Raw genomic sequence first — 55252 nt, 5'->3', positions numbered from 1 at the left:
TCGCTTATGGCGTCGGCGAACACAGCGACACCAAGTACGGTGAGCGCTTCGGCGAGGGAACCCTCGCCGGCAAAAGAGCACTGCTGTCGGTCACCGTGGGCGGCCCTGAAGCCCACTACTCGGATCGAGGCATCAACGGCCCGATCGACGACCTGTTGTTCCCCATCCACCACGGCATCCTCTACTACCCGGGAATCGACGTTCTGCCTCCGTTCGTCGTCCACGGATCCGATCGATTGACGGCCGAGGAATACGCGGTTGCCGCGAAGAACTGGGAACGGCGACTACTCGAACTCGAGACGACCGAACCGATTGCGTTCAGAAAACAGAACTTCGGCGATTACGAGATGCCGTCCCTTCGTCTCAAAGACGGCCTCGAGCAACCCGGGCAGTCGAGCTTCGCCTTGCACGTGCGGCCGCCAGTCACTCCCGACGAAGGACGTCGTGGGTGAGCTCGAGCTGGCCGAGATGCTGAGACAGCTCACGCACCAAGTGTGTCAACACCCATTCCGGGGTGGCGGTTGCCAGCTCCGGACGCGTGGAACCCATGACGGTCCGATCGCGAATGCCCTCGCGTAATGCCATATCCACCCACCCGGGCAGACGCGTACGAACGTCGTCGACCCGTGTGATCAGGTCATCTACCCGGCCGGTGGCCGTGAATTCGGTGGCGCGGTCCCGCGGAAGTTTCAGGCCGGCGATCACCGAGCCTCCCCAGTGCCCTATCACAGCGACACAGTGGAAGACGATGGCGTACGGACTGTTGGCACCCGGCAGATCCGGTGTGGTGTTGGCCAGCTCGTCACCCAGGCCCCTGAGGATTTCCGTCATCGACGACAGACTCTCGCCGACGATCACGAGAGTGGCGTCGGCTACGCGCCTTTCGATGTCGTCGTGCATCACCGGACCGTACACCTGACCCTCTCCCATACCCAGTGTCGATGGCGTCTCGATAGCTCGTTTGCCACCATCTCGCCTCGAATAGGAGAGAGGATGGGGCCATCGCCGGATTCCGAAACCAGTGGAGGTTGTCATGGCAAGACTTGTACAGCGGCTTGCAGTGTGCGGTGCGGTGATGGTCGGTGCGGCGTTCGCGTCAACTGCAGTGGCGTCCGCGGAGGTGACGATCCCGTTTCAGTTCAACCCAGCGCCCTACGGAAACCCCAGGGGCAGTGTCGATTCACCCCCGAGCAATTGCGCCGTGGTGGTTGGCGAGCAACCCGGGATCGCCAAGGTCACGGACGTCCCGAACGCGAACACCGGGTGCTACCTCATTTCCGACGTGCGCTGGGTGAACCTGACTACCGGAGCCAGTGGCAACGCCCGATTGTCCGACGCCCTCTTCGGATCCCCGCACGAGGCAATTGTGTACAGCGGGCCAGGGCAAGTGGTACTCGTCGGACTACCGACTTCTGCAACTACCGTGCCGGGGTTCGCGACGTTCTTCGTTCCGTAGCCATTCGAGAAGGTATCGACCGCAGAACGTAGGACAGCACAATCGGGCGAGGGTGGTTTAGATTAGGGCATCCAAACTACGCTCGAAGGAGACTCGATGAATCCCGTGGTGAATCGGCGGACTGCATTATCGATGACGTTCGTGTCGGTCGCCGGTCTCGTTGTAGCCGGCTGCGCCAACGGCTCGGCGGAACGTTCGGATGGTTCGAGTTCGGCGGCGAACGTCGAGAGCGGCGCGTTCCCTGTGACGATCGAGCACAAGCTCGGTTCGACGACCATCGTCGATGCCCCGACTCGTATCGCCGCGGTGGGCATCGGCGACTCCGACGTGCTGCTGTCATTGGGTTTGACGCCCGTGCTGGTGCCGGTGTGGAAGGGCTCGACCGACGACGGCATCGGCATCTGGGCCGAGCCGACCGTGCAGGGCGACGAACCGGTAGCACTCGCGAACGCCACGACCGAGTTCGACGTCGAGACGATCGCCGCCGCTGCACCCGACCTGATCATCGCAGTCAACAATGCGATCGACGAGGACGTCTACGCGCAGCTCAGTGCGATCGCGCCGACGGTGCTGCACGCTGCGGGTCAGACCGATTGGGTGCTGCCGTGGCAGGAAGTGACCACCAGAATCGGGCGTGCGGTGGGTTTGCCGAGTGCTGCACAGGCCGAGGTCGACCGCGTCGAAGCCCTTGTGGCGCAGGCTCGAACCGACAATCCGCAGTTCGTCGGCAAGACGGCTGCATTGGTCATCCGGTGGAGTGACGGCAAGCTACGGGCGTTCAGTCCCGACTCGGCGCGGGCCCAGCTGTTGACCGCACTCGGCTTCGAGGCACCCGCCGCATTGGCGTCCCAATTCGAAGGCAAGCTGAACACCGAACTGTCGGCGGAAAGCTACAGCTTGCTCGACTGCGACTACCTCTTCTTCGACAATTACGAACTCCACCGCGAGTCCATGGAATCGCAGGAGACATTCACCAATCTGGGCGTCGTGCGCAACGGTGGATTGATCGCGCTGGATCCGATTGTCTCCGACGCAGTGTCGATGCCGAATCCGCTGACCATCCCGTTTGTGCTGTCTGCGTTCATCGACGACATCAAGGCTGTCGACGCGGCCAGATAGCGTCGGACATCGACGACCACACACCGAGCACGACGGCAGGCGCGGCGATGCAGCCGGCGACCACCAACCATGGGGTCGCCGCTGCAACGCTGCCGTCGTCGAGGCGATCGTAGAGATACCCGACGCCGATCGTGCCGATCAGCGACAGACATCCACCGATGGTGTTGAGTAGTCCGAAATGCGCTCCCAGATAACGCTCTCCGGCAATTCGAGCGAGCGTGTCTCGCATCGAGGGCACCATCAACATCTGCCCCAGATGCAGTAGCGCGATCCACGCTGCAATCTGCACGGACGGCCACACCGAGTCGGTGATGGTTCCTGGCCCTAGCGCCGGAATGACGAACGACGCCGCCATCACGGCCAGGCCGATGGTTGTTGCGGCTCGTGATCCCATCCGTGCCGCGACCGCCACCATCGGCCGCTGACCGACGATCACCAATACCGCTGCCCCGACGTAGAACCAGCCGAGCAGATCCTGAGAGCCGATGCGCAGCGAAAGTTGCTCGGGCAGCATCAGATACAGCTGAGCGAGCGCGACGAACTGTGCGCTGCACAGCGTGGCCAGGACGACATAGCGTCGATTGCCCAACACCACACGCCAGACCCGGGTGATGGAAGTACCGACGACACTGCCCGTTTCGATTGTCTTGGGGAACAGAAAGTAGAACCCGAACCACATGCCGGCGAACAAGATTGCGGCCACGGCGGCGGACGCCGAGAACGGGAACACCAGGAGCACCGCCCCCAACGCGGGCCCGAGCACGGTGCCGAGCCGACTGCTCATCTGCTCGTAACCGAACAGTTCGGTGCGCTTGATGACGCCCGCGTCTTCGAGGTGACGACCGATATCGGCGTTGGCGGATTCCACCGCAGGCGCGAACAGTGCTGCGGCGAAACCGATCAGCAGGATCCCGACGATCACCGCAGGGAGGCTGCTCGCAACTACCAGCACAACGAACCCGACGATGCGTATTGCTATGCCCCACAGAATGACCGGTCGACGCCCGAAGCGATCGGCGATACTGCCGCCGAGAAAGAACATGCCCTGCTGACTGAACGTGCGCAGCCCCAACACGAGACCGACGATCCAGCTCGCAAAGCCGAGTTCCTCGGACAGATGCACCGCGAGAAACGGAACCACCAGATAGAAGCCGACATTGAACAACACCATCGATGCCAACACGAGCTTGACCACCGACGGAAGGTCTCGTAGCCGACCTCGCGCCGACGCACCACCGACTCCAGGGTTGATCGTCACGAACGTCGACACTACTGGCGAGGCGGTCGGTGTGGTCTCCTCAGACTCCGAGACTTTCAACATCGGGATGAGTCCTTCAATTTGGTACTGCGATCGGTTCGAGCGACGGCGACACCACGACATCTCGGTAGGGATTGTCAAGTGCGGGTCTGCACATTAGCCTGTCTTGGCGACACCCTGTCGCTAAGGATGGAGGCCCATGCCGAAGATCGACGCGCCTACTGTCGCCGAGCACCGAGAAAACGTCGAGGGGGCCCTGCTGGATGCGGCCCGTGATCTATTGACTTCCAAGGGGCCGGAGTCGGTAACACCAGGCTTGATCGGAAGCGCTGTGGGACTTGCGCGTAGCAGCGTGTACAAGTACTTCCCTTCGACGAAATCCATCCTCGTGCGTATCGTCGCTGACAGTTTCGCCGACTGGAATGCAACTGTTCGTGCACGAGTGTCCCTGTGCGACAGCCCCGATGAGCGCATTACCGCCTACGTGCATGCCACTCTCGATCTCGCTGCAGCCGGAGCGCACCGGATAGCCGTTCTCGGCGGGGAGCATCTGAACAGCGCGGAATCTCGAATTACACTGGCTCAACACCATACCGAGGTGTCTGAGCCGTTGCGAGCAGCGCTTTTCGACCGAGGTGACCCTGCCCCCGACTTGACCGCCGCGCTGGTAGATGGCGCGCTAGGTCGCGCAATAGACCAGATTGACCAAGGTCGTCCTCCTGCTCAGGTGCGTCGTGTCACCGGAACGTTTCTCATCAGCGCCCTTCACCTTGCAACCTCAGCCTCGAGCAATACTCAGGAGATCAAATGTTCACCGTCGTGAACGAACTGTTCGTAGACCCCAAGAACTGCAGTATTTTTGAGCAGAATTTCGGTGCAGGCATGCATGGCACATTGAGTCAGGTACCTGGCTTGATTTTCGGACGGTTGTTACGACCCGTCGAACCTGATCGCGGATACTGCTCGGTTCTCCAATTCATCGATGAGCAGGCCTACACCGACTACCTCCAATCAGACGCGTTTCGCGCAACACACATCTGGCCGGATCACGCCCCAATCGACGACAGCAGGCTCACCAGCTACCGGGTCGTCACCACAGTCGACGGCCCGGGTGCGTAAGCGAAATCAGCCATTCGGGCATAACGACGTGGCATTGACGCACGGCAGGTGACCTGCATGCGGTCCACGAGCTGCTTCTCTGGAGCAATATCTTGAGCGATCGGTGGCGACCACGGGTCACGCAGGTCGGCATGCGTTATCCGGACTCCGTGCGACGGCGTCCATGTCCCGGTCAACACTTGCTCTCCGCAGGGGAAGAAGAGGTGCATGGCTTGAGTATCTCAGCTGCGTATAAGGGGCGACTGTGTGCCGGATGGGAACCGCAACTCCCTGTTAGGGTTTGCCGATATGAGGTGGTCGATCGCCCTGATCGCGGCGCTATTCGTCGCAACCGCATGCGGCACCCCGGCCGTGGACCCACCCAGCACCGCGTCACCGACGCCCGAGCGCTACTTCACCACCGCTCCTGTCAACGCTCCAGTCGACGACACCGCTGTATGCGTGGACTCCGACCAGCCGAACATCACCGAGGATGACTACGTCACGTACTGGCAGACGGTGTTCGACGACCAGCGTGCCGCCTACCCGGATCAATCGTTTTCATCACCCGCACAACTCGCCGAGGACAAGCGCACGGAGTGGCAACTAGGACCGAACGACGAAGTTCCGATCGGCGGAGATGCAGCTTTCTCACGTGCAGTGTGCGGCCTTCCCATCAATGACGGGTCGCTGCACTCGGGAGTCGAGTTCCGCGCCCTCCGAGGCCAGGTTGCACAGTACGGACGAGCAACGTGCAACTCGATCGCCGGTTCCGGAGTTCCGCAGATGTGGGAACAACTGCATCCGATCGACCGTGCGGCCCCGCCGATGCCTAGCGATCAGGTGGCTCAGTTCGATCTTCTCGTCTATTCGGCACTGGCATACATATGTCCGCAACTGGCCGACTATCAGGGCCTGCCCGTCATGAAGGACTGTGCCGACTTGACGCCCGACCCCTCGGCAGATCCCGAAGCGCGGGTTTTCTGTCGCGGTGAACGCTGAGCTCAGGATGTCGTCGTCTGTCACGCGCTCCGTCATGATGTACCGGTGCCATCTATCGATCCGTTCCATGCCCTCGTTCTGATGAACGCCGTGTTCGCCTCAGCAGCTTGGTCTCTGGCCAGGCCGTCGTGGCCCGCGGCGATATCGCTGAGTGTCGTCTCGGTGCTGTGGCTGTTCTTCAACGCCCCCATCGAAGGTAGAACGTTGTACGTGGTCGATGCAGAACGGGGTCTCACCGAGTCCGACTTCATGACACTCGCAGGGTTGGTGTTGGCAGCGGTGACGATTGTCAGGGTCCGGCGCGGGCGGCCCGATCACGCACCGAACAGCAGGAACAATCCACCGAATGTGTAGAGCACCATCACGACCATCATGGCGAGCTGACCGGTAGCCGCGTGCTCTTTCGGCAGAGTTCGCAGCGAGGCGTCGTGGGCGAGGGTGATACCCACCAGGTGCCCCACCACGACCGCCAGGACGGCGATGCCGGCGACAACCGACGGGTGGTTGGACAGGACGTAGGAGACCGATGCATCCCGCAGCCCCAGTACATTCGCGCTGTTGCCGAGTGGATCCGACAGCGAAATGATTGTCTGCTGGCCCTTTTCGACGAAGTACGTGAGGTAGTGAGCCGTCATGTAACCCACCACGATCGGGATCAGGGAATGGGCGAGCAGGCCGGGTAGCGCGGAGCGACGACTACGCGACACTCCCCCGGTGGCACGGGCCGCACTCCAGAACGCCGCGCCGACAACGCAGATCACGGCAATCAACCCCAGAGTTCTCGTCGGCAGCGATCCGAGAGCGGATTCGTCGACCAACGAACGCCATGCCGGTATCTGCCCGATACTGTCGAAGGCGGTGGACCCGAGCAGAACGGCGAGCACGGCCACCGTGCCCCGCTGCACCGGCAGGCTCACCGCACCGTCGAGCGGTGACCGCAGCGCCAGAAGGCCGGACGCGGCATCTCGGGTGAGTGGAGACAACCGAGATACCGTGTCGCTGTACACCTCGAAAGGGTCTGCACGAGAGAACCATTCGTCGCCGAAGATCGCCGCACCGACTGCCATCACCACGACGTACACCCCGCACCACAGACGAACAGCCGGTACCGAGCCCGAGTCGGGTGAGGCCAGTTCGAGCCAGACGAACGCGAAGAGTCCGACAACGGCTGGTACGCAGCCCCATTCACGACGATAGGCGACTATCGCCGACGACGTCGGACGACGCAACAGACCGCACACGACGCGGTGTAGTGCCCGCATCGGAGACACGATTCGCCAGAACGGCCCGACCAACAGTGACGCCGGAACGATGCCCACCCACACCAAAACGTAGAAGGTGCCGAGCAACGCGTTGCTGGAATCCTGTGGCCCCCACACCGATGCTGCGGCGACAGTGCCCGCCAGCAACACCGACAAGGTCCCGACGAGCCCCCGGACCACCGCCGAATCGGCCACCACCGTCGTGCGCGGCAACGCCACGACGAAACGTGTGGGGTCGAGTCTGGGGCGACGCCATGCGAACAACAGCAGCACGAACGACGCCGCCAGCGCCCATGCCCCTCCGATCAGGGCGTAGGTGACCGGGATCGGCAGATCGGTCGACCCGCCGAGGCCGTGGGCGAGAATCACGGACGAACGACGAGCGTTGCGACAGTGCGATCGCTGTGGTGCAGTTCGACATCCACCTGTCCGGGCACGTCGACGGTGAACGTGAACAGCTGATCTTTACCCGGCTCGATCTCGAAGGTGTGCTCGGGAACCGAATGCACGTGCAGTTCGTCGGTGACATCACTGGTGATCGACATCGAAATCGTCTGCCCCACAGACGCGTCGAGGCGTTGATTGGTCGGTTCGACCGTGTCGCCGACGATCGAGACATTCATCCGCAGGCTATCGAGCTGCGCGGAGACCGGCGGGGTGGAGTCGGTGCTGGGCACCGGTTCTGCTGTGGTGGGAGAGGTACCGCCGGACGACGATCCGCAGCCGGCCACCAACGCCACCGCTGCACATCCGATGATCGCTGCCCGCAGTGGCGACAGTCCCATGTCAGTGCTCTCCTTCTTGTTCGAGTTTCTCTGCGCGCTCCGCCCGGCGGTCCTTCCTGACGACGTACAGCACCGCGGCCACGATGATCAACGCAGGCGCGACTGCCGGAATGGCCAGCACCACAGAGTGATCGGCGAGATAGACGACGTCGGATGCTGCCGTCATACGGAGCTCGAATCCAGCGTCCTGCGGGATACCGATGCTCCCGGGGTCTCGGTACTGATGCGCACTGCGCCCCACGACAGAGCCCAGATCAATGCCAGAGTGCAGACGAGCACAACCAGTGATGCGGCACCGAACAGCCACGCCGGGTGATCGAAGCTCCGCTCACGCTGCAGCAGAGCGGTCTCGCTCTGCAGCTGCCGTGTGAACTGGGCGTCGGCCGAGACCTCGGATGCGCCGATGCCGGGATCGGCCGCCATGAAGATCGGCGTTCCGGTCAACCTTCGACCGTCCTGGATACGCAGGAACGTCTTCCACGTTCCGTGCGCCGGTACCGGACGGGTCGACTGGTACATGCCGGGCCCGGTTCGTTCGAGACGATCGACGACCAGACCACGCAGAGTATCGCCGGCTCCCTGCCATGCCAGGATCGCCACCCACTCGGGGTCGTCGGACACCAGATCGGCTGGATCGAGTCGGACCGTCGCCGTCACCATCCGGCCACCGTCCTGTGGTGCGGCATCGGCGAGAGTGACCGTCGCCGTTGCGTTTTCCGGTACATCGATCATCAAACCGTTGGCTGTCGCGCCGCCGAGTACGAGTACCAACGCGACGACGATCGTGCGCCGGACGGCAGGTGCCGGCAGCCCGTCCCCGCTGAGCAGTTGCGCGAACAGTCCCGCCGTCAGCCCACACATGACGCCGACAGGTACTGCCATCGCAAGCGCCTCGACCCACATCGACGTCGGCCACGGATACACGAATACCGCGTCGATCCACAACGATTCGAGCCACAGGCCCACGGTTGCGGCAGCGAATCCAGCGAGCATTCCGAATCGAAGTCTGTGCACCACGAGCGGAGTGAGACCGACGAGTTCGACCACCACCGCGATCCCGAGGAACAGCGCGAAGACGTTGTGCGGTTCACCCAGAACGGGACCGACGACGAATGCCGTCAGCTCACGAATGACGGCGGCGAATGCGACGACGAACAGAGTCGCGCCCCGTCCCACGACAAGTCGTGCGGCGACGAGCGCGAACGCGCCGGCACCGACGATGAGCATCGGTTGGAACACCAACCGGAACTGCTCGACTCCGAAGTCGAATTCGATCTGGAACACCGACAGTCCGATGAGGAGACCACCGAAGGCGCTGGCCTTGAGAACCCAGGACAACACCGAGCGTCTGGGCCCCTGCGCAGTCTCGTCCACCTCGTCGGGGGAGGTCTGCCGTGCTGCGGCGAGCGCCAGTCTGCCTTCTTGCTCGAGCAGCAGGACGCCGATCAGAGACAGTCCGGCACCGCCGATCAGCATCAGGTGCGTCGGGCCCCACAGCGTGACGTCCTGGCCGAAGATGCGGTGCCAGATGTCGTCCAACGGAAAACCGATGAGCGCATACAGTCCACTGCCCGCGATCAGCAGACCACCCGTGGGCGCATACCAGGTGCGGGTGATCTTGACGGCCGCACGACCGGGCTTCTCGTCGAGCGGCAGGATGATCGCCAGCGCGCCCGCGATGAACAGGAAGAACAAGCCGACCAGGATGAAGTAGTGGGCCGGGTTGGCCAATGGTCCCTCGTCGCGCCCTCGTCCGATGTGCAGGCTCACGTCCCAGATGAACCCGAAGAATGCCGTCAGGATCGTCGAGACGAACAGGACCAAAGGCAGCGCAGCCCAACCGGGCAAGTTCAGTTTCGATCCCGCGTAGTCCGCCAGCCTTGCCAACCACGTGATGCGGCGAGTGCGGTGCATGAATGCCAGGTACAGCAGAAACAACGACACGACGGCCGCGGCTGCCGTCATACCGAAGACCTGGTCCAGCGCCGCGCCTCCGCTTTCCGACTGAGCAATGACGTAACTCGTCGTCACACTTACATTGACCATAGCGAGAGTATGGACCACAGGCCGCCGTTTCGGTGGAGTTCGGGACAATCGGTGGCTCGCTGCTCCTCGATCCAGTCCTACAGAGTGATGTGCGCCCGGCCCCTCGATGATTGACTCTCGTCCGTGAATCACCCAATGAGTAAGCCCATCCACCGCGGCCGCTGGTCGATCGTTCTGTTGGCCTGTGCAGGGGCATTATTGGTAGCCGCGTTCATTCTCGGACCGGCCGCTCTGCTGCGCGGAAGTTATCCCCAGTTCCAGGATCAGTCCGCCATGAGCGAGCTGCTCGGCCGTGGATTGGTCGAGTACTGGGGCAGCGGTGCTCGCACCTTTCCTCCCGGGTTGGAGGAGATGGTGGACTACTGGTTCGCGTGGCACGCCATCAAGATCGTCATCTCGGTACTGCTGACCGCCGTTCTGGGCCTGCTGGCAGCGACGCTGTGGAGGCGATCCCTGACTGCCGGCATGGGCTACGTGATCGCTGCGAGTACTTCGACCGTGCTGTCACTGTTTTCGGTGCTCGTGGCCGTGATCAACATCCAGTCGACGGTCGCTCCCGTCGTCGCACTGCTTCCGATGCTCTCCGATGACAATGCGGACGGGAAGACAGCGCAGTCACTGATCGAGAGCGGTGTGCGGAGCGGAGATACGAGGCCGCCTCTGCTCGAGCTGCTCACGCAGGTCGAGCATTACAACTGGGCGGTGATCGTCGCGACGGGTGTGGTGATCGGAGCTATCGGTCCCGGAACCGCAATCGCGTTCCGACGCTACAGATCGGCGGACACGACAGATCGCCCCCACCGTCGAATGTTCGCCACCCTCGGGTCACTCGGCGCACTGATGACGATCGGGATGGCGCTGCTCTTCGTCGCTGCCGTCGTGGCGGTCGTCGATCCGGAAGACGCGCTCCTCGGATCAGTCGGCTTGTAACTACTGCCGGCTGCGGTCGCGGGCACGCGCGCGGAATTGGCCGATCGCGAGGATGGTCAACGCGACCCCCAACAGGGTGAGGGGGATTTGGGCGCGGGGCGCGTCGATATCGAGTACGAGGATCTGCCACACCACCCACCCGATGGTCACCAACCCCACGAACACGACACACGTCGGAGCGTCGTATGCATCGACGAGCACAGCAGCAACCGAGATCAACGATCCGAGTCCGAGAAAGATCAGCACGAACAGCCCGGAGATGCGGTAGTCCCAGGTATGCCACGCGGGGAGCATGTCGACATCCAAGCCGAGTGACCGCCCGGTGGGGTCTGAGGTCAACGACATTCCGTTGAACGTTCCGGCTGCACCCAACAGGATCAGCAGTGTCACCGTCGATAGCTTGTTCACGGTGACGTCATGTGTTGGTCGTCCTTCGGTTGCGGCCGCACCCCGGCGTAGTTGTCGATTCTGCCAGAACAAGTCCGATTGGTCTCGTTCTATTCAGACCAGTTTCAGCTGCGCCCCTGTGTACTCTGCCTGCGGGGCGGGTTCGGGCAGAACGTCGCCATGGACGGTCGAACCGAAGGAAGCCATGAAGATTCGCACCATTTTGATTCTGCCTGCAGCGGTGGCAGTGTTGGGCGGCGCGGGACTTCTCACCCCCATCGCCGACGCGGCACCGGCAACGTCCATCGATGTGCTTCCGCGGCTGATCGACGGTGCCGCAGCGGGTTACGCACTGTCCTACGCAACCACCGACGAGCACGGCCGTCCCGCGATTGCCCACGGACAGGTCTACCTCCCCTCCGGCACACCACCACCGGGAGGATGGCCGGTCGTGTCGTGGGCCAAAGGGACCGTCGGCGTGGGTGATTCATGCGCCCTGAGCACAGCACTCGACGACGGTGCTGCCGAGGACCCCATGGCCGTCGAGCTGTCCAAGCCCCTGCTCACCCAGCTGCTACGAAGCGGCACGGCCGTTGTCTCGACGGATTACATCGGACTCGGAACCACCGACGTTCACCACTACCTGAACAGCATTTCGGAGGCGAACGCCGTCACCGACATCGTCAGCGCTGCCGCAGACGAACTTCCCGAGCTGTCGCGCACCTGGGTTGCCGCCGGACACTCTCAGGGCGGCGCAGCAGCACTCACCACCGGGGCTCGCGCCGACATCTACGGAGAACGGTCGGATTTTCGCGGGGTGATGTCGTTTGCACCGTCGTCGAACCTCGAAGCCGTCCTTCCACTGCTCTCACCCACCACTCCCCGAATCGCACCTCTCGACAACATCACGGCCACCCTGATCTACGTCCTGTACGGGCTCAGGGATTCTCGGCCGGATCTCGACGTGAACAGCTATCTCAGCGAACTGGGGCGCGACTACCTGGCGCATGCAGAGGACAATTGCATCAGCGACCTACGACAGAAGGCCAGTGCCGTTGCACCACAACAGCTCCTCGCTCGATCGCTCTCCGACCCCGCCATGACCTCAGCTATCCGCGACTACCTATCCGTGCCGACCACCGGTTACACACGGCCGGTGACCATCGAGCAGGGGCTGGCCGATACCGTTGTGCCGCCGGCTCTGACGACCGCCCTCGCTGCGGAACTGGTGGCACAGGGCGTCCGCGACGTGGCCTACCTGCCCGTGCCCGGTGCCACTCATTACGACGTCATTGCCGCAACCGTCGACGACGCCCTACCTCGAATACTCGACATGCTGCACTGATCAGCCACCGACATGCGGCGGACGCCGATCGCTACCGAGCACGTAGTCCCGCTGGGTCGCCGAGCCGGCGGCACGAAGGACTGCGTCGAGGGTGGCGGACAGAACGGAGCGATCGATCCCTGCCGCCCATCGAGACCCGGTGGCAGTGCGATATTCGAGCATCGACACCGCATCACTGTCGTTGCCGGCTCGCACACTCGTCTGCGTCAGACCGAGGATGTCCACGTGCCTGCCATGAGCAGACAACGCGTCGACGAGCGCCTCGACGGGTCCGACTCCCGTGTGTGAAGTCTCGAAGGACGTGCCGTCGATCTTCAACGTGATGCAGGTGTCGGCGGACCCGTCGTCGTCGTGAGAGTCGAAACCGATCAGGGTTACGTCGGGTTCGGCGACACCGATGTACACCTCCTGGAAGACGTCCCAGAGTTGCTCTGCCGACAGTTCGGTGCCGATCGAATCCGTCCGGGCCTGCACGTGCCGGGCGAGGTCGATTTGCAGGCGACGCGGAAGTTCGATGCCGTAGTTGGTTTCGAGGAGATACGCGATTCCTCCCTTACCCGATTGCGAATTGACGCGAATGACCGCGTCGTACGAGCGACCGATGTCGTCGGGGTCTATCGGCAAGTACGGCACCCGCCATTCGATGTCCCGCTCGGAACGGCCTTCGCTCAGCGCCCGAGCGCGATGCTCGACGAAACCCTTCTTGATGGCGTCCTGGTGCGTACCGCTGAAGGCGGTGTGTACGAGGTCGCCGACATACGGATGCCGCGGGTGGGCCTCTAGCTGGTTGCAGTATTCGACGGTGCGTCGAATCTGATCGATGTCGGAGAAGTCGATCATCGGATCGACACCCTGAGCGTGCAAATTCAATGCGAGAGTGGCGATGTCGACGTTTCCGGTTCGCTCGCCGTTGCCGAATACGCAGCCCTCCACCCGCTGCGCTCCGGCCAGGACAGCAAGCTCGGCGCAGGCAATGCCGGTCCCGCGGTCGTTGTGTGGATGCACCGACAGGATCACGCTGTCTCGTCGCGCAAGGTTGTCGTTCATGTACTCGATCTGGTCCGCGTAGACATTCGGCGTCGCGACCTCCACTGTGGCAGGCAAATTCAGGATGACCGGCCGCTGCTGCGTCGCGTCCCACAGAATCGTCACTGCATCGCAGACATCGAGGACGTAGTCGGGTTCGGTGAGATTGAAGACCTCGGGTGAGAACTCGAATCGCACGTTGGGCAGGTCGCCGGCAAGTTCGAGAACGTCGGCTGCGCCCGAAAGTATCAGTGAGCGAAGCTCGTTGGCCTCCCGGCCGAGCACGACCTCGCGCCACGTAGGAGCCGTGGCGGTGTACATGTGGATCACGACGTCGTTGGTGATTCCGCGGATCGACTCCACGGTTCGCTCGATCAGGTCGCGTCGAGCCGGGGTGAAGACGACCACGGTGACGTCGTCGGGTGCCAGATCGGTGTGTGCCAGCAGCCGCACGAAATCGAAATCGGTCTGCGATGCCGAGGGATACCCGACTTCGATTTCCTTGTAGCCCATCGCAACCATCAACTCGAAGAACTGTTTTTTGCGGGCAGGATCCATCGGCTCGGGCAAGCTTGGTTGCCGTCGCGCAGATCGACCGGCACCCACAGCGGCGCCTCGGTCAACCGTCGCTCCGGCCAGCGACGCCGGGTCAGCGGAATGTCGACCTTGGCGTAGACGTCACGGTAACGATGCGACGGCATCTGGGAGTGCCGCTGCCGATTCCAGGTGGGCGCGCCGGCGGGAACGGGTCCGGCGGGAGTGGACAGAGTGGGGAAATCTGTGCGCATACGAGCAATGTAGCACCACTCCTCAGACAAGCTGAGGAGTATTCTTCGACTGTGACCGCGATACGCCGAACCTCGTTGGCCGATCAGGCCGCCGAACTGTTGCATGCCAAAATTCAGTCCGGTGAGTGGCCGGTCGGCACCAAACTGCCAGGTGAAACGACCCTTGCCCCCATGTTCGACGTCGGCCGATCGACGATGCGCGAGGCCATCAGACAACTGGCGGGGCGCGGAATTCTCGTCACCCGGCAGGGATCCGGAGTCTTCGTCGAATCGCTCGACGAGGCGCGGACGGACTGGGACAGAGTTCTCCAGCGCTCACACATCACCGTCGTCCTCGAGGCCCGCCTCGCCATCGAAGGTGAGGCGGCAGCTCTCGCCGCGGTCCGACGCACCCCCACCGACCTCGACGCCATCCGTCGCTCACTCGAGCTACGCAACACCGCCCGCGCCGACGCGGTCGATCTGGTGGAGGCGGACATGGCTTTTCACCGCGCCATCGTGGTCGCGTCGCACAACGACATCCTGCTCGAACTCTTCGACTCCATGGCACCACGGCTACGGACCGCCATGATCGACATGCTGAAGATCAAGGGCGCGTTCGGAGAGGACGCAGACCACGACGCCCACACACACGTCGTCGAGGCAATCGCCGCACGCGACGAGCACCGCGCTCACACGCTCACCCGCACACATCTACTGGAGTTGTCGACGACCATCGCCCCTCCGACGTGAGCACCGGCCAGCTAAGGCTTTTCGGCTACTGGAACAGTCCGAGTACAGAATCGGGCTAGACTTCCCGACGCCTCGACCACCACCTTTGGAGTCTCCACATGCCCCAGCTGAAGACCGTCAGCGAATTCACCGGCAAATGGTTTGCCCTGATCGTCGTCGCGGCGGGTGCTCTGGCCTTAATCACGCCCGACACGTTCAGCGGCGGGACACCCGCGGTTCCGTGGTTGTTGTCGATCATCATGCTCGGCATGGGAATGACGTTGCGGCTCTCCGACTTCGCCGTGGTGGCACGCCGCCCATGGGCACTGCTGCTCGGCGTCGCAGCGCAGTTCATCGCGATGCCGCTCCTCGGTCTCGGTATCGCGAATGTCCTGGGTCTGTCCGCTGCGCTCACTGCCGGGATGGTGCTGGTCGGCTCCGCCCCCGGAGGTACGGCGTCGAACGTGATGGTCTACCTCGCCAAGGGTGACACCGCACTGTCGGTGGCGATGACGTCGGTGTCCACACTCCTCGCGCCCATACTCACACCACTGCTGGTTCTATGGCTCGCCGGCGAATACCTGCCGGTCGACGCAGGCGGATTGTTCGTCTCGATCCTGCAGATCGTGCTGGTACCCGTCGTACTGGGAGTTGTACTGCGACTTCTGTTCCCGAGGATCATCGATCGTATGCTCGACGCCTTGCCGCTCGTCTCGGTCGCCGGAATCACCGCTGTGGTTGTCCTCGTGGTGTCCGCCAGCGCGCCGACCCTGCTGTCGATCGGTGCCCTCATCGTCGTTGCCGTCGTGCTGCACAACTCGCTGGGCCTCGCGGTGGGCTACGGAATCGGTAGGGCATGCGGACTCGATGTCGCCAGCCGTCGTGCGATCAGCATCGAAGTCGGTATGCAGAACTCGGGCTTGGCAGCGGCACTGGCCTCGGTACACTTCTCACCCGCTGCAGCACTCCCCGCGGCGATCTTCTCGGTGTGGCACAACGTATCCGGATCGCTGCTGGCCAGCTACTGGTCCAGACGGTCGACGGGTGCCGATCACCGCCAGGACAGTACCGTCACACAGGACTGAGTCTTGGACGCAGCAAACAGAATTCGTTGCCTTCCGGATCCGCCAGCACGTGCCACGATTCCTGGCCGGTTTGGCCGATATCCACTCGTCGGGCACCGAGAGTGAGCAGTCGTTCGAGCTCGGCGTCCTGATCTCGATCGGTTGCATTGACGTCGATGTGCAGTCGAGGTTTCGCCGGCTCGGGATTCTCACTGGGGATGAAGATGATGGTCGGCTGCGAGCCGCCGAAACCGTCGCGCGCACCGATCTCGACGGAACCGTCACCCTCCCTGTCCAATACGACGAAGTCCAACACCTCACACCAGAACGATGCCAAGGCCTCGGGATCGCAACCTTCGAGTACCAATTCGCTGATTCGACATGCCATGGGCGGGAATTTACACCTGCCCCGGCGCCGAACATGTCGTGTTCACGGCCTTTTCGCGCGAGAAATGAATCCTCGACGACCGAATGCTCGCAAGCGGTCCTTCGCAGTACGCGAGCGCAGGGACGTGGTGGACGCACCCGCGTTGTCGCGCATACCCCGAATGACCTCTCGGACCACGTCCGGACCATCGATTCGCGGAGTCCAGTCCAGGTCCCGTCGAGCGCGGTCGGTGTTCAACATCGGGGTGGCGAACGCGAGATCGACCCAACCGTGATGCACTGCGGACACGTGGGTCTCGAAGCCGAGGCGCGCAGCAGCGGACAACACCCGAGAGGGCACAGGCACGATGCGGGCACCGAACGCGTCGGCCACGTCGTGGGCTCGCACGGGCGTCGGGCCGCCGAGGTTGTAGGGCCCGGTTGCACGCCTATCCAGCACTCGCACGATGGCATCGGCGACATCGTCGCTGTGTGCGGCCGGAACAGCGAACGACCTGTCGATGGGCAGGATCGGAAGATGATCGACGATTGCCGACGGCACGAGATCGGGTAGGGCGTAACGCAACAGCGCACTTCCGAACTCGTACTGCCCGATCAGGCCCGGCCTGATTCGAGCGACCGCGACATCAGGATGCGCTGCCTCGAACTCATCGAGCACATCCTCGGCGGCAGCCTTGTCCATGCTGTACGTCGACGAAGACACCCCCGTTCTCGGCCACGACTCGTCCACCTTCTCGCCGTACGACCCCGGTGCGTACACCCCGCCGGAAGACATGTGCACCAGATGAGGAACTCCGGCGTCCGCACAGGCAGTTGCCACCGTGCGCACTGCGTCGACATTGACTGCCCGTAGATACGAGCGCTCCCGCATCGGCTGAAAAGCGATGGCCAAGTGAACGACTGCATCTGCATCACGCATCACCGCGCGCAGGCGATCCGCGGCGTCGGCGGCCGTCACGTCCAGCGATACCCACTCCATTGTCGGGAACGGAGATTCGGTCTCCGGTGGACGCCGCGCGACCCCCACAACCGAATCGTTCGGACAATCCCGTGCCAACGCTCGCAGCAGGGCCGTGCCGGCATTTCCGGTTGCTCCGACGACGACTGTTCGCATCTTCTACCTCCGGTGATCGCCCCCAGTCGAAGTGCCCTCGTGTGCGTCGATCGAAACCGACGTGATTCACGAGTTTGAGCCGCCAACCTCCCGGGCATCGAATAACCATGACTGAAAACAACGAACCGACCCTCGACGACGTCATGATCCCCACCGAGGAAGCTCACCCCGACCACAAAGAGCACGCCAAGACGCCGAAGCATCTCGACGACAACGACCTCGACGCGCGTACCGAGCACGAGCGCAACGAAGTGAACTGACGGCCGAATCGAACGACCGTCATGGCGGTCGCATTTCCCGGTTTCCACCGAAAAACCCCGGGTATGCGATCGCCATGGCCGACTCAGCAGCATCACCAGCACCCACCGAGGCAGATCCGGACGATCCGCGCAAAGCGGACTCTCCCGCCGATCTGACCAAGCCGTCGTGGATCTATGTTCTGAAGAAGACTGCCCGTGAGTTCTCCCGGGATCAGTGCACCGACCTCGCAGCCGCGTTGACCTACTACGCCGTGCTCTCGCTCTTCCCCGCGATCCTGGCCATCGTGTCGTTGCTGGGTGTGTTCGGCCAGGGACAGGCCACGGTCGACGGTGTGCTGCAGATCGTCGGCGATCTCGGCCCGCAATCCGCTGTCGACACGTTGCGTCCGACCATCGAACAGCTCGTCCAGGCGCCCACTGCCGGATTCGCGTTGATTATCGGTATCGCAGGCGCACTGTGGTCTGCGTCCGGCTACGTCGGCGCATTCGGCCGCGCGATGAACCGCATGTACGAGGTGGACGAGGGACGGCCCATCTGGAAGCTGCGCCCCGTCATGCTTCTGGTCACGCTCATCGCCTTGACCCTGATTGCGCTCGCCGCCGTCATGCTGGCCATCAGCGGCCCCGTGGCCAAAGCTGTGGGCGACGCCGTCGGGCTGGGCGACACCGCACTGACGATCTGGAACATCGCACGGTGGCCGCTCGTCCTGATCGTGGTTGTACTCGCGGTCGCGATTCTGTACTACGCAACGCCGAACGTGCAGCAGCCCAAGTTCAAATGGATCAGTTCCGGTGCCGCGGTCGGCATCATCGTATGGATTCTCGCCACCGTCGCATTCGGCTTCTATGTCGCCAACTTCTCCAGCTACAACAAGACCTACGGCTCCCTTGCCGGAGCCATCGTGTTCCTGCTGTGGCTGTGGATCACCAACTTGGCCTTGCTGTTCGGTGCCGAACTGGACTCCGAACTCGAACGCGGCCGCCAACTCCAGGCCGGCATCGTCGCCGAAGAACGCCTGCAACTGCCGCCCCGCGATACCCGGGTATCGGACAAGAACGACGAAAAGGATGCGCAGGCTGTCGAAGAGGGTCGCAAATTGCGGGAGGAACACAACCGGACTCCGTGAACATCCCGGACGCCACCGACCGATCGATGAAACAGTTCCGCGTGGTGCGCTGATTCGGTGTGGCGGTTCGAATGACACAGAGAGGCAGGGCAACGTGGCCGAGGAAGAAAATACGGAAGAGTCCCGACGCGCCCACGCCCCGGACTCCGATAGCTTCAGCGCATCGATGTACGGACACCACTTGGAGGGGGTCGTACGAGTCAGCAAGCGGTGCGTGACAGAGGCCGGCGTGGACGGAGCCGCGGTCGCCATCCTCACCGACGATGCCGATTCTCGGGATCTGCTGTACGCCACGAACTCCGAAGCTGCCCGGATCGACGAACTCCAATTCACCACCGGCGAGGGCCCCTGTATCGATGCCTTCGTCACCGGGGTGCCGCAACTGCACCCGAACATCGGTCACCGGCCCGATTCCACGGGATGGCCATCGTTCGCGTCGGAAGTTCTTCAGGAGCTCGGCGTGCATGGGGTGTACGCGTTCCCATTGTTCAGTGGCGGTGCTCGACTCGGCGTCCTCGAGCTGTACACCCAGAAGTCCGGAACTATGACGGCACAACAGATCACTGCTGCCCAGGCCGCAGCCTCGACCCTCGGTGACATCGTCGTCAGTGAAGTCGCAGCCCGACCGGACTTCTTCGACGAGTCGATACTTCGCCCACCCGACGGCCCATTCCGCTTCGCTCGGTCCGACATCAACATCGCAGTCGGTGTGTTGGCCGAACGTCTGCATGTGTCGCTCGACGAGGCAACCGCGCGGCTGCGTGCCCGTGCCTACGCCGATGCCCGCTCGATCTCCTCCCTCGCGTTCGACATCGTCCGCGGAGACGGCTTGTTCTACGACGACCCGGGGAGCGCGTGACATCGAAGCCCACCGTCCATCGACCACGAACGTCCGAGTTGACAGCTCCAACAACGAAAGAAGGCCGAACATGCCACCCATCCCTCGCCCGGATCAATCGTCGCCGGCACCCAACGGCCCGACCGGAGCTCGCGATACGAGAGCCCAAACCGGTGATTTCCTGACCACTGCGCAAGGCGTGCGTCTACCCGACACCGATCATTCGCTCAAGGCGGGCAATCGAGGCCCGACGTTGCTCGAGGACTTCCATCTTCGCGAGAAGATAACCCACTTCGACCACGAGCGAATTCCGGAGCGCGTCGTGCACGCACGCGGCGCCGCCGCACATGGAACGTTCGAGTCCTACGGGTCGGCGAAGACCGTGACCAAGGCAGGATTTCTCGCCCAGAAGGGTAAGCGGACACCGGTTTTCGTGCGATTCTCGACCGTTCTCGGATCGCGTGGTTCCGCCGACACAGTCCGCGACACCCGCGGTTTCGCGGTCAAGTTCTACACCGACGAAGGAACCTTCGACCTGGTCGGAAACAACATGCCCGTATTCTTCATCCAGGACGGCATCAAGTTCCCGGACATCATTCACGCCGGCAAACCGCAGCCCGATATCGAACTGCCGCAGGCTCAGTCGGCACACGACTCGTTCTGGGACTTCGTCTCGCTGCACACCGAGGCAACTCACCACGTCATGTGGAACATGAGCGATCGAGGTATCCCGCGCTCGTATCGCACGATGGAAGGCTTCGGCGTCCACACGTTCCGCCTCGTGGCCGAGAACGGCGAGACCAGGCTCGTGAAATTTCATTGGAAGCCGCTCGCCGGAGTGCATTCACTGGTGTGGGAGGAAGCCCAGATCGCCGCGGGCGTCGATCCGGACTTCCATCGACGCGACATGTCCGACGGCATCAAGGCCGGTGCCCCACTGGAATACGAATTCGGAATCCAGGTCATGCCCGACGACGGCACCGAGACCTACGAGGGTATCGATCTGCTCGATCCCACGAAAATCGTTCCCGAAGAACTGGTTCCGGTGCAACCCATCGGCAAGCTCACCCTCGACGCGAACCCCACGGACTACTTCGCCGAAACCGAGCAAGTCGCGTTCCACACGGGCCACCTGGTGCCGGGCATCGAAGTCACCAACGACCCGCTGATGCAGGCGCGTCTGTTCTCTTACCTGGACACCCAGATCACGCGTCTCGGCGGCCCCAATTTCTCGCAACTGCCGATCAATCGACCGCATGCACCTGTCAACGACATGCTGCGAGACGGTATGCACCAGACCGCCGTTCACACCGGCCTTGCCCCGTACCTCAGCAACTCGGTCGACGACGGAGAACCAGCGGTAGCAGGTGAGAAGGACCACGGTTACGTGCAAACTGAACGCCTCATCGAGGGCCGCGCGGTACGAGCGAACCCCGCATCCTTCGACGATCACTTCACTCAGCCCACCATGTTCTATCGCAGCCTCAGTGCCGTCGAGCAGGATCACCTCGTCGAGGCATTCACGTTCGAGCTGGGCAAAGTGTTCGAGCAATCGATCAAGGAACGTGAACTCGAGGTTCTTTCGAACGTCGACGCCGATCTGTGCGAGCGCGTCGCCGCCGGTCTCGGCCTGCCTGCACCCGTCGGCACACCCGCTGAGGACGTATTGCTCTCCCCCGCACTGTCTCAGATCGTCGAGGCTCCGGGACCGATTGCCGGACGCAAGATCGGCGTCATCGCCGACGCCGGATCGGACCTGTCCGGAATCGGCAAGCTACGGACGGCAGCCGCGCGCCGCGGTGCCACAGTGCACGTCATCGCTGCGGCCGGCGGCATCCTCGGCAAAGGCATGCGCACTCAGGTGGTCGAGCGAACATTCCTGACAGTTCGTTCGATCGAGTTCGACGCCTTCGTCGTCGCGGGCGGAACGACGCCGACGAACGACATCAAGCTGATCCTGTTGCTGCAGGAAGCATTCCGTCATTGCAAAGCGATGGGTGCCTGGGGCGACGGAGCGGCACTGCTCGAGCAGGCCGGAATCGGTGCCGACGACGCAGGCGTCGTCATCGGCGAGACAGCGGTGAAAGCGTTCAACGACGCATTGTTCGCTGCGGTCGGACTGCACCGAGCCTGGGATCGTGCCCCCGCGGTGATGGCGTCGAACATCCCGCCTGCAGTCCCCGACAAGCCTGCTCGTAAGCGGGCAGCCAAGGCCAAGGCCAGGGAGTAGGGCTACCCCGACTGGGGCTCGGTCAGCATCGCTGCCATGTCGTCCAACTCGAAGTACTGGGCGATTGCGTGTGCCGATCGAGCTCCGGCTGCGGGGTCCGCGCCTGCCTCCAGCAACATCCGCACAATTGGCGTCGACCGACGAAACACCGCGGCCGCCAATGCTGTCTGGCCGTTGTCGTTCACGCGATCCACCGCAGCCCCCAGCGTGAGCAGCGTGCTCACCGCACCCGGTTGTACGTGATACGCCGCCAGAATCAGCAGTGTGTCGCCCTTGTCGTTGGTCAGGTCGACGGATCCTCCGGCCTCGAAGAACGACTGCAACCACGAGGCGTCACCGCTGCGCGCGCAGTCGAATGCATGCCGAAACACCGCCAGAACATCGTCGTCGTCCACCAACACATGATCCCCCGAGCAGTGAGGTTCCAACCAAGCATCGTCGATCTGAATCGACCGCTGATCCGTTCTATCGACCGCATGCTCGTGTAGTGACCGTGCGGAGTGTTCCCGCACGGAGCGAGACCTCGCGTACGGACCCACCGACGTGGGAGAATCGTGCGGTCCACGGACATGCGGCGTCTGTCGTGTCCGACAAGGTGGGGGGGAGCGTCATGACCGGTCCGGTTGCCCAAGGTAGCGCTATGAAGCGGCGAAATCCCGTTGTGGTCTGGATTCTGTTGCCGCTCATCACTCTCGGCATCTACCACTTCGTCTGGTACTACCTCATCCACCGTGAGATGGCGGACTTCGACCGACGCAAGGTCGACCCGCCGGTCGTCGGCCCACTGCTGGTTCTGCTCCTCCTCGGCTGGACCATCATCGCGCCGTTGATCAGCTACTACAACACCGGAAACCGCATCGCCGACGCCCAACGCGCAGCCGGCCTTCAGCCGACGTGCAGCTCGGTCGTCGGACTTCTGCTCACGTTCGTCTTCGGCCTGCAGTCCCTGTACTACCAGCTGGAACTGAACAAGATCACGGCCCGATACAACGACGTACCGCCGGGAACCGTTGTGCCGCTCGCGGTGTGAATCCCGAAGCCGAAACGACGAAACGGACCCGATGACCACCCTCCATCACGCACCGCTCTCGCGCGTCGACCCGAGCACCCTGTATCGCATCATGGCGCTGCGGGTCGCGGTATTCGTGCACGAACAGAAGATCGTCGACGAGGCCGAACTCGATGGCGCGGACCTACTTCCGACGACGGAGCTGTTCTGGGTCCAGGACGAGAACAGTGAGGTGTTGGCCACTCTCCGAGTGCTCGTCGACGATTCGGTCCACATCGGCCGCGTCGCAACTGCGGCTGCGGGGCGTGGGCGCGGTTATGCCGGGCAGCTCGTCGAGGCCGCGCTGAAGGCGTACCCCGGGGTGGTCGAGATGTCCGCGCAAGCACACCTCGAAAAATGGTATGAGCGATTCGGATTCATTCGGGTGGGAGAGCAATACCTGGAAGCGGGAATCCCGCACGTGAAGATGTCCACCCATCCCAGCTGAGGGCAGTGTCGCACCGGCAGCGAGCTCGACGGCTCATCTACCGTCACTCCAGCACGGAGAATTCGCGAACTTTCGCGTCGATGATCGCGGCGGTCTGCTCGGAGTTCGGACCGGATTCACGAAAGTCGTGCAACTGCTGCTCGCTCGCCCAGCATTCGTACACGTTTATACGAGCTGGTTCGACAATGTCTGCTCCGAGCGCGAAGTCGATGCACCCCGGTGCGGCGCGAGCCAGCCGGACCACCTCGGCGCAGCCGTCGAGATAGTGCTGTCGATCGGTCGGGTCCACAGTGAGATATCCGCCAACGATGATCACGTGGATGCAGACTTCGTCCGAACGCGTAAGTCACCGCCGGATCGCGGCCTTCACCGGATCGGTCTACGAGCCACACCTCAGGAGCCATGACGACGGCCAACGCCCTGGGTCGATACGACCTGTCTCGACAAGCACAGGGTTACCAGGGGTGCATACGATGACACCATGATCGGACGCATCGACGAGGTCGTTTTCGACTGCACGGAGCCAGCTGTGCTGGCTCAGTTCTGGGCCCGGGTGCTCGGCGGGCAGCCTGTGATGCGAGACAATTCGTGGCACTTCGTCGATGTCCCCGGGTTCACTCGGTTGGCGTTCCAGCGGGTTTCGGAGGGCAAATCCGGAAAGAACCGGCTTCATCTCGACGTCGACGTGCCCGGTATCGACATAGCCGTCGAACAGGCAATTGCCCTCGGCGCGACGGTTGTCGGGGACCGACACTCCGATGCGGCGGGGTCCTTTCAGGTGCTCCTGGACCCCGAGGGCAACGAGTGGTGCCTGGTGACGCCGCCACCCACATAATCACTGTGCGTCACGCTCAGCATGTGTGCCGCCCGAAGTTGAACCGCACGCTGGGTCGACCGGGATGCGGATCCGGGATTCTCGAGCAAGAGGAGTCGTCGTGAGTAACTACCGGTTGGTGCCCACCGTGCCCGACCTCGCATCGTATCGTCGGCTCCGCTTCGACGCCGGCCTCACACCGGTCACCGCGGAGCAGGCGACGCCCGCCCTGCGCAATGCATGGGCGGGTTGCCATGTCGTCCATGAAGCCAGCGGCGACGTTGTCGCCATGGGGCGGATCATCGGCGATGGCGGCTGGTACTTCCACATCGTCGACATGGCGACGGCACCGAACCATCAGCGCCGCGGTCTCGGTGATCAGGTATTGAGATGGTTGCTCGACACCATCGTCGAGGCAGCACCTGCCGATCCGTACATCACGTTGATGGCAGATCCTCCCGGGCGGCGACTGTACGAGAAACACGGTTTCACCACAACGGCCAGTGTCGGATTGGCACACGCACCGGGGATCCGTAGCGAGGTCGACGACGCCTGAGGTTCATCCCACCCGGCCGTACTGCCGACTGACGACTCGTTGTCGCACAACGCGATTGGGCAATGGTGGTGAGTGGAGCAGACCTTCCGTCAGCGAAGCGAGATCATTTCTTCTTCGGGTCGTGGCCCCAGTTCATCAGTGAGTAGCGCCATTTGGTGTCGGTGATGTCCCCGTCGGGCCGCTGAGCAAGGTGTCGTTTGCAGTAGCCGACGACCTTTCGCATGTGCTCGTAGTCGTCGTCGGACAGGTCCGCCTTCTTCGTCTTCAGGATTTCGACGATGCGGCGGCCGCTCTCGTGGCCCGTCGACTCACCGCCCTCCTTCTTTTGCCCGACGTCCTTCGAGTCGTCGGTGCCGAGAAACTCGTCGAGTTCCTTCGCCGTCATGTTGACGAGGTCATCGAACTCCGTCTTGATGTCACTGTCGTCATCGGCCATCAGTCCGTCTCCTTCGATTCACCCTCGGTGGTGGTGCCGCGTGTCTCCCGTTCGACCGCATCGGCCTTCGGAACTCGTCTCGTTCCTAATCCGCCGCATACCCACAGTTGGGCGGTACTCAACCTGCTGGTCAGATCTGATCACACCGCAGCAGGACGGCCCACTCGGAAGCCCTGCAGCAGGTCGGCCCCGATCGACGTGGCCGCTTCGAGGTCGTCGTCGGTCTCGATGCCCTCGAACACGCACCTGGCCTCGGTTTTTCGCGCGAACTCGAGCACCAGTTCGGCCAAGGCCGACTTCACGCGATTGCCTTTCATGCCGTGAACGACGAACGCGTCGAGTTTGATGATCTGCGGCTCGAGCACGACAAGCTGCCGCATACCTGCGTACCCGGATCCCACATCGTCCACTGCGACAGCGACACCGCCGCGTCGAAATTCGGCCAACACCGCCATCACCGCATCCTCGTCGTCCTGGGCGGCATGTTCGGTGAGCTCGATTACCAGTGACCGTCGTCGGCCGAAGTCGAGCAGCACATCCACGAGGGCAGCATCGACCAGTAGCGTTGCAGCACTGAGGTTCACCGCAACGAAGCAACCATCCGGCAGACGCGCTGATTCGCCCAATGCCTTGACGGCCGCAGATCTGTCCAGAACAGGACCGAGGCCGCACTGCGCTGCATCCGCGAACCACGCCTCGGTGTCACCGCCGCCCGCCGGGAAACGCGACAGGGCCTCGTATCCCTCGATCACCCCATCGCGTGCACGGACGATCGGCTGAAAGACTATGTCCGGCCCACCGCCTGCAATCACAGCCTCCACCCGACGCCGCGACCGCAACAGGGTCGAGCGCAGCGGTGTCGACGCCGCCCTAGTCGACGGCACGATTCCACACCCGCACCACCGGGTGGAGCTGAACCGGAGCTGCAACCGGGCGCATCGCGGCAAGGACTGCATCGGGATCCTGATCGCCGAAACTGCTGATCAGCACACGAACTCGTCGTGTGTCGCGAGGCCAGAAGGCCCCGAACGATTCTGCTATCGCGACATAGTCAGCGGCGCGTTGCTCGGCGCTCAGGCGTGCGGGGCAGCGGTGCCGGAGTACGAATTCTCGCACCAGCCGCCAGCGCCTGCGGCCACCGATCATTCGATGGAGCATGGTGCCGTGGGGACGTCGGCGAACCGATCCATCAGGAACTTTGCAGCGGCGCCGCCGTACCCGTCGATCAGCTGCGGCCCGAAGTGGTTGGGCAACACCGCACCCTGCAGAATCGGCGGCAACGGGTTGGTTCGGAACTCCACCGTGGCCCCTCGCCCACACCAATCCTGAGCCAACTGCCGGGCCTGACCGTACGGCACGGTGTCGTCGTTGAGTCCGCTGGTGATCATCACCGGTGCGTTCGGAGTACTACGACCGATCCGCTGAGCCTCGAGGATGCGACCCGCCTGCGGAATGGTGCCCAGATTCTCGAGCATCGACTTACCGTCCGCGGTCAACGATTCGGTTCGCAGGAACGGGTACTTCAGAATGGTGTCGCCGATGCACTGCGTCGACAGATCGTTCAGCACTGCCTTGCCGTGATCGGTGAGTCGCTCTTCGACGAGCGGCAGCAAGCTCGGATCCCGCTCTACGAACCCGTTGAGGGCATAGCCGATCACCCCTCCGATCAGCGTCCCGTCGACGGTCTTCAACACCTCGAGCAAGTCCGCTGTGGGAGCTCCGGCCCAGGTGCCCTTCACATTCAGCCCCGGTGCGTACTCCGAGGCCAGTTCGGCCGCCGCGGCTGCCGCCCCACCGCCCTGGGAGTACCCCCAGATACCAACGGGTGCATCGGTATCACCGAGAAGCTCGTTCGCGGCACGAGCACCGTCGAGCACCGCATGAGCCTGCTCGACACGATTGACATAGGTGTGCACACCGGGCGTTCCCAACCCGACGTAGTCGGTCACGAACACGTTGGCACCCATCGATCCCCACAGAGTGGAAGACAACAACTCCTGATTGAACGAGATCGACAATGGTTGTGTCACAGCGTTGACAGTCGTCGGAAACGCACGAGAAGGAGCGCACTGATCGGCCTGACCCACCGTGCCGGGCGCGACGACGATTGTCGGCCGCGGGCCTGCACCGCGCCAGGGCACCTCGGTCTCGATGAACGTGCCCGACACGCCCACCGGCGTATCGTCCTGCGTCCGTGACGAGTACAGCACCCGCTGCGCCTGAACGGGGTAGGCACCGTCCGCACCTGGCAAAGCCGCGAACAGTGACATCGGCTGTGTCCGCAACACGGCCCCCGGGTCGTCGACGACCTGAACTGGAGGGACGTAGAAGTCGTCGACGGGGTCGGCATTCGCGGCCGAGCTGCCGAGCACGGTCAGGGAAGACGCGAGCACGGCGGTGACTGCGACGCCGATCATGTTGCGGTACAGATGCATCGGTCTCTTTCTGGTGGGGGTCAAATAACGGAGCCGATATCGTCGGCAACGATGTTGTCCAACGCACGTTCGGCCAGTGCGGCGATGGTCATGGATGGGTTGCACGCTGCGGTGGTACCGGGCATGAGCGCTCCGTCGAGGACATACAGTCCTCGCTGGCCGTGTACGCGACCGTCGAGATCACATACCGCGCCCATGTTGGCCCCACCCAACGGATGCCAGGTGGACGGGAACAGTGCATTGGTATCGGTGAGAACACTGCCCGATCCGGCGATACGACGCACCGTCGGATCGATCGAACCGTCCTGAATCAGGCTGTCGCCGTTGGCCGGCCAATGTAGTCGAACCTGGTCCATGGAGGAGTCGTAGCCGAAATGGCCGCGGCCGCTACTGACTCCGTACCCGACGAGCATCGTGCTGTGGGCATCGAACGACAACGGCGGTATCGAGGCCTGAATGACGGTGTGCGCAGTGTTCGGGTCGTCCCAGTTCAGACTGCCGAACACCACCGGACCGCCCTGGGGCGCACCGAAAGTATGCTCGATGCTCGACCACACGTAGATGCGATCGGCATTGGTGCCCCAACCCTGTCCGAGCTGGTCCGGCAAGTCCGAGATCGCTCCGGTGGCACCGGCACGCACGAGCAGCTTCGTGGTGTTCAGGCTGCCCGCCGCCATGATCAATGCGCCGGCGGTGAGTACCTTGTTCTCCAATACCGTTCCGTCGGAGTCGATTCGATCGACATACACCGTCCAACGGCCGTCGTCACGCCGCTCGACACTCGTCACGTGGTGATGTGTCGCAACCGTGGCCAGCCCCGTCGCCTCGGCGGCCGCGATGTAGGTGACGTCCACGGAGTGCTTGCCGCCGTTGTTGACTCCGAATGCACCGGACCCATCGGTGTACGACGGTGCCATCACCCCGCGCGTCTCGTCGAGGGCGAAGTTCCAGTCGATCGGCATCGGGATCTTGGACACCGGCAGACCCGCTCGACGAGCATTGGCCGCAAACACCCGCGCTGCTTGATAATTGGGCGTACCGATCAACTCGTCGGGAGCCTGCTGGAGCTGCAACATCCGCGCCACGCGTGGGTAGTGCACCCGATTCAGAGTCGGCCAATCCAGACCGGCCGGAAAGTGCTCCTCGAACACCGGCTGCGATGGCTGCAGTGTCATTCCCTGGTAGATCAGGGATCCGCCTCCGACACCGGCCGCGCACAGCGCAGTCATGTTGTCCCCGGGCACCGCCTCGAGGAGGCCGACGTACGGATCGAACGGAAAAGGCCTACCGAACAGGTTGGGACTCGAACCGTGCCACAGCATCCGCTTGTCCGGTGACGTTGCATCGGGAAACGTGTCCGCATTCGGGCCTGTGTTCCAACGCCTTCCGCGCTCGAGCACCAGAACCGGCACCCCGGCTTCGGCCAGTCGCAATGCGGCGACGCCACCGCCGAACCCCGATCCGATGATCACCACCCGGTGGTCCTCGCGGGTCAGAGGGATCTGGACGCGTCGCCCGCCCGCTGCTCGCGCCACCCCCGCGCCCGACAGTGCGGCCAATCCCGCAACCGCAGTCGCGCCGAGAAACGACCGGCGATTCAAATTCGACACGTACCCCCCCAATGGTGTGCAGCAGCGCGCATCGAGACCTGTGTCACGTGCACGTGCGAAGCAAAACTAGACAGATGCGGCTTATGGTGTCAAGTTTTGGGGGTCCGTCAGAACAGGAGCGGAATCAGCCAGCGCCGCAGGTATGACCGCAAACCGTCGTCGTCGTGGATCTGCGCGTCGTCGAACAAGATGACGGACAGCCCGTTACGCACAAGCACGGAATCGATACCATCGAACCGCGTCGCATCGAATTCGGGATTGCGTTCGATGTAACCGTCGAGGAACTGACGCACCACCGGTTCGGCTCGATCCATCATGTCCGGATCGAACAACGGGTTGGCGTTGCCTGAACGCATCAGAGAATTGAGCACCGGTTCTCGTCGAATGAGGTTGCGTGCAGCCACAATAGTCTCTACGACGAACTCGGACGGCGTCTCGGCCTGATCGGCCTTTGCCCGGATGCCACCGATCACGTCGACGACAAGACCGACCATCGCCTCCGAGATCATGTCCTCGCGCGTGCTGAAGATCGAATACACCGTCTGGCGCGTCACGCCCGCCGCCCGCGCAGCCGCCGCAATGGTGACATCCTCGAACCCACCCTCGGCAATGAGCCCGAGGGTGGCGTCGAGAATCTTCTGCTTCGAACGCATGGTTCGAGTATGACGGCAATCCCGGCTCGGCGAGTCATCCGATGACGGGTCGCCGATCCTTCGTCAGTTCGTCGAGTTCGGCTTGCATAGCCGAGTGCACCCGCACTGCGAACTCCTCGGCCGTCTCGTCGGCCTCGGGGCGCATGGGTGCGAGCACCGTCGTTTCGAGTTTGGTGGGCAGCGGCAGGTACGGAAGAAGCCCAACCAGACCGAGATTGACGCCCCACGGTATGGACACCGACAGCGGAAGCGTTTTGAGCCGCAGTACCTTGTCCAACCTCAGCGCCTTCGCCAACCGCTTACCACTGCTGAGTACCAGCAGGGACTCCCCCGCTCCTGCTGTGACGACGGGGACGACCGGCACCCCCGCCTCGATTGCCAAACGGGCGAACCCGGTCCGACCCGAGAACACTATGTCGTTGCGGTGCCGCCACGATTTCAAAGCATCGACGTCACCGCCCGGGAAGACCAGGACATTGCTGCCCTCCGCAAAAGCGTCCAGGGCCGTTTGTCGTCCGGCGGGCCTGGCACCGAACGGTTCGATCAGCTTCTCGGCATGCAGAGTCCACGCGATCTGGTGGGTCAACGTGATCAGCTCGCGGTCGATACCGAGCTCGTCGTATGCGGCCGAGAATGCGAACACATTGAGATCGATGACTCCGCCGAACCCGTGGTTGGCGACGAACAGCACCGGGGTATCCGGAACCGGTTGCGCTACCGTCACTTCCAGTCGGTTGTAGAGGCGAACAGCACTGATGCTCGCCGCGCGAACGACTCGAGCGATGTTGTCCACCGCCGACTACCGGTCCAGTTGCAGGTCTGCCAGCGCTCCGGCGATCACGAAGCCTCCGGCAATTGCACAGCCGGCTGTTCTCGTTCGTTGCGGCAGGTGAGCGGTGAGCGCGAACGCCGCGGTGTCCCAGACGTCGACGGCCACACCTGCTCGCAGCAGAGTGCGCACGGCCTTCGGCGCGTACCGAGTTGCCGCATACAGGCCGCCGCCGATGTAGATTTCACGAATTCCGGAAGGTGCGAGCCGCAGCTCGCGTCGTCGCCACCGCCGCGTCGGGCCCGGCGAGGAGTTCGTTGGCGCGAGTGGGCGCAACCATGTGGGCGATGCCGATCGCTGCCCGGGCGAGCCCAACCGCCTCGGGAAGACGACGAACCAGACCGGACGCAGAGCCGATAGCCATGAAATTCCTTACGTAGTGGGAACAGCGGATTCGCGAGCAAGCCGTCGGAGCAGGCCGACAGCCTTCTTCATGCCGTAGGCAACGATGGTCGTGCGGCCGTCCTCGTGGTTCCACTGCAGCAGCGCCGATCCGTCGTCGACGGAACCCTCTAGCACGGTCGGATTACCCAGTAGCGGAAGAGGACCGACGACCTTGATGGACAGTCCCAGAATCTCGGTCCAGAAGTAGTTGTCGGTGGGCGCACACGTGGGTTCGAGGCCGAGTGCGGAGGCCGCTGCGACCTTGCCCTGCGCGACGGCATTGGACCAGAACGGGGCTCGACCGGAACCAGCACGTGAATACGCGACGTCGCCTGCGGCGAACACTTCGGGAAGCGTAGTGGTGCAACGATCGTCGATCGCAACACCGCGATCATCGGCGATACCGGTACCGTTCAACCACTCGGTCTCGGGCACATCACCGGCGCAGGTGACCACCACATCGGCGTCGAGGGTGCGGCCCGCGAGCTCGATCCCGGTAACGGGGTTGCCCGTCAACGTAACCAGGCTGTCCGCGCGGAGAAACTCGACCGACGCTGCCTCGGCCCGGGCGGAAATCGCGTCGGACAGGTAAGTACCCAGTAGGCGTTTCAACGGAGGGTCGACGTCCACGACAGTGACTGCGATTCCGCGCGAGACGCACGCACTGGCGACCTCCATGCCGAGGAATCCGGCACCGACGACGATCGCCGTCTGCGCCGCATCGAGTTTCGGACTTAGTGCCCGAACATCGTCGAAGGTCCGCAGCACCGTCTCGCCCCTTTGCCCGGGAGCCTCAATGCGACGTGCAGCCGCTCCGGTGGCGACGATCAACCGATCGTACGGAACATCGGTACCGGCGGCGGTCGTGACTGTGTGGGCCTCGGCATTCACCGATACGGCCCGATCACCGATCGCCTCGATCTCGAGGTCCGACAGATCCCACGTTTCCGCCTCGGCTGCTTCGCCTTTGAGCACGTGCTTGGACAACGGCGGCCGCGCGTAGCAACCGTCGGCATCGGCCCCGATCATCGTCAGTGGACCTTCGTGTCCGCGGGCCCTCAGTTCGCGGACAGCGGTGCACGCGGCTATGGAGTCTCCGACGACGACGATCCTGCTCTCGAGAGAGCTCACGCCTGTTCTCGCAGTGCCGCCACCGGACACACGCCGACCGCAGACCGGGCCGAGGCCGCGAGGTCGTCGGGAATGTCGTTGCCATCGAAGGCGTAGTGCAGTTCACCCTCCTCATCGAGGCTGAACACCTCGGGTGCCTGTTCGGCACAGATGCCGTGGCCCTCGCAGCGATCCCAATCGACGTCGATCCTCATGGCTGTGTCCCTTCTGCTGCCACCAATTTAAGCGGCAACCGTTCGTATCGATGAATGACGTTGTTGACAGCTCGTACGGGTGTTCCTGCGGGAACGAACTTCTCGACCCGCTGCGCCAGCACCCGGAGCATGGTCTGGGCTTCCAGACGGGCAAGCCCCTGGCCGGCGCACCCGTGCACGCCGGAACCGAAGCCGAGTTGCCGCGCGGCGTCACGGGTGATGTCGAAGGCGTCGGGGTTGTCCCATTCACGCTCGTCGCGGTTCGCCGACGCGTAGACCACCAGTACACGAGCACCTTTCGGGATTCGTGATCCGTCGATCTCGACGTCACGGACCGCTCGACGCGAGAATGCTCTGATCGGCGACTCGTATCGAACGACCTCGTTGATCGCATTGGGGATCAGGTCCGGGTCCTGCCTGATCGCCTGCCACTGCTCGGGGTGCCGCGCGAACAGGTCGAGGGCCCCGGAAATCGCTCCGATGGTGGTATCGAGCGATGGACCGAGGTAGTCGATCATCAACGCGGGACATGCCGACTTCTGAATCTTGTTGTCGTCGGCGGCCTTCAGAACGTCGTCGCCCATGCTTCCCGGAATCACCGATCGGTCTCGCACCACGCGCCGCGAGAAGGCAAGCATCTCTGCGGCACCCTTGACAGCGGTGATCGAGTGTCGATTCACGGGGCCGAGGGAGTCGAAGGTCGCCCCCGCCCACCGGAGTAGATCCTCGCGGCCGTCCTCCGGCCACCCGACGAGATCGGGCACGATCGACATCGGCAGCGCTGTCGCGAGATCGTCCACGCCGTCGACGAACTGTTTGCTCAGTGCCGCGTCGACGATGCTGTTCGCTTTTTCCTCCACAGCCGCTTTCATCTTGCGCACGGCCTTCGGAGTGAGCCGATGCGCGAGCACCGATCGCTTGGTCGCATGCTCGTCGCCGTCACTGTTCAGTGTCGTTCCGCGGCCGAGCCGATTGGCGACGGGATTGAGCGCCACACCGTCACCCGAGATGAAGGTCACGTCGTCGAGCAGCACCGCCTTGCAATCCGCGTAGCGCGAGACGGCGAACACCTGCTGGCGGGGCAGCCACACCACCGGACCCAGCGCGCGCAGCCGGGCATAGTGCGGGTACGGATCGAGAATCGCGTCGTTGGAGTACAGGTCGGTGCGGTACTGCGGAATCGTCGCGTTCGTTGTCATGGGATCCTTCGGTGCTGCCGGAAGTCGAGGCCCCTGCCTTCACAGGGTGTTGACGATATCGTCACTGATGGCACGGTCGTACGTCAAGGCTTTTTGACGAATTCGTCATACTTGATTCGCGATAGGCTGCGCTCACTGACCCACAGAGCAGGAGCAGATCGTGACCGAAGGCAACCGCGTCGAGCGCCGCAAGGCACGCACCAGAGCCGCGCTGATCCAGGCCGCCCAAGGGTTACTCGCCAACGGGAACACCAACGCACCCGTGCTCGAAATAACGCAGGCCGCCGACGTCAGCAACGGCTCGTTCTACAACTACTTCGAGAGCAAAGAAGAACTGTGGCAGGCCGCCATCGACGCCGCTCTCGAGTCCGTCGGCGACTACCTCGATTCGCTCACCGTCGGTTTCGAGGACCCGGTCGAGAAATTCACCCAATCGTTCAGACTGTCCGGGCGCCTGTTCCGCCTCGAACCGCAACTGAGCCGCGTCTTGCTCAACTCCGAGGCCGCCGCATTCGCCGCGGCCGGTGGCCTGGCACCACGGTCGCGTCGCGATATCGAATCGGCCGCAGCGCAAGGGAGATTCGACGTCGACGACCCGGATCTCGCCCTCGCGATCGTCGCCGGTTCGCTGCTCTCCATGGGCCGTCTGCTCCTCGCACAGCCCGACCGCGACGAAGCGGCGACGGTCGACGGCACCACCGAGCGAGTGCTCCGCGCACTCGGAATTTCGACCGACGAGGCACGCACACTGTGCAGCAGTCCACTACCGGCGTCCTACAGCGGCGACGTCCACGCGGCCGTCGTCCCCGCTGCGTCGCACTGAGCCCCCCTGGGTTTGCCGTCAGCCCCTCTGATGTCGGGGTGGGCCGTGCACGGCTACCGGGGCCGGAACGGCCCGAGCTACCGGCTCGATCTTCCGACTCCCCCCGCCGGTGTCGATGTCGAGAAAATGCTGGAGTTCGTCGTAAATCGGAGTGTCCGTCATGGGCCTTGACCTTCTCGACCTTCGGAGATGCAGATCGTTCGGCTTCGCTGAACCATTGATGGTGCTCGGTGGACCGTGTGACCCCGACACTACGGCCCTTCGGCATCCTGCCATCGGCCGACGGAATCGACCATCCGAGCCGCCAACACGGCAACTCGCGTGTTCTCTCGCTGCGATTGCTGCACCAACGCGGCGAACGCGGCTTCGGGAGTGATCGACTGCGTTGCCATCAGGATGCCCTTGGCCTGCTCGATGGTCGCCCTGGTCGCCATCGCCGCACGAAGACCGACGACTTCCTGCTTCGCCTCAGCCGTGTGCCGGGAATTCCATACTGCCGCTTCGACCGACGTGACGAACATCTTCACCACCACTTCGTCGATATCGTTGAAGCCACCGGCATCGAAGCCGTAGATGTTGAGCGAGCCTGCATGCTCGGAATCGACTGCCAGCGGTGCCGACAGGTAACTCTGCACTCCGATGTCTGCTGCCGCGGCTGCGAATGCAGGCCAGCGAGTGGTGATCTCGTCGACTCGGACGCACACCAACCGATCGTGGCGCGCAGCTTCGAGACACGGCCCCTCGTCCGCTCGGTACTGATCGGCATCGATGTCCACCACACGAGCGTCCGAGAATGCAGCGGTGGCAGGATTCTCCGAATCATGATGCAGCAGGGTCACTCCCGCCATATCCGCCCCGGGAATTGCCACGACGGCCTGCTCGCACAGGCCCTGCAGCACAGTCTCGAATCGGCTGTGCTCGAGCAATATTCCGCGGAACACATCGAGCGCCTCGAAGGTGTCTTCCGCGAAATACGTCGTCGCACCCGGCACGTGTGATCGCCTCGGGAGTGCCGCCGCGATCTGCTCGTCGAACGCGGCTGCGGCCGCTCTCTCGGCAGCCGCGTCGTCCGGCGTTTCCTCGGATGTCCGATCGGTCACGTGGTCCCGCCCCCATACGATGCGGCCATCACACCCTTCGCCGTGAACGAGCAACCTACGGCGTTGGCCCTCGCCGAATGTTACAACCGTACGCCCGCTGTCAATCGGAACTGGATGATCCGGACACCGTATTGATCTATTGACTTTCGATAGATTTCTGTCGATACTCGCTAAATGCTGAGTGGAGATCGAGTGGTAGTCCTGTTGCTTCGCCTGTTTCTCGCCGCGTTGTTCGCGGTGCTGGTGCTGATGCAAGTCATGTCGTTGCCCGGGCAGTTCGCCCATATGGCCCAGGAATCTCCCGAATCCGCGTACCTGCGATGGCCGCTGACCATCGTGTCGATCTTCTGGGTGCTGTGCATTCAGGTGGTCGTGATCGCGACATGGAAGCTAATGACGATGGTGAACCGCAACGCCATCTTCACCCGCGCTTCGTTGGTGTGGGTAGACACGATCACGTGGTCGATCGCCGCGGCCTGGGTGGTGCTGGTCGGCGTCTTTCTCTACGTCGGATTCGGAGCCGACGACCCAGGCCTGCCGCTACTGCTCTTCCTGCTCGTCGTCATCGTCGCCGTCGCCGCATTGTTGATGGTCGTCATGAGGACCCTGCTCAGTCAGGCCACGGAACTGCGCAGCGACATGGACGCGGTCATCTGATGGCCATCGTGGTGCGCATCGATGTTCAGTTGGCCAAGCAAAAGATGAGCGTCGGCGAATTTGCCGAACGCGTGGGGCTGACGCCCGCCAACATCGCAGTCCTCAAGAACGGACGGGCCAAAGCCGTGCGCCTGAGCACCCTCGACGCCATGTGCCGGGTGCTGCACTGCCAACCCGGAGACCTCTTGGAATGGGTGGACGAATGAGCACCCGCGGCACTACTGACCGGTGACATCCAGAGCGGCACCGACTATCGAATCGGTGTCGATGTGATGATGCTTGTACACCTCGTCCAGAGAGCCCACCTGACCGAAGTTGCTGACGCCCAACGACGTCGACGCCACGCGGTTCACGTTCGCGAGGAACGCCAGCGTGTGCGGATGGCCGTCGAGGACGGTCACCATCGGTGTCGCCCGATCGGCCGGCAACAGCTGATCGAGAATCCACGACTCCGCGTCGCCGTGCCCCTGCCGCGCCTGGACGGCTCGGTAGAGCTGGCCCGGGCTCGTGATGCACAGGACGTCCGCGACAATGCCGATGCGCTCCAAACGTGCTGCGGCATCGAGAGCTTCGGGCATGAGCGCACCCATCGCCGCGATCGTGACGGTGGCACCGTCTCGTCGGACGAGCGGGTAGCCGCCGGCCACCACCTGCTTGCGCCTGCGTTCGCGGGCCGCCGGATCGCTGGGCACGTCGGCCAACGTCTGATCGACCGGACGGGTCGACAGGCGCAGGTACGCCGAGGTGCCGTCCGGGCGACCCAACTTGGCGATACTGGAGAGCAATGTCCACTCGACGTCGATGGCGAAAGCCGGCTCGTACGAGATGCACCCGGGCTGCTCCAGACCGATCGATGGAGTCTTGATCGACTGGTGCGCACCACCTTCCGCAGCCAACGTGACACCCGACGGCGTACCGACCAGAATCGACTGACCGCCCGCGTAGATGCCGTACGACCACGGTTCGAGAGCGCGTTCGACGAACGGGTCGTACATCACCCCGATGGGGAACAATGGCTCTCCCCACCGACTCCACGTTGCACCCAGCTCGCCCATCAATCCGACCAGATTGGTCTCTGCGATACCGAGTTCCATGTGTTGACCGGTGGGACCCTCACGCCAGTGCATGATGGTTTCGGCATCGTCACCGAACCAGTCGTGCCGCTCCGACGACGACCAGACACCGACCTTGTTGACCCAACCGCCGAGATTGGTGGTGGAGCTGACGTCGGGACTGACCGTCACGACGCGTCGCGCCGCATCCGGAGCCTCACGCGTCAGGTCGATGAGGGTGCGGCCGAGCGCGGCCTGCGTCGTGGCCGTGCCCTTGGGAGTACGGCCGATGTCGGTGGGAACTGCCGGCGGTGCCGAGACGGGCACCGGTTCGCGGCGCAGCCGTTCGGCGACATCGGCGCACAACTGCCCGGCCACTGTGGCGTCGTCGAAGCGGCCCCACGGCGAACCGACGTCGGTGCCGAGAGTGTCTGCCAGAGCTGCATATTCGTCGACAGTCAGCAGAGACGAATGGTTCTGCGGATGCCCCTGAGTGGGGAGGCCGAAGCCCTTGACCGTGTAGGCGATGATGACCGTGGGCCGGGTGTCGTCGATCTGCGCGTAGGCCTCGCGCAGCGCGTCGAGATCATGGCCTCCGAGATTGCGAATCGACTCGGTGAGAATCAGATCGTCGAGGTCACCGATGAGCGCGGTGATCGCCGCGGCATCGGAACCGTTGCCGGGCAGCCGATCTCGCAATTCGGACGCCGAGCACCGCAACAGCCGCTGATACTCGGGATTGGGCATGTCGAGGATGCGACGCCGCAAGGCGTCACCACCGGTACGCGCGAACAGGTTCTCGAGCAGCCGACCGAACCGCACGGTGATGACCTGCCAGCCTGCCGCGTCGAACATCTTCTCGAGGCGACGCGCGGCGATGTTCGGCACCACCCGGTCGAGGGACTGCCGGTTGAGGTCGACGATCCAGACGATCTCGCCCAACTCACCGATGCCCGGATCGATGACGGCTTCCCACACGGCACCCTCGTCGAGCTCGGCGTCTCCGACGAGCGAATACTGCCGTCCGCGAAACCCGCTCGGGGTGTCCGCGGAAAATGCGGAGTCGACGAAACGACGCGACATTGCGCCCCAAATAGGTGCCGTCGCACCGATACCCACCGACCCCGTGGAGTAGTCGACGGTATCGGGATCCTTGGCGCGCGACGGGTAGGACTGCAGCCCACCGTACGAGCGCAGCGTCGTCAGATATTTCTCGTCCAGCTCGCCGAGAAGGTAGTTGATGGCGTGCAGCACCGGCGACGCGTGCGGCTTGACCGACACTCGGTCGCCCGCTTCGAGCTGCTCGAACCACAGCGAGGTCATAATGGTGACCATCGACGCGCACGACGCCTGATGACCGCCCACCTTGAGACCCGTCGGATTGGGCCGGATTCGGTTGGCGTGGTGGATCATCGACGTCGACAGCCACAGCACCCGCTCGGAAATGTCGTGCAGGGTTTCGCGCCCCCCGGTGACCGAATCACCGTCGGTCGAATTGCCGGTGGTCGAGCTGAGGCTGGTCATGGCGAGCACTCCTGAAATAGGCGACGAAAGATTGCATCGAGTGGACGTGGCGGGACCGGATGGGGTCCCGTCACTCCATGAGGCAAGCGTTCGGATTGCGAAGCGCCGAGTCAGTCGCGTCTGTGATGCAACCGGCGTCAGTCGACCAGAACCCGGCGGGCTGCGCAATAGAAGTCTTCGGTATTGAGCAATCTGCGCAATTTTCGGAATCGGCCTTTGCGGTTTCTGGTCGACCTGATCACCGCGGCCCGGCACCTCGGCGAGTCGCGGACTCGACCACGGCCTCGAATGCGTCGACGATCAGCGCGACCGATTCGTCCAGATCGAGATCCGGCGTCTCGAGGAAGGCATCGGCAGTTCGATCGAGAAAGCCTGTCCACCCCGAAATCGCGACAGCAACCAGCGGCGACAACGGATCCGGGAGTTCGGCCAGGGCTGCGACCTGACGCTCGCCCTCGGCCCGAGCCTGCCGGAGGGCGCTCTCGACGCCGGCCTCACCGAACTCCTCCTCCCGCACCACGCGCAAGTAGAGCGCTCGGTGATCCCGCAGAAACTCGATGTGCCGTCGGACGAATCCTTCCAGCCGCGCTCGGACGGTCCGCTCTTCGGACTGCGGCCCCTGCGCGTCGGACAACTTGCCCAGAACGTCGGCCAGCGCAGCCTGCACCAGGCCCTGCTTGTCGGTGAAGTAATAGAAGAGCAACCCGTGCGCCACACCCGCTCTGCGCGAGATCGCCGCCGCACTGATGTCTGCGCTGGCACCTTCGGAGATCATCTCGATCGCGGCGTCGATCAACGCCTGACGGCGATCACGACGTGGGCGGGCGCGCCGCGACTGCTCTGCATCGTCGACGTCGTTCGAGGGCACCGTCCGAGACTAATGCAGATCGAGTCGGCATTTGCGTCGACCTCTTGCGTTATTTGCGGCTCATCTGCAATATATGCAACCGAGCCGGAGTTGCCGCGCTCACCATCGAGGAGGTCCGATGATCACAGTGACCAGTGCCGCAGGCGGGATCGGACGGTTGCTCGTCCGGCAGCTGACCGCGCAGAAGATGCCCGTCCGCGCTGTCGTGAAGAACGACAGTCAGGCTGCGACCGCCCGTCGAGACGGGGCAACCGAGGTCGTCGTGGGCGATCTGCGGTCGCCCGACACGCTCGACAGAGCCCTGGCCGGAGCCGACGTGCTCTATCACGCGGCACCGACCCAGGTCATCGACGAAAGACCGATCATCGAGCACCTGATCGCGACGACGCCGGCAAGTGGATTGCAGCACATCGTGTTTCACTCGGTCATCCATCCGGACCTGCATCAGCTGACACACCATCACCAGAAGGACATCGCCGAGGGTCTGCTCCGAAACAGCGGGATCCCCACCACGGTGCTCAGGCCGTCGCACTACATGCAGAACTACCTGGAAGTGTGGGAGTTCCTGCAGGCAGGCGTCATGCCGTACCCGGTGTCGCCGGACAGCATCATGGGTGTCGTCGATCTCGCCGACGTCGCCGAGGCCGCGGCGAACGTACTGATCGACCCGTCGCCGCACACCGGCCGCACCTACGACCTGTCCGCGGTCGAACTCACCCGACACCAGATGGCCGAGATCTGGTCACGCGTGCTGGGGCATGCGGTGACCGCCATCCGAATCCCGCCCTCGTCGTTGACCAACTCGCTCGACGTGCTGCCTGCACTCCCCACCGTCATCGGTCACGCCGTGCGATCGACGAAACTCAATTCGCTCGGGCACCTCGTTCGCGGCGCGCAGGCCGCCTCGAACCCCCGCGACATGAAGAATTGGCCGGAAGACGCACGTCAGGCGTACCGGACGATGATGACCCATTACGACGGCCACGGTCTGCCCGCGGGAGACCTGACGGTTCTTCCGACCCTGCTCGGACGAGCACCCACCTCGTACGAGGAGTTCGCCCGGCGCTCGGCCGCTGAGCTCGGGCGCTCGGACCGATGAGCCGCAGGGCTTTTCGCTACAGTCCGGGCCGCTCGCTGGTCACCGGTGCGAGTTCTGGAATCGGCACCGAGTTCGCGCGAGTGCTGGCCGCCCGCGGCTCCGATCTTGTGCTCGTCGCCCGACGGGAAGATCGTCTGACAGCGCTGGCGGACGAGCTCGAATCGACCTACGGTGTGCGCTGCCGAACAGTGCCCTGGGACCTGTCGGAGGAGGCCAGTGGTCGGCGGCTCCGCGCCATCGTTCCCGAGCGCATCGACCTCATCGTCAACAGCGCAGGATTTGCGGTCCAGGGACCGTTCGTCGACGGCGACGCCGACGATTTCGAGCGGCTCATCGCCGTCGACATCCGCGCGGTCGTGGACATCTGCTCGGCGTTCCTGCCGGGCATGATCGCCCGCACAGCAGGCACCATCGTCAATGTAGCCAGCACGACGGCATTCCAACCTGTCCCGACTCTTGCCGTGTATGCGGCCGCGAAAGCCTTCGTGCTGAGCTTCAGCCAGTCGCTGTGGTACGAAGCAGCGCAACACGGAGTCAGAGTGTTCGCACTCAACCCCGGCCCCACCCACACCGAATTCTTCGACGTCATAGGCGATTCGGCCACAGCCACCGGTACCTACCAGACACCGACCGACGTCGTCGCCACCGCCATGAAGGAACTCGACGCCAAACGGTCACGGCCACATGTTATTTCGGGTCGCCGCAATGCTCTGCAGGCGGCGATGGCGGGTATCGTCCCCGCACGAGTTCTCCTACCGGCCCTGTCACGAATGCTGCACTAGACTGTCACGATCATGGCCAGGGTCTCGAGATTCACACTCGCCGATCGCCGGGAGGCGGTGGCACGGGCATTCGGGGGTTCCGAAAGCCCGGCAGCCGTGGCCACGGACTTGGGCATCCACACCACCACGCTGTACCGCTGGGCCGGGTCGTCGGCCACTGACGAACCCGGGCCCGCACCGACACGCCTCATCGAGGCCACCCAGGAGCTGCTTCGGCACGCCGACTACGCAGACATCACGATCGAAAGTGTCGCTGCGCAATGCGGTCTGGCACCCCGAACGGCCTTCCACCACTTCCCCAACAAACGCCAACTCTTTCAGGCCGCCGTCGACGACGCTGCGACCGTTCTGATCGAACGCATCCGTGAACGGTCTGCGGACGCCGGCTGGCCGAGCACCCCACTCGAGCAGCTGCAGACATTTCTGCGAATAGCTGCCGAGAGCATCTACGAGACACCGCGCACGCACGTGCTGTTCCGCAATCTCGGAGTCCCGAAATCCGAAGGCACAGCGGAGCGTTGGCACGACAGCTTCGTCGATGCCATCACCGAACTACTCCGCGCCGCTGCCGAAGCAGGGCAGATCGACAGCGCCACGGACCTCCCCGCCTCAGCCCGACTGCTCACCGGTGCCATGCGCGGCATCCACACCGCGGTGTTCGACGGTGCCGACGCCGACACGGCTCTGGCCCTCGTCGGCCGTGTGCACCTTCTGATCCCGCCCGCCTGATTCCCGGACGTCTACTCACCTACGGCATCGGTCGACGCTCGCAACCTACTGACTGTCAGTCAAATTATTGACTGACAGTCAAACTGCACTTAATCTGGATCACACTCCGATCGCGACGAAAGGTCGATTCATGAGCGCAACGCACGAGGCACCGACGATCGAGACGCAACGGGTCGCGCCCGACTACATCGCGCATTGGGTCGTCAAATCTGCGCGAACCGAGGAGATGGTCCGCTGGTACGGCACGGTATTCGGGGCCGAGATCGCCTACCAGGACGACGAGATCACGTTCTTGACCTGGGACGACGAGTCGCATCGACTCGCGATCATCGCAGTACCCAAGCCGGTGAAGTTCCTGTTTCCCTTCGCCAAGCTGCGGCGCAAGGCCTACGGCATCGACCACATCGCCCTGACCTTCCGATCGCTGGAACGACTGCTGGAGAACTACGTGCGACTCAAGCGCCAGGGCATCCTCCCGGTGTGGTCCATCAACCACGGACCGACGATCTCGCTGTACTACGAGGACCCCGACGGCATTCGGCTGGAGTTCCAAGTGGAGAACTTCGACCCCGACAACACTGCGGCCTTCTTCTTCACCGAGGAATTTGCGCGCAATCCCATCGGCGTCAACATCGACCCCGACTACCTCCTCAGCCGACTCCGCAACGGAGCGACCCACGATGAACTGCGGCAGCGTGAGGCCGGAACCAGGCCCGGCCGGCCGGTGATCGCCAACAAGAAGACCATCACACCGAAAACTTTGTGACAGATTGCTAGGGGGGATCGAAAGCTATGCCCATCAACATCATTCGAACCACGGACGGCTGGTGGCGTCTCGACGGCGACCAGGCCGTCAAGATCGACACCACTGCGCAGACCACCCGTGAGCTACTGGCCGACCGGTCGGCCATCGACGCCGCGTCGGGGGCCGGGACGAATGTCGCCGAACTCGAACTCCTCTCACCCATCACCGCACCGTGCCGAGTGGTGGCGCAGTTGCTTAACTACCGATCCCATGCGATCGACGCCGGCTCGGACCCGAAGACCCTGCAGCCGACGTTCTTTCGTAAGTCGTCCGCGTCGATCAGTGGCCCGAACGATCCCATTCGGCAACCGCCGGAGGTAGCCCTGCTCGACTACGAGATCGAGCTGGGCGTGGTGGTCGGTGCCGATATCCCCATCGGGACAACCGTCACCGACGACAACCTCGCGTCCTACGTGGCCGGATTCGTCGTGGCCAACGACGTGTCGGCTCGGGAGATCCAGTTGACGAAAGTGCAGGTGTACGAGAGCAAGTCGTATCCCACCTTCACTCCACTCGGCCCTCGGCTGGTGCTGCTCGACAACGATGAGCTGCGACGACTGCCCGAGCTACGCATGACACTGGCGGTCAACGGGGAGATCCGTCAGGACCAGACCGTCGGCGACGACCTCATCACTCCTCCTGCCGAGGCCTTCACCAGACTGGCCCTTTTTCAGAACATGACCGCAGGCGACATCCTGCTGACCGGAACGCCGATCGGCACGGCAATCTCCGCGCCGCCCAAAGCAATCCAGAAGATCGGCGAACTCATCCCGCCGGCACTGAAGTGGAAGTTCTTCTTCGCACGCCAAGCCAAGAACCCGAAGTACCTCTCGGTCGATGACGTCGTCACTGCCACCATCCGCACTCCGGACGGGTCGATCGACCTGGGGACCCAGGAAACCGTCGTCCGATGAGCACTCCCGTCGTCATCATCGGTGCCGGTCCGGCGGGTACCACTGCAGCGCTTCTGCTGGCGCGCAGGGGTATTCGAACGGTACTGCTGGAGCGTCGAACCAGTCCGTTGTTCCATCCGGCGGCTCACGTCATCAATGCTCGGACGCTGGAGATCTGGAACGAGTACAGCCCCGAACTGGCCAAGTCGATAGCGGCGATGTCGCCTCCGCACGAACAGGTCAATCTGATCAGCTGGTACGGCGACCTGGCCGGTGACGCCATCGGGTCGATCGATTTGCTGTCCGATCCCGAACGCAAAGCCATCGTGGAAAGCCAGAGCCCGTACATGGTGTCGCACATCGGCCAGCACATTCTGATGCCCGTGCTGTGGGACGCCGTGGACGCCGAACCGTTGATCGAGTTTCGCCGCGGAGTCTCCGTCGAATCGGTCGAATCGAACTCCGGTGACGCGCGTATCGCCTTCCGCACCCTGACGGGTGACGTCGACGATCTCGGTGCGCCGTACGTCCTTGCCTGCGACGGCGCCAACAGCGCGACGCGCGACGCAGCCGGGATATCGCTGACCGGACCGGTACTCGCCAACATGGGCAGTGCGTTCTTCACGTCGAACACACTGTTTCCCGACGACGCGCGTCCGCTGTTGAGTTGGATCTACACCCCGGACCTGTGCGGAGTGCTCATCTCGCACGCCGACCACCGCTACATCCTGATGACGGCCTATCTGCATCCAGCGCAGGAGATAGCCACGAACGGCCGTCGATTCTGGGAGAAGACGCTACCGAAGGCGTTGGGTACGAACGACTTCACGCTCGAATCGACGGGCACGTGGGTGATGACGTCACAGACGGCCGAAACCTTTCGCCACGATCGGCTGCTGTTGCTGGGCGATGCCGCTCACCGCTTTCCGCACACCGGCGGCTTCGGGCTCAATTCGGGAGTGCAGGATGCCCACAACCTCGCGTGGAAGCTCGATGCCGTGCTCTCTGGTGCGGCAGGCCCGGAGCTGCTGGACACCTACGACACCGAGCGTCGGCCCGTGGTGGAGAAATTCGCCGAACAGAGTGTGGCCAACCACTTCCGCATGGACGACATCGGCAAGCGCGTTGGGATCACCAACGCCATGCTGGCCAAGGCAACTCAGGCGGTGGGGCGGGCACCACTGAACAAGATTCCGGGCAGACTGATCGCGCCCATCGCGGCTGCAGCAACCCGCAAGCAGATGAGTCGGTCACGAAGCCTGCGCCCGGACGTCCCCGGGTCGGCGGAACTGCGTGCCGGAATTGCCGCGGCGATTCCACTGCAGTTGGAGCATTTCGTCTCCACCGGCCTGCAATTCGGCTACCTCTACGACAGTCCGCTGATCGCCCAGGACGCGTCGACGAAGCCCGTGGAAGATGTTGTCGATTACGTGCCCACCACGTACCCCGGTGCGCGATTGCCGCATGCGCTCGTCTCGGTCGACGGGCAACTCGTCTCGCCGCACGACGTGTTGGACCCGAACATGTTGACGCTGTTCACGTTCGATGGTTCTGCGTGGGAGCCGGTGGTGGAGAGTATGCATGATGCACGCCCGGGTATGTCGCTCGTCGTGCTGGACGCACCCGTCGGCGTCGATCGCAACGAACTGATATCGCTGTACGAGGTAGGTGAGACCGGAGCGGTCCTCGTCCGACCCGACGGTCACGTCGCCTGGCGTACCAACGATTCGGGGAGTTCGCTGTCCGACTTCCTCGAAACGCAGTGGCGGAGGTACTACGCCGCCTGACGGACCGTCGACCGCCGTGATCGGAGCCTGATTCCCACCGTCACGACGGCGACGATCGCTGCGGCACATACAGCCGTCCATCCGACCGTGGCGTTCGCCAGCTCGCCGCCGAGACGCCCCTGTGCCAGCCATCCCAGTCCCCACACGATGGCGAGCATCGGAGCGATCGCTCCGTTCGAGTAGCGCGCCAGAGTCACCCCGACCAGTGCTGCGACGGCCAGTACGACGACTGCCCAGACCGTCGCGCCACCGGTGACTCCGAGATCGACCAACCACGCCGAGATGTTGGCGATGGTGGCCACGCACACCCACCCGAGGTAGAGACCCATCGTGCCGTCGGTGATCACCGCGTCGGCCACGGATTCCGGGCGTTGCTGTTGCAGGAGTACGAACACGCGCACGAGAGCAACCAACAACGCGACGATGACCACCACGCTGAGCCACACCTGCCCGAACTGAATCGCGAGAATCCACGCCGGATTGAGCAACATCGACGCGATGACCGGTGCCCGCAAGGCGTCGTGACGTGCAGTTCGACCGGGTAGGAACTGCCAGACGGCATAGACAACGAGACCGGTGTAGATCACCGACCAGATCGAGAACGCGGGACTAGCGGGAGCCACCAGCGTCGACGTCGCACCGAGCGCCCCGCCGGCCGCCTCGGCAATGGGCGTCCCTACCCACGCGCCGGAGCCGAGAAACGACACCACAACCGCTACGACCGCACTGACAACGACGCCAATCCTCATGGCTGCGATAGTCCCCGAAAATCAGAAGCGACAAACCCTGAACTGCGATGCCGCTACGTTGTGCTGATGACATGGCGATGGACGGTGGGACTGATGCTCGTCGCCATCACCGCAGTCACCTGTGCGTCGCCGGCGTCGCTGAGTCCCCACCGAATCGTCGCCGTAATCGGATCTGCAGAGGCATTTCGGTGCGACCGAGGGCCCCAGATAGACGAGCCGCGGCCGAGATCCCCTCGGCCCACACCTGGGACGGTGCCTGACGATTTCGTTCCAGTAGCCGCGATCGTCTGCGACCAAATCGACGAGGGGGTCGCCCCCGACACCGTGCCGTACCGCGAGCACAGATACGAAGGTGACCTCACCGAGGTGATCCGCCTACTGAACGCGCCGTCCGAAAGCATGCTGATCCGCGGCTATTGCCCGACATACAGCGTCGTCGAGCCGCCGCAGATATGGCTCGTCGACAACCGAGGGCGCGCAATGGAACCGACTCTCCCTACTGGGGAATGCGGGCTGCTGAATCACAGCGCCATCGCCGAAATTCGGACACTCGATATGGTTACCGAATTCGAGCACGACGTATCGGTGATCGGCTACGACCGGCAACGAGTCTCGAGCTGCTCCCCCCACTACTCCGAGGTTCTCCTCGGCGATGAGCGCGCACCGGGTCTGACCATCGGCTACACGTACTGCTTGTTCTCCGGCACCGCATTCACCGGAGTCACCGGCGAGACCGGGATATCGATCGAAGACTTGGCACCCGCCGAGCCCTGCTCGATGTCCGCAACGCGGACGGCGGTGACGACTTATGTTGCTGACTGGCCGTCGAACATTCGTAATTTCACCATCGAACTCGACGGATGCCGTCGCGTCATTCCCGATGGTTATGCCCCGCTGCAGGCGACCGAGGAGTTGTTGGCTGCCTTCTGGTAGACACGCGGCATGCCCGCATCCATTGCCCTGTCGTCTCGTCGAGTCTTCGCAGCTGTGTGTGGGCTCACGCTGGTGACGGCCGTCGGATGCAGTTCGTCGCCCGCTGCGCCCGACTCACCCGCGCCCGCAACGACGTCCGCAGCACAGTCGGGGTACGAGCTGACGGGCACTGCGGGGACGGTGCTCGAATCGGAGGATTTCGGGTCCCGGTCGGCCAGGCTCACTGCTACGGGCGCGACCGTCTATCGCTTCGTGTACGAGTCGACATCCGGTGTCGATGATTCTGCGACTACGGTCTCCGGCGTCGCCGCTGTCCCACCCGGCACACCTCCGGCAGGTGGATGGCCGATCGTCGTCTACGGCCACGGCACCACCGGCGTACAAGCCGACTGCGGGCCCTCCCTCTACCCCGACCTACTCGGACTGGACTCCACGGTCGAGGCTTTCACCGAACTCGGCTACGTCACGGTGTTGCCCGACTACCAAGGACTCGGCAGCGGAGACGGCACCCACCCGTACCTGGAGCCGCGCACTGCAGGACACAACATGATCGACGCGGCTCGCGCCGTCCACAACGCCCTGCCCGAGACTTCTGCACGGTGGGCGGCCGTCGGACTGTCACAGGGCGGGCAAGCCGCCTGGGCTGCAAACGAATTGAACTCCAGCTATGGGCAAGGGCTGGAACTGATCGCCTCGGTCTCACTGTCCCCGCCCACGGATCTGGCACCGCTGGCGCGTGCCGCCAGGGACGGCACCCTGACCACACCGCAGAAAGGGCTGCTGCCGTACCTGCTCTACGGGGCGCAACAGGTCGATCCCACCCTCGACCCTCGCGACTACAGCGGCACGGTGGCCCAGACCAACGCAGAACTGCTACTCGCGTGCCAGGGCACGAACACCGCAACCAAGGAGCGCGCGGTCAGCGAGATGGCACCGACGGAGTTCGCACCGAGATCCCCCGAGGCAGAACAGAAGCTGTTCGATCTGATCGGCCGCTACACCCTCCCTCAGGTACGAACCACCGTGCCGATGTTCGTCGCCTACGGTGCGCGCGACGACATCGTGCTACCGCAGTGGACGGCCGACGCCGTCCGCGCAGCGTGTGCGCTCGGCGATCGGGTTGTCGCTCAGGAACAACCAGAGCAGGGACACAACGTGAGCGACGACTCGGCCATGCAATTCCTCGCCGCCGAATTCGCCGGTGCATCGGTTCCCAGCACGTGCTGACCAACGAAAGGATCCTTCGGTGAGCGAGAGGATCGCACGCTACACCCATGACGGACTCGAGTTCGACGTCCTCGACCAGGGACCTCTGGACGGACCGATTGTATTGCTGCTGCACGGCTTTCCCGAACGTGCCGCGTCGTGGTCCGCAGTGATGGACCAGCTGAACGACGCGGGCTTTCGAACAATCGCGCCCGATCAGCGCGGGTACTCGCCGGGTGCCCGACCCAAACGCCGACGCGACTATCGCGTCGGTGCGCTCGTCGACGACATCGTGGCCCTCATCGACGAAATCGGTGCCCCGGTGCATGTGGTCGGCCACGACTGGGGAGCGATGATCGCGTGGGTCACCGCAGGCCGACGCCCGGATCTGGTGTCGTCGCTGACGGCATTCTCCGTCCCGCATCCGGGGTCGTTCATGACGGCTCTGCTCACCTCGCGACAGATACTCCACTCCTGGTATTTCGCGTTCTTCCAACTGCCGGTGCTCCCCGAGAAATGGATGACGCGGCCCGGCCAGAGGGCCGAAAATTGGTACGAGAGAAGCGGTATGAACGCGGACGACCTGGAGCGCACGCGCACGGACATCGTCGACTACGGCGCACTTCCCTACGCTGTCACTTGGTATCGCGGACTGCCGTTCTTCAACCCTGGTATCGGCCGTCTGCGCATCACAGTGCCGACATCGATGGTGTGGAGTGACGGCGACACTTTCATCGGCCGATCGGCCATCGAACGCGCACAACAGTACGTCGATGCCCGCTACACCCTGACTGTGCTTGCCGGAGTGACGCATTGGATCCCGACTCAGGCACCGACCGAGGCCGCGCAGGCAATCATCGCCAACGCCTCATAGATGCCTGCGGCATACTGGAGTCATGGATTCCGTCGGACTTCTCACCGAACTGGTCACCCAGCCCACTGTGTCGGGTGATCCTCGTCCCCAGCGCTCGTCGATGGACGCAATCGTGTCCGTCCTCAGGGCCCGCGTCGGTGACCTTGCCATCGACGGCGATCCGGATGGTCCCCACCCATGGCTGTTGATAACCAATCCCTCCCCACCGACGGTGACGCGGTTGATGTTCGCGTGCCACGTGGACACCGTTCCGGCGGGTGATCTGTCGAATTGGCAGTTCGATCCCTTCGCCGCGGATATCGAACACGGTGTACTCCGTGGCCGCGGCACCTCGGACATGAAGGCCGGGCTTGTTGCCGCCACCGCTGCGGTGATGGACGCCTTCGACAACGGGGTTCCTGCCGCCCTGCTGCTCACAAGCGACGAAGAGATCGGGTCACTCGGTGCGCGTGCCGCCCGCCACGCAGTCGCCGACTGCGCCGTAGGAGCGGTCGTGGTTCCCGAGGCGACAGGGAACCAGGTACACCTGGGGCATCGAGGAGCACTGTGGGTCGATGTGACCACCAAAGGCATTGCGGCACATGGCAGCACTCCACAACGAGGCGAGAGCGCCATCATGAAGCTGGTCGACGTCTTGGCCCGGGCACGCACCGAACTCCCGCTGTCTACGGATCAGTTCCTGGGCGCGGAAACGTTCAACGTGGGATTGATCGACGGCGGCTCGGCACCCAACATCGTTCCCGACACCGCACACGTCGTCGTCGACCATCGCACCGTCGGGGACGGTTCGGCACTGCTGTCCTGGTGGCGCGATCAACCCGAGGTCGATCACGCCGACGCCCGCATCGATCTGCCCGGAGTTCGCACACCCCAAGGCGACCGATGGGTGGATGGCCTTCCGCATACCGTTGCTACAGAACCGGTCACGTACTTCACCGACGCGTCCATCATCGCCGCGGCGGCTCCCGGTGCCCCTATCATCGTGTGGGGGCCGGGGACGCCGGCACTGATGCACGCCGCCGACGAAACCGTCACGCTCGACGAACTCGATGCGGCGATCGTGGCCTACACCGCGGCGACGCGTGCGTGGCCGACCGTCGACTGACGGACCACCAACTCCGGCTGCAACGCGATGTGCGCAGTGCCGGTGTGATCGCTGTTCATGGCCTGATCCAGTAGGCGAGTGGCCTCTGCAGCGATTCGTTCCTGCGGTTGCCGGATGGTGGTCAGCGGCGGATTGCTCAATGCGGAGAACGGAATGTCGTCGAACCCGGTGACCATCACATCGCCCGGGACCGACAATCCCAGAGCCTGGCAGCTCTGCAGCACCCCGAGGGCGATCAGGTCGTCCGCACCCACCACCGCATCGGGCCGCGTGGGAGAAGCGAGGATCGAGCGCGACGACTCACGCCCCCAGTCGATCGAATAATCACCCAACAACGTCCACTCGTCCCGCGTCCGAATCCCCACGCGCTCGGCATGGCGGAAGAAGCCCGCGCGCCGCAACTCCGTCGACGAATTGGTCAGCTCGGAACTGATGAATGCGGCACTCCGAACACCCTGTGCAGCAAGGTGATCCATGATCAGGCCCTGAGCGGCATCATCATCGACGCCGACCCAATCGGTATGAGTGTCGAGAGCGAAGCGGTCGAGCTGGACCACGGGGATCGCACGGGCCGACGCACGAACGGCCTCGGCGGAACGTTCTCCATGGCACGGGCTGATGATGATGCCGTCCACCTGACGCGAGACCAGACTACGTAGCCGTTGCGCCTCTACTTCAGGATCCGATCGCGAATCGCACAGGAACAACTGCAGTCCACGCTGCGAGAGAACGTGTTCGACGTTGACGACGAGCGAGGTGAAGAAGGGGTTGGCGATGCTGGGCACCACCATCCCAACCGTGTCCGTGCGGTTGCGGCGCAGCGAACTGGCGATGATGTTGCCCGAATAGCCGAGATCGGCCGCCGCCTGCCGAATGCTCGCGGCCACGTCGTCCGACACCGGACGTGACCCCGAGAGCGCCCGGGACACCGTGGCTGTCGAGACGCCCGCGCGCTCCGCGACGTCGCGAATGGTTGCTTTGCGCATCCAACTCCTACTCTCGCGTGTGAACCGAGGCTAGCGAACCGCACGGTCGCTTGCGATGCTGTTTACACAGTAGAGGTAATCGTTTACATAAACGACTCGCGAATTCCTTGACACGACCCGGTGTCGATCGCCTACGGTGCATACATAGGAGGCAATCGATTACATCGCCTCGGTCGACGACCACACCAGAGGAGCTCCCTACGTGAGTACGTCCCCGTCGGATCCGAACCCCTCAGCCGCGCTGGGGGTATTTCCGACCAAGCCGTCGGCGCTGGCCGAGATGTTCACCTCGGCACCCGCACTCATCGGCGCAATCCACCTGCCCGCATTACCGGGCAGCCCGCACTACAAGGGCCAGCCCGTCTCCGAGATCGCAGCCTTCGCCGTGGAGGAGGCACACGCGTACATCGACAACGGATTCGATGGCGTCATCGTCGAAAATCATTGGGACATACCCTTCCTCAAGCCCGGAGAGCACGGATACGAAACAGCGGCCAGCATGGGTGTCGTCACCGCCTCCGTCGTCGGCGAGTTCGGCAGCAGAGTCGGAGTATCCATCCTGTCCAACGCAGGCGAATGCGGCGTGGCAGCGGCGTGGGCCGCCGGAGCGAGCTTCGTGCGGGTCAACCAGTGGGCAAACGCCTACATCGCCAACGAGGGATTCATCGAAGGCCAGGCAGCCAAGACCACCCGCTTTCGCCACCGCATCGGTGCCGACCCGGTCAAGATCTTCGCCGACGTTCACGTCAAGCACGGTGCACACGCCATCGTTGCCGATCGCACCATCGCCGAACAGACCGAGGACGCGGAGTTCTTCGACGCAGACGTCCTCATCGCAACCGGCTCGAGAACCGGTGACGCCGCCTCGGTCGACGAGGTGTCGGTCATCAAGAACAACACGGTGCTCCCCGTCATCATCGGATCGGGAATCACGGCGGTCAACGTCGCCGACCTGATGAACGAGTGCGACGGTGCCATCATCGCTTCTTCGGTGAAGGAGAACTCACGCTGGTGGGGCCGTGTCTCCGGCGAGAAGGTTCGCGACGTGTCCCGCGCAGCCGGGAAGTAGACGATGATCGTATTTTTCGGCTACGCGAACAACGATGTGACGGTTCATGTTCCGCATGTTCCGACCCTCGGAGAGAGGGTGCAGGCCACGACGGTCGAGTCGATCGACGGCGGCATGAATGCCAACGCCGCAGTGTCGGCAGCCCGCATGGGAGCCCGCGTCGCGTTCGCCGGAGCGGTGGGCCCGGACATCCGATCCTCCGAATTCCTCGCGGCCCTCGAACGCGACGGAGTCGACACCACCTGGGCACCGCGCGACGCATTTCTTTCCACCGCAGTGGTTCTCATCGCCGACGGCGGGGACCGATCGATCATCAGCCAGGACGACGCCAACGACGCAGGCAGACTACGCACGGTCCTCGACAAGCTCTCGATCGACGGTGGACGCGTGTTCCTCGACGGCTACCGCGCATCGATGCTCCCACCCACGCTCCCCGACAACGTCGGCCTCGCCATCGACCTCGACGGCTGCGACGACGTCGACGCCGCACTGCACGCATTCGCCCTTGCCGACCACGTCATCGTCGGACGCAGTCTGTGGCACAACAGCTTCGGCATCCCAGCCGAACGGTGGCCGATACTGACCGCCGAGCACGACACCCACCTCGTCGTCACCGACGGCGAACGCGGGTGGACTCTGGTCACACCCTCGGGTGAGACCATCACAGAACCGGCAGTATCGGTCGACGTCATAGATGCCGTCGGAGCCGGAGACTGCTTCTGCGGCACCTACATCGCCTTCATCGACGCGGGCGAAACCTCCATCCACGCAGCCCGAATGGCGGGAATCTCGGCAGCACTCGCCTGCGCTACAGCCGGACCACGCGGATGCCCCACTCCAACCGAACTCGCCGACTTCACCTCCACCCTCGCCACTGTCGATCTCCAGGAGACCCGATGATCAAACGCGCACTCCCCCTCGTTCTCGGTGCCGCACTTGCGCTCACCCTCACCTCGTGCGACTCCGCATCCAGCAGCGACACCGCGGGCGGAACCGACGCAGCCGCGTCGAGCATCCCGGATCCGAGCCGCGTCGCCGATTCGTGCGACGGAAAGAACGGTGCCCTCAAGGTCGGCCTCGTCACCATCAACCTCCAGGCGCTGTTCTTCAATCAGATCAACAATGCTGCCCAGAAGATCGCGGACCAGACCGGCGTAGAGCTGCAGATCATCAGCGGTAACGACGACTCGATCAGCCAGGCCAACGCTTTCGACAATCTCATCGCCTCGGGCGTGGACGCGATCATCGTCGACGCCATCGACACTGACGGCATCAAGCCGTCGATCGTCAAGGCCGATGCTGCGGGCATTCCGGTCGTCGCAGTCGACGCGACCGTCGACGATCCTGCGGTGGACACGCAGGTCGGCACCGCCAACGCCGAAGGCGGCGTTCAGATCGGCGACACCCTCACGGCGTTGGCGAACAACACCGGCACCGTGGGAATCGTCGGCGCACTCAACAGCACCATCCAACTCGAGCGTCAGAAGGGCTTCACCGATACCGTCTCGGCGGCCGGGATGACCGTCGGCACCGTGGTCGATGGCCGCAACATCCAGGAGAACGCGCAAACCGCGGCCGAGAACCTGCTCACCGGCAACCCGGACATGCAATACGTGTACGCCACCGGGGAGCCTGCTCTGATCGGATTGGTCGCCGCGGTGAACAGCCAGAACGCCCAGGACCGAATTCAGGCCGTCGGCTGGGATCTGTCCGATCAGGCCGTCTCAGCTCTCAACGCAGGGTGGCTGAAAGGCGTCGTGCAGCAGAACACCTTCGAGTTCGGCTACGAGGCCATGAATGCCGCCATCGACCTCGGCTGCGGACGGACCGCACCCGCTGACATCCCGGTACCGACCCAGATCGTCACTCCGGAGAACGTCGGCGACTACATGTACTACCTGGAGAAGTAGCCCTATGGCACAACAAGACCTGACGGTCGCGCCACTGATCGAACTCTCGGGAATCACCAAATCGTACGGCCCGGTGAAATCGCTTCGGGGAGTCGACCTTCGACTCGCCCGCGGCGAAGTACTCGGCGTCGTCGGAGACGACGGCGCCGGCAAGTCGACGCTCATGAAAATCCTTGCCGGTGCCGTCCAACACGACGGTGGCGAGATGCGCGTCAACGGAGAACCTGTGCGCTTCTCGACACCGCTGGACGCACAACAGAAAAAAATCGGCATCGTCTACCAAGACCTCGCCCTGTGCGACACCTTGGACGTCGCAAGTAATCTGTTCCTC

Annotated in this window: 64 protein-coding genes and 1 pseudogene (2 of these 65 only partly in view); 36 read left to right on the top strand and 29 right to left on the bottom strand. The window is 63.5% G+C overall.

From position 1 onward, the window contains the following. Nucleotides 1–452, top strand: partial view of an NAD(P)H-dependent oxidoreductase gene (locus AB0P23_RS10295; RefSeq protein ID WP_363797469.1) — the 3' portion only. It extends 358 nt beyond the left edge of the window; the window shows 452 of its 810 coding nt (coding positions 359–810); its start codon lies beyond the left edge, outside the window; the stop codon is at nt 450–452. On the opposite strand, the gene AB0P23_RS10290 is transcribed toward AB0P23_RS10295, so the two are convergent. Continuing rightward, on the bottom strand, nt 424–900 hold the full coding sequence (locus AB0P23_RS10290) for a DinB family protein (RefSeq protein ID WP_363797467.1): 477 nt from the start codon (nt 898–900) through the stop codon (nt 424–426). The two genes, AB0P23_RS10295 and AB0P23_RS10290, sit on opposite strands and share 29 nt — an antisense overlap. Nucleotides 901–1033: 133 nt before the next feature. Here AB0P23_RS10290 and AB0P23_RS10285 point away from each other — a divergent pair, with 133 nt between their 5' ends. Both AB0P23_RS10285 and AB0P23_RS10280 read left to right on the top strand, forming a co-directional pair. Continuing rightward, nucleotides 1034–1456, top strand: coding sequence for a hypothetical protein (locus tag AB0P23_RS10285; protein WP_363797465.1), 423 nt, complete (start codon nt 1034–1036; stop codon nt 1454–1456). A gap of 96 nt (nt 1457–1552) precedes the next feature. Beyond that, on the top strand, nt 1553–2575 hold the full coding sequence (locus tag AB0P23_RS10280; protein ID WP_363797464.1) for an ABC transporter substrate-binding protein: 1023 nt from the start codon (nt 1553–1555) through the stop codon (nt 2573–2575). Here AB0P23_RS10280 and AB0P23_RS10275 read toward each other — a convergent pair. Further along, the gene (locus tag AB0P23_RS10275; protein ID WP_363797462.1) at nt 2550–3833 is read right to left on the bottom strand and encodes an MFS transporter; all 1284 of its coding nucleotides are present in this window, start codon (nt 3831–3833) and stop codon (nt 2550–2552) included. The two genes, AB0P23_RS10280 and AB0P23_RS10275, sit on opposite strands and share 26 nt — an antisense overlap. Nucleotides 3834–4032: 199 nt before the next feature. Here AB0P23_RS10275 and AB0P23_RS10270 point away from each other — a divergent pair, with 199 nt between their 5' ends. The 4 genes from AB0P23_RS10270 (at nt 4033) to AB0P23_RS10255 (ending at nt 6287) form a co-directional block, all read left to right on the top strand. Further along, a complete protein-coding gene (locus tag AB0P23_RS10270; protein WP_363797460.1) occupies nt 4033–4656 on the top strand; it encodes a TetR/AcrR family transcriptional regulator in 624 nt (207 codons plus the stop codon). Next, the gene (locus tag AB0P23_RS10265; protein WP_363797458.1) at nt 4641–4952 is read left to right on the top strand and encodes an antibiotic biosynthesis monooxygenase family protein; all 312 of its coding nucleotides are present in this window, start codon (nt 4641–4643) and stop codon (nt 4950–4952) included. Before AB0P23_RS10270 ends, AB0P23_RS10265 begins: the two co-directional genes overlap by 16 nt. A 288-nt stretch (nt 4953–5240) precedes the next feature. Continuing rightward, nucleotides 5241–5933, top strand: coding sequence for a hypothetical protein (locus AB0P23_RS10260; protein WP_363797457.1), 693 nt, complete (start codon nt 5241–5243; stop codon nt 5931–5933). 45 nt (nt 5934–5978) lie between these two features. Next, nucleotides 5979–6287: a hypothetical protein gene (locus tag AB0P23_RS10255; protein WP_363797455.1), complete on the top strand. Its 309-nt coding sequence runs from the start codon at nt 5979–5981 to the stop codon at nt 6285–6287. On the opposite strand, the gene AB0P23_RS10250 is transcribed toward AB0P23_RS10255, so the two are convergent. The 4 genes from AB0P23_RS10250 to AB0P23_RS10235 are packed head-to-tail and all read right to left on the bottom strand — an operon-like array spanning nt 6248 to nt 10026. Further along, nucleotides 6248–7564: a hypothetical protein gene (locus AB0P23_RS10250; RefSeq protein WP_363797453.1), complete on the bottom strand. Its 1317-nt coding sequence runs from the start codon at nt 7562–7564 to the stop codon at nt 6248–6250. The genes AB0P23_RS10255 and AB0P23_RS10250 overlap by 40 nt on opposite strands. Continuing rightward, on the bottom strand, nt 7561–7980 hold the full coding sequence (locus tag AB0P23_RS10245) for a hypothetical protein (protein ID WP_283542682.1): 420 nt from the start codon (nt 7978–7980) through the stop codon (nt 7561–7563). Before AB0P23_RS10245 ends, AB0P23_RS10250 begins: the two co-directional genes overlap by 4 nt. A gap of 1 nt (nt 7981) precedes the next feature. Beyond that, nucleotides 7982–8146, bottom strand: coding sequence for a hypothetical protein (locus AB0P23_RS10240; protein WP_167326471.1), 165 nt, complete (start codon nt 8144–8146; stop codon nt 7982–7984). Next, entirely contained in the window at nt 8143–10026 is a 1884-nt protein-coding gene (locus AB0P23_RS10235) for a hypothetical protein (RefSeq protein WP_363797452.1), read from the bottom strand. Before AB0P23_RS10235 ends, AB0P23_RS10240 begins: the two co-directional genes overlap by 4 nt. 135 nt (nt 10027–10161) lie before the next feature. Between AB0P23_RS10235 and AB0P23_RS10230 the strand changes: the two genes are divergently transcribed. Beyond that, entirely contained in the window at nt 10162–10956 is a 795-nt protein-coding gene (locus AB0P23_RS10230; protein ID WP_363797450.1) for a hypothetical protein, read from the top strand. On the opposite strand, the gene AB0P23_RS10225 is transcribed toward AB0P23_RS10230, so the two are convergent. Further along, nucleotides 10957–11364, bottom strand: coding sequence for a hypothetical protein (locus tag AB0P23_RS10225; RefSeq protein WP_363797448.1), 408 nt, complete (start codon nt 11362–11364; stop codon nt 10957–10959). It abuts the gene before it with no gap. Between the two features lie 184 nt (nt 11365–11548). Between AB0P23_RS10225 and AB0P23_RS10220 the strand changes: the two genes are divergently transcribed. Beyond that, on the top strand, nt 11549–12688 hold the full coding sequence (locus AB0P23_RS10220; protein WP_363797446.1) for an alpha/beta fold hydrolase: 1140 nt from the start codon (nt 11549–11551) through the stop codon (nt 12686–12688). Here the strand turns inward: AB0P23_RS10220 and AB0P23_RS10215 are convergent. After that, nucleotides 12689–14502: pseudogene (locus AB0P23_RS10215) on the bottom strand (2-isopropylmalate synthase). Nucleotides 14503–14553: 51 nt separating this feature from the next. Between AB0P23_RS10215 and AB0P23_RS10210 the strand changes: the two are divergent. Together AB0P23_RS10210 and AB0P23_RS10205 are read left to right on the top strand one after the other, a co-directional pair. Then, nucleotides 14554–15234 carry a FadR/GntR family transcriptional regulator gene (locus AB0P23_RS10210; RefSeq protein WP_363797444.1) on the top strand — a complete coding sequence of 227 codons (681 nt, stop codon included), beginning with the start codon at nt 14554–14556 and terminating at the stop codon, nt 15232–15234. 98 nt (nt 15235–15332) lie between these two features. Beyond that, entirely contained in the window at nt 15333–16298 is a 966-nt protein-coding gene (locus AB0P23_RS10205) for a bile acid:sodium symporter family protein (RefSeq protein ID WP_283348696.1), read from the top strand. On the opposite strand, the gene AB0P23_RS10200 is transcribed toward AB0P23_RS10205, so the two are convergent. Beyond that, nucleotides 16285–16665, bottom strand: coding sequence for a VOC family protein (locus tag AB0P23_RS10200; RefSeq protein WP_167328610.1), 381 nt, complete (start codon nt 16663–16665; stop codon nt 16285–16287). The two genes, AB0P23_RS10205 and AB0P23_RS10200, sit on opposite strands and share 14 nt — an antisense overlap. 42 nt (nt 16666–16707) lie before the next feature. Next, the gene (locus AB0P23_RS10195; RefSeq protein WP_363797442.1) at nt 16708–17778 is read right to left on the bottom strand and encodes an NAD-dependent epimerase/dehydratase family protein; all 1071 of its coding nucleotides are present in this window, start codon (nt 17776–17778) and stop codon (nt 16708–16710) included. 107 nt (nt 17779–17885) lie between these two features. On the opposite strand from AB0P23_RS10195, the gene AB0P23_RS10190 reads away from it, so the two are divergent. The 4 genes from AB0P23_RS10190 to AB0P23_RS10175 all read left to right on the top strand — a co-directional run bounded on the left by AB0P23_RS10190 (nt 17886) and on the right by AB0P23_RS10175 (nt 22233). After that, on the top strand, nt 17886–18038 hold the full coding sequence (locus tag AB0P23_RS10190; protein WP_363797440.1) for a hypothetical protein: 153 nt from the start codon (nt 17886–17888) through the stop codon (nt 18036–18038). Nucleotides 18039–18112: 74 nt separating this feature from the next. Next, nucleotides 18113–19165, top strand: coding sequence for a YihY/virulence factor BrkB family protein (locus tag AB0P23_RS10185; protein ID WP_032367019.1), 1053 nt, complete (start codon nt 18113–18115; stop codon nt 19163–19165). Nucleotides 19166–19379: 214 nt separating this feature from the next. After that, a complete protein-coding gene (locus tag AB0P23_RS10180) occupies nt 19380–20024 on the top strand; it encodes a GAF and ANTAR domain-containing protein (protein WP_363797438.1) in 645 nt (214 codons plus the stop codon). 70 nt (nt 20025–20094) lie between these two features. After that, a complete protein-coding gene (locus AB0P23_RS10175; RefSeq protein WP_363797436.1) occupies nt 20095–22233 on the top strand; it encodes a catalase in 2139 nt (712 codons plus the stop codon). 2 nt (nt 22234–22235) lie between these two features. On the opposite strand, the gene AB0P23_RS10170 is transcribed toward AB0P23_RS10175, so the two are convergent. After that, on the bottom strand, nt 22236–22628 hold the full coding sequence (locus AB0P23_RS10170) for an ankyrin repeat domain-containing protein (protein WP_283348701.1): 393 nt from the start codon (nt 22626–22628) through the stop codon (nt 22236–22238). 245 nt (nt 22629–22873) lie between these two features. On the opposite strand from AB0P23_RS10170, the gene AB0P23_RS10165 reads away from it, so the two are divergent. Together AB0P23_RS10165 and AB0P23_RS10160 are read left to right on the top strand one after the other, a co-directional pair. Further along, entirely contained in the window at nt 22874–23263 is a 390-nt protein-coding gene (locus AB0P23_RS10165) for a DUF4234 domain-containing protein (RefSeq protein WP_230073142.1), read from the top strand. Between the two features lie 31 nt (nt 23264–23294). Continuing rightward, on the top strand, nt 23295–23729 hold the full coding sequence (locus AB0P23_RS10160) for a GNAT family N-acetyltransferase (RefSeq protein ID WP_283348702.1): 435 nt from the start codon (nt 23295–23297) through the stop codon (nt 23727–23729). Between the two features lie 43 nt (nt 23730–23772). Here AB0P23_RS10160 and AB0P23_RS10155 read toward each other — a convergent pair whose 3' ends face one another. After that, nucleotides 23773–24045, bottom strand: coding sequence for an antibiotic biosynthesis monooxygenase family protein (locus AB0P23_RS10155; protein WP_363797433.1), 273 nt, complete (start codon nt 24043–24045; stop codon nt 23773–23775). Between the two features lie 165 nt (nt 24046–24210). Between AB0P23_RS10155 and AB0P23_RS10150 the strand changes: the two genes are divergently transcribed. Both AB0P23_RS10150 and AB0P23_RS10145 read left to right on the top strand, forming a co-directional pair. Continuing rightward, nucleotides 24211–24564 carry a VOC family protein gene (locus AB0P23_RS10150; RefSeq protein ID WP_363797431.1) on the top strand — a complete coding sequence of 118 codons (354 nt, stop codon included), beginning with the start codon at nt 24211–24213 and terminating at the stop codon, nt 24562–24564. 100 nt (nt 24565–24664) lie between these two features. Continuing rightward, entirely contained in the window at nt 24665–25099 is a 435-nt protein-coding gene (locus AB0P23_RS10145) for a GNAT family N-acetyltransferase (RefSeq protein WP_363797429.1), read from the top strand. A gap of 103 nt (nt 25100–25202) precedes the next feature. Here AB0P23_RS10145 and AB0P23_RS10140 read toward each other — a convergent pair whose 3' ends face one another. From AB0P23_RS10140 to AB0P23_RS10085, 12 genes are all read right to left on the bottom strand, one after another. After that, nucleotides 25203–25535 carry a DUF3140 domain-containing protein gene (locus AB0P23_RS10140; RefSeq protein WP_032387659.1) on the bottom strand — a complete coding sequence of 111 codons (333 nt, stop codon included), beginning with the start codon at nt 25533–25535 and terminating at the stop codon, nt 25203–25205. Nucleotides 25536–25675: 140 nt separating this feature from the next. After that, a complete protein-coding gene (locus AB0P23_RS10135; RefSeq protein WP_283348704.1) occupies nt 25676–26419 on the bottom strand; it encodes an EAL domain-containing protein in 744 nt (247 codons plus the stop codon). Next, nucleotides 26406–26681 (bottom strand): hypothetical protein, encoded by a 276-nt coding sequence (locus AB0P23_RS10130; protein WP_363797427.1) that lies wholly within the window; start codon nt 26679–26681, stop codon nt 26406–26408. The genes AB0P23_RS10135 and AB0P23_RS10130 overlap by 14 nt, the downstream gene beginning before the upstream one ends. Further along, on the bottom strand, nt 26678–27970 hold the full coding sequence (locus tag AB0P23_RS10125) for a lipase family protein (RefSeq protein ID WP_363797425.1): 1293 nt from the start codon (nt 27968–27970) through the stop codon (nt 26678–26680). The genes AB0P23_RS10130 and AB0P23_RS10125 overlap by 4 nt, the downstream gene beginning before the upstream one ends. A gap of 20 nt (nt 27971–27990) precedes the next feature. After that, the gene (locus AB0P23_RS10120; RefSeq protein ID WP_363797423.1) at nt 27991–29580 is read right to left on the bottom strand and encodes a GMC oxidoreductase; all 1590 of its coding nucleotides are present in this window, start codon (nt 29578–29580) and stop codon (nt 27991–27993) included. A gap of 107 nt (nt 29581–29687) precedes the next feature. Beyond that, entirely contained in the window at nt 29688–30233 is a 546-nt protein-coding gene (locus AB0P23_RS10115) for a TetR/AcrR family transcriptional regulator (RefSeq protein ID WP_027495457.1), read from the bottom strand. Between the two features lie 34 nt (nt 30234–30267). After that, entirely contained in the window at nt 30268–31026 is a 759-nt protein-coding gene (locus tag AB0P23_RS10110) for a 1-acyl-sn-glycerol-3-phosphate acyltransferase (protein ID WP_363797421.1), read from the bottom strand. 6 nt (nt 31027–31032) lie between these two features. Next, nucleotides 31033–31194 carry a hypothetical protein gene (locus AB0P23_RS10105; RefSeq protein WP_363797419.1) on the bottom strand — a complete coding sequence of 54 codons (162 nt, stop codon included), beginning with the start codon at nt 31192–31194 and terminating at the stop codon, nt 31033–31035. 52 nt (nt 31195–31246) lie between these two features. Further along, the gene (locus AB0P23_RS10100) at nt 31247–31426 is read right to left on the bottom strand and encodes a hypothetical protein (RefSeq protein WP_363797417.1); all 180 of its coding nucleotides are present in this window, start codon (nt 31424–31426) and stop codon (nt 31247–31249) included. An 8-nt stretch (nt 31427–31434) separates the two neighbouring features. Beyond that, nucleotides 31435–32577 carry an FAD-dependent oxidoreductase gene (locus tag AB0P23_RS10095; protein ID WP_363797415.1) on the bottom strand — a complete coding sequence of 381 codons (1143 nt, stop codon included), beginning with the start codon at nt 32575–32577 and terminating at the stop codon, nt 31435–31437. Next, the gene (locus tag AB0P23_RS10090) at nt 32574–32771 is read right to left on the bottom strand and encodes a ferredoxin (protein ID WP_363797413.1); all 198 of its coding nucleotides are present in this window, start codon (nt 32769–32771) and stop codon (nt 32574–32576) included. The genes AB0P23_RS10095 and AB0P23_RS10090 overlap by 4 nt, the downstream gene beginning before the upstream one ends. Next, the gene (locus AB0P23_RS10085) at nt 32768–33970 is read right to left on the bottom strand and encodes a cytochrome P450 (protein ID WP_363797411.1); all 1203 of its coding nucleotides are present in this window, start codon (nt 33968–33970) and stop codon (nt 32768–32770) included. The genes AB0P23_RS10090 and AB0P23_RS10085 overlap by 4 nt, the downstream gene beginning before the upstream one ends. A gap of 160 nt (nt 33971–34130) precedes the next feature. Here AB0P23_RS10085 and AB0P23_RS10080 point away from each other — a divergent pair, with 160 nt between their 5' ends. Beyond that, nucleotides 34131–34793: a TetR/AcrR family transcriptional regulator gene (locus tag AB0P23_RS10080; RefSeq protein WP_322544656.1), complete on the top strand. Its 663-nt coding sequence runs from the start codon at nt 34131–34133 to the stop codon at nt 34791–34793. 251 nt (nt 34794–35044) lie between these two features. On the opposite strand, the gene AB0P23_RS10075 is transcribed toward AB0P23_RS10080, so the two are convergent. After that, entirely contained in the window at nt 35045–35893 is an 849-nt protein-coding gene (locus tag AB0P23_RS10075) for a GAF and ANTAR domain-containing protein (RefSeq protein WP_363797409.1), read from the bottom strand. Between the two features lie 174 nt (nt 35894–36067). On the opposite strand from AB0P23_RS10075, the gene AB0P23_RS10070 reads away from it, so the two are divergent. Beyond that, nucleotides 36068–36550 (top strand): DUF2975 domain-containing protein, encoded by a 483-nt coding sequence (locus AB0P23_RS10070; protein ID WP_363797407.1) that lies wholly within the window; start codon nt 36068–36070, stop codon nt 36548–36550. Further along, the gene (locus AB0P23_RS10065) at nt 36550–36756 is read left to right on the top strand and encodes a helix-turn-helix transcriptional regulator (protein ID WP_027495448.1); all 207 of its coding nucleotides are present in this window, start codon (nt 36550–36552) and stop codon (nt 36754–36756) included. Before AB0P23_RS10070 ends, AB0P23_RS10065 begins: the two co-directional genes overlap by 1 nt. A 12-nt stretch (nt 36757–36768) precedes the next feature. On the opposite strand, the gene AB0P23_RS10060 is transcribed toward AB0P23_RS10065, so the two are convergent. Further along, nucleotides 36769–39126 (bottom strand): pyruvate dehydrogenase, encoded by a 2358-nt coding sequence (locus AB0P23_RS10060; protein ID WP_363797405.1) that lies wholly within the window; start codon nt 39124–39126, stop codon nt 36769–36771. 238 nt (nt 39127–39364) lie between these two features. Then, the gene (locus tag AB0P23_RS10055) at nt 39365–39994 is read right to left on the bottom strand and encodes a TetR/AcrR family transcriptional regulator (protein WP_288124327.1); all 630 of its coding nucleotides are present in this window, start codon (nt 39992–39994) and stop codon (nt 39365–39367) included. Nucleotides 39995–40112: 118 nt separating this feature from the next. Here AB0P23_RS10055 and AB0P23_RS10050 point away from each other — a divergent pair, with 118 nt between their 5' ends. The 6 genes from AB0P23_RS10050 to AB0P23_RS10025 all read left to right on the top strand — a co-directional run bounded on the left by AB0P23_RS10050 (nt 40113) and on the right by AB0P23_RS10025 (nt 46089). Next, nucleotides 40113–41093, top strand: coding sequence for an NmrA family NAD(P)-binding protein (locus tag AB0P23_RS10050; RefSeq protein WP_283542704.1), 981 nt, complete (start codon nt 40113–40115; stop codon nt 41091–41093). After that, the gene (locus AB0P23_RS10045) at nt 41090–41875 is read left to right on the top strand and encodes an SDR family oxidoreductase (RefSeq protein WP_283542705.1); all 786 of its coding nucleotides are present in this window, start codon (nt 41090–41092) and stop codon (nt 41873–41875) included. The genes AB0P23_RS10050 and AB0P23_RS10045 overlap by 4 nt, the downstream gene beginning before the upstream one ends. A 12-nt stretch (nt 41876–41887) precedes the next feature. Next, nucleotides 41888–42604 (top strand): TetR family transcriptional regulator, encoded by a 717-nt coding sequence (locus AB0P23_RS10040; RefSeq protein WP_283542706.1) that lies wholly within the window; start codon nt 41888–41890, stop codon nt 42602–42604. A 130-nt stretch (nt 42605–42734) separates the two neighbouring features. After that, a complete protein-coding gene (locus AB0P23_RS10035) occupies nt 42735–43370 on the top strand; it encodes a VOC family protein (protein ID WP_206497773.1) in 636 nt (211 codons plus the stop codon). Nucleotides 43371–43396: 26 nt separating this feature from the next. Further along, nucleotides 43397–44323 (top strand): fumarylacetoacetate hydrolase family protein, encoded by a 927-nt coding sequence (locus tag AB0P23_RS10030; protein ID WP_032400441.1) that lies wholly within the window; start codon nt 43397–43399, stop codon nt 44321–44323. After that, nucleotides 44320–46089, top strand: coding sequence for an FAD-dependent monooxygenase (locus tag AB0P23_RS10025; RefSeq protein ID WP_283542707.1), 1770 nt, complete (start codon nt 44320–44322; stop codon nt 46087–46089). The genes AB0P23_RS10030 and AB0P23_RS10025 overlap by 4 nt, the downstream gene beginning before the upstream one ends. Here the strand turns inward: AB0P23_RS10025 and AB0P23_RS10020 are convergent. Then, entirely contained in the window at nt 46077–46838 is a 762-nt protein-coding gene (locus AB0P23_RS10020) for a tryptophan-rich sensory protein (protein ID WP_045841065.1), read from the bottom strand. The genes AB0P23_RS10025 and AB0P23_RS10020 overlap by 13 nt on opposite strands. Before the next feature lie 252 nt (nt 46839–47090). Between AB0P23_RS10020 and AB0P23_RS10015 the strand changes: the two genes are divergently transcribed. Genes AB0P23_RS10015 through AB0P23_RS10000 form a run of 4 tightly spaced genes read left to right on the top strand, consistent with a single transcriptional unit; the run spans nt 47091 to nt 50956 of the window. After that, nucleotides 47091–47771, top strand: a complete 681-nt coding sequence (locus tag AB0P23_RS10015) for a hypothetical protein (protein ID WP_363797401.1) — start codon at nt 47091–47093, stop codon at nt 47769–47771. 9 nt (nt 47772–47780) lie between these two features. Then, nucleotides 47781–48998, top strand: a complete 1218-nt coding sequence (locus AB0P23_RS10010) for a lipase family protein (RefSeq protein WP_363797399.1) — start codon at nt 47781–47783, stop codon at nt 48996–48998. Nucleotides 48999–49017: 19 nt separating this feature from the next. After that, entirely contained in the window at nt 49018–49851 is an 834-nt protein-coding gene (locus tag AB0P23_RS10005; RefSeq protein ID WP_032400446.1) for an alpha/beta fold hydrolase, read from the top strand. Between the two features lie 22 nt (nt 49852–49873). Next, nucleotides 49874–50956, top strand: coding sequence for a M20/M25/M40 family metallo-hydrolase (locus AB0P23_RS10000; protein ID WP_363797397.1), 1083 nt, complete (start codon nt 49874–49876; stop codon nt 50954–50956). Here the strand turns inward: AB0P23_RS10000 and AB0P23_RS09995 are convergent. Further along, the gene (locus tag AB0P23_RS09995; protein WP_222087131.1) at nt 50917–51942 is read right to left on the bottom strand and encodes a LacI family DNA-binding transcriptional regulator; all 1026 of its coding nucleotides are present in this window, start codon (nt 51940–51942) and stop codon (nt 50917–50919) included. The genes AB0P23_RS10000 and AB0P23_RS09995 overlap by 40 nt on opposite strands. A 202-nt stretch (nt 51943–52144) precedes the next feature. Here AB0P23_RS09995 and AB0P23_RS09990 point away from each other — a divergent pair, with 202 nt between their 5' ends. The 4 genes in view from AB0P23_RS09990 to AB0P23_RS09975 are tightly spaced (at most 4 nt apart) and all read left to right on the top strand, a layout consistent with a single transcriptional unit that may run on beyond the window. Then, nucleotides 52145–53011, top strand: a complete 867-nt coding sequence (locus AB0P23_RS09990) for a BtpA/SgcQ family protein (protein ID WP_363797395.1) — start codon at nt 52145–52147, stop codon at nt 53009–53011. Between the two features lie 3 nt (nt 53012–53014). Beyond that, nucleotides 53015–53911, top strand: coding sequence for a carbohydrate kinase family protein (locus AB0P23_RS09985; RefSeq protein WP_363797393.1), 897 nt, complete (start codon nt 53015–53017; stop codon nt 53909–53911). Beyond that, the gene (locus AB0P23_RS09980; RefSeq protein WP_363797391.1) at nt 53908–54921 is read left to right on the top strand and encodes a substrate-binding domain-containing protein; all 1014 of its coding nucleotides are present in this window, start codon (nt 53908–53910) and stop codon (nt 54919–54921) included. The genes AB0P23_RS09985 and AB0P23_RS09980 overlap by 4 nt, the downstream gene beginning before the upstream one ends. 4 nt (nt 54922–54925) lie before the next feature. Then, nucleotides 54926–55252, top strand: partial view of an ATP-binding cassette domain-containing protein gene (locus AB0P23_RS09975; RefSeq protein WP_363797389.1) — the start only. The gene runs 459 nt beyond the window's last position; the window shows 327 of its 786 coding nt (coding positions 1–327); it begins with the start codon at nt 54926–54928; its stop codon lies off the right edge, out of view.

The sequence above is a fragment of the Rhodococcus sp. NPDC077669 genome (genome assembly GCF_040686915.1).
GTDB lineage: Bacteria > Actinomycetota > Actinomycetes > Mycobacteriales > Mycobacteriaceae > Rhodococcoides > Rhodococcoides fascians.
Note: the sequence above shows the minus strand (reverse complement) of the source record. Positions and strands in the feature narration are given on the sequence as shown.

Excerpts from the sequence above, each read along its gene's own strand:
- AB0P23_RS10290 (WP_363797467.1), bottom strand. The coding sequence starts at position 900 with ATGCACGACGACATCGAAAGGCGCGTAGCCGACGCCACTCTCGTGATC.
- AB0P23_RS10285 (WP_363797465.1), top strand. The coding sequence starts at position 1,034 with ATGGCAAGACTTGTACAGCGGCTTGCAGTGTGCGGTGCGGTGATGGTC.
- AB0P23_RS10280 (WP_363797464.1), top strand. The coding sequence starts at position 1,553 with ATGAATCCCGTGGTGAATCGGCGGACTGCATTATCGATGACGTTCGTG.
- AB0P23_RS10270 (WP_363797460.1), top strand. The coding sequence starts at position 4,033 with ATGCCGAAGATCGACGCGCCTACTGTCGCCGAGCACCGAGAAAACGTC.
- AB0P23_RS10265 (WP_363797458.1), top strand. The coding sequence starts at position 4,641 with ATGTTCACCGTCGTGAACGAACTGTTCGTAGACCCCAAGAACTGCAGT.
- AB0P23_RS10260 (WP_363797457.1), top strand. The coding sequence starts at position 5,241 with ATGAGGTGGTCGATCGCCCTGATCGCGGCGCTATTCGTCGCAACCGCA.
- AB0P23_RS10245 (WP_283542682.1), bottom strand. The coding sequence starts at position 7,980 with ATGGGACTGTCGCCACTGCGGGCAGCGATCATCGGATGTGCAGCGGTG.
- AB0P23_RS10240 (WP_167326471.1), bottom strand. The coding sequence starts at position 8,146 with ATGACGGCAGCATCCGACGTCGTCTATCTCGCCGATCACTCTGTGGTG.
- AB0P23_RS10235 (WP_363797452.1), bottom strand. The coding sequence starts at position 10,026 with ATGGTCAATGTAAGTGTGACGACGAGTTACGTCATTGCTCAGTCGGAA.
- AB0P23_RS10230 (WP_363797450.1), top strand. The coding sequence starts at position 10,162 with ATGAGTAAGCCCATCCACCGCGGCCGCTGGTCGATCGTTCTGTTGGCC.
- AB0P23_RS10220 (WP_363797446.1), top strand. The coding sequence starts at position 11,549 with ATGAAGATTCGCACCATTTTGATTCTGCCTGCAGCGGTGGCAGTGTTG.
- AB0P23_RS10205 (WP_283348696.1), top strand. The coding sequence starts at position 15,333 with ATGCCCCAGCTGAAGACCGTCAGCGAATTCACCGGCAAATGGTTTGCC.
- AB0P23_RS10200 (WP_167328610.1), bottom strand. The coding sequence starts at position 16,665 with ATGGCATGTCGAATCAGCGAATTGGTACTCGAAGGTTGCGATCCCGAG.
- AB0P23_RS10195 (WP_363797442.1), bottom strand. The coding sequence starts at position 17,778 with ATGCGAACAGTCGTCGTCGGAGCAACCGGAAATGCCGGCACGGCCCTG.
- AB0P23_RS10190 (WP_363797440.1), top strand. The coding sequence starts at position 17,886 with ATGACTGAAAACAACGAACCGACCCTCGACGACGTCATGATCCCCACC.
- AB0P23_RS10185 (WP_032367019.1), top strand. The coding sequence starts at position 18,113 with ATGGCCGACTCAGCAGCATCACCAGCACCCACCGAGGCAGATCCGGAC.
- AB0P23_RS10175 (WP_363797436.1), top strand. The coding sequence starts at position 20,095 with ATGCCACCCATCCCTCGCCCGGATCAATCGTCGCCGGCACCCAACGGC.
- AB0P23_RS10165 (WP_230073142.1), top strand. The coding sequence starts at position 22,874 with ATGAAGCGGCGAAATCCCGTTGTGGTCTGGATTCTGTTGCCGCTCATC.
- AB0P23_RS10160 (WP_283348702.1), top strand. The coding sequence starts at position 23,295 with ATGACCACCCTCCATCACGCACCGCTCTCGCGCGTCGACCCGAGCACC.
- AB0P23_RS10150 (WP_363797431.1), top strand. The coding sequence starts at position 24,211 with ATGATCGGACGCATCGACGAGGTCGTTTTCGACTGCACGGAGCCAGCT.
- AB0P23_RS10140 (WP_032387659.1), bottom strand. The coding sequence starts at position 25,535 with ATGGCCGATGACGACAGTGACATCAAGACGGAGTTCGATGACCTCGTC.
- AB0P23_RS10130 (WP_363797427.1), bottom strand. The coding sequence starts at position 26,681 with ATGATCGGTGGCCGCAGGCGCTGGCGGCTGGTGCGAGAATTCGTACTC.
- AB0P23_RS10125 (WP_363797425.1), bottom strand. The coding sequence starts at position 27,970 with ATGCATCTGTACCGCAACATGATCGGCGTCGCAGTCACCGCCGTGCTC.
- AB0P23_RS10115 (WP_027495457.1), bottom strand. The coding sequence starts at position 30,233 with ATGCGTTCGAAGCAGAAGATTCTCGACGCCACCCTCGGGCTCATTGCC.
- AB0P23_RS10100 (WP_363797417.1), bottom strand. The coding sequence starts at position 31,426 with ATGGCTATCGGCTCTGCGTCCGGTCTGGTTCGTCGTCTTCCCGAGGCG.
- AB0P23_RS10090 (WP_363797413.1), bottom strand. The coding sequence starts at position 32,771 with ATGAGGATCGACGTCGATTGGGATCGCTGCGAGGGCCACGGCATCTGT.
- AB0P23_RS10085 (WP_363797411.1), bottom strand. The coding sequence starts at position 33,970 with ATGACAACGAACGCGACGATTCCGCAGTACCGCACCGACCTGTACTCC.
- AB0P23_RS10070 (WP_363797407.1), top strand. The coding sequence starts at position 36,068 with ATGCTGAGTGGAGATCGAGTGGTAGTCCTGTTGCTTCGCCTGTTTCTC.
- AB0P23_RS10065 (WP_027495448.1), top strand. The coding sequence starts at position 36,550 with ATGGCCATCGTGGTGCGCATCGATGTTCAGTTGGCCAAGCAAAAGATG.
- AB0P23_RS10060 (WP_363797405.1), bottom strand. The coding sequence starts at position 39,126 with ATGACCAGCCTCAGCTCGACCACCGGCAATTCGACCGACGGTGATTCG.
- AB0P23_RS10050 (WP_283542704.1), top strand. The coding sequence starts at position 40,113 with ATGATCACAGTGACCAGTGCCGCAGGCGGGATCGGACGGTTGCTCGTC.
- AB0P23_RS10045 (WP_283542705.1), top strand. The coding sequence starts at position 41,090 with ATGAGCCGCAGGGCTTTTCGCTACAGTCCGGGCCGCTCGCTGGTCACC.
- AB0P23_RS10040 (WP_283542706.1), top strand. The coding sequence starts at position 41,888 with ATGGCCAGGGTCTCGAGATTCACACTCGCCGATCGCCGGGAGGCGGTG.
- AB0P23_RS10035 (WP_206497773.1), top strand. The coding sequence starts at position 42,735 with ATGAGCGCAACGCACGAGGCACCGACGATCGAGACGCAACGGGTCGCG.
- AB0P23_RS10030 (WP_032400441.1), top strand. The coding sequence starts at position 43,397 with ATGCCCATCAACATCATTCGAACCACGGACGGCTGGTGGCGTCTCGAC.
- AB0P23_RS10025 (WP_283542707.1), top strand. The coding sequence starts at position 44,320 with ATGAGCACTCCCGTCGTCATCATCGGTGCCGGTCCGGCGGGTACCACT.
- AB0P23_RS10020 (WP_045841065.1), bottom strand. The coding sequence starts at position 46,838 with ATGAGGATTGGCGTCGTTGTCAGTGCGGTCGTAGCGGTTGTGGTGTCG.
- AB0P23_RS10010 (WP_363797399.1), top strand. The coding sequence starts at position 47,781 with ATGCCCGCATCCATTGCCCTGTCGTCTCGTCGAGTCTTCGCAGCTGTG.
- AB0P23_RS10000 (WP_363797397.1), top strand. The coding sequence starts at position 49,874 with ATGGATTCCGTCGGACTTCTCACCGAACTGGTCACCCAGCCCACTGTG.
- AB0P23_RS09995 (WP_222087131.1), bottom strand. The coding sequence starts at position 51,942 with ATGCGCAAAGCAACCATTCGCGACGTCGCGGAGCGCGCGGGCGTCTCG.
- AB0P23_RS09985 (WP_363797393.1), top strand. The coding sequence starts at position 53,015 with ATGATCGTATTTTTCGGCTACGCGAACAACGATGTGACGGTTCATGTT.
- AB0P23_RS09980 (WP_363797391.1), top strand. The coding sequence starts at position 53,908 with ATGATCAAACGCGCACTCCCCCTCGTTCTCGGTGCCGCACTTGCGCTC.